Annotated in this window: 61 protein-coding genes, 1 tRNA gene, 1 other RNA gene and 2 pseudogenes (1 of these 65 only partly in view); 8 read left to right on the top strand and 57 right to left on the bottom strand. The window is 48.6% G+C overall.

The window, feature by feature from the left end:
* From B4C70_RS10160 to B4C70_RS10140, 5 genes are all read right to left on the bottom strand, one after another.
* On the bottom strand, positions 1-7 hold the 5' portion of the coding sequence (locus B4C70_RS10160) for an arsenate reductase family protein (protein ID WP_290757620.1). It extends 356 nt beyond the left edge of the window; the window shows 7 of its 363 coding nt (coding positions 1-7); its start codon is at positions 5-7; the stop codon falls past the left edge of the window.
* A gap of 34 nt (positions 8-41) precedes the next feature.
* Complete coding sequence (locus tag B4C70_RS10155; protein WP_290779035.1) at positions 42-494, bottom strand: DinB family protein; 453 nt, start codon at positions 492-494, stop codon at positions 42-44.
* Positions 495-569: 75 nt separating this feature from the next.
* Complete coding sequence (locus B4C70_RS10150; RefSeq protein WP_290779032.1) at positions 570-2354, bottom strand: acyl-CoA dehydrogenase family protein; 1785 nt, start codon at positions 2352-2354, stop codon at positions 570-572.
* Positions 2351-3541, bottom strand: coding sequence for an acetyl-CoA C-acetyltransferase (locus B4C70_RS10145; protein ID WP_087681307.1), 1191 nt, complete (start codon positions 3539-3541; stop codon positions 2351-2353). Before B4C70_RS10145 ends, B4C70_RS10150 begins: the two co-directional genes overlap by 4 nt.
* Positions 3542-3558: 17 nt before the next feature.
* Positions 3559-5976 carry a 3-hydroxyacyl-CoA dehydrogenase/enoyl-CoA hydratase family protein gene (locus B4C70_RS10140; RefSeq protein WP_290779029.1) on the bottom strand — a complete coding sequence of 806 codons (2418 nt, stop codon included), beginning with the start codon at positions 5974-5976 and terminating at the stop codon, positions 3559-3561.
* Positions 5977-6159: 183 nt separating this feature from the next.
* Here B4C70_RS10140 and B4C70_RS10135 point away from each other — a divergent pair, with 183 nt between their 5' ends.
* Positions 6160-6807 carry a class I SAM-dependent methyltransferase gene (locus B4C70_RS10135; protein WP_290779026.1) on the top strand — a complete coding sequence of 216 codons (648 nt, stop codon included), beginning with the start codon at positions 6160-6162 and terminating at the stop codon, positions 6805-6807.
* Position 6808: 1 nt separating this feature from the next.
* Positions 6809-7066 carry a hypothetical protein gene (locus B4C70_RS10130; RefSeq protein WP_290779023.1) on the top strand — a complete coding sequence of 86 codons (258 nt, stop codon included), beginning with the start codon at positions 6809-6811 and terminating at the stop codon, positions 7064-7066.
* A gap of 472 nt (positions 7067-7538) precedes the next feature.
* On the opposite strand, the gene B4C70_RS10125 is transcribed toward B4C70_RS10130, so the two are convergent.
* The 12 genes and pseudogenes from B4C70_RS10125 to B4C70_RS10070 form a co-directional block, all read right to left on the bottom strand.
* Positions 7539-8456, bottom strand: a complete 918-nt coding sequence (locus B4C70_RS10125; RefSeq protein WP_029342446.1) for a proline dehydrogenase family protein — start codon at positions 8454-8456, stop codon at positions 7539-7541.
* Positions 8457-8540: 84 nt separating this feature from the next.
* On the bottom strand, positions 8541-9215 hold the full coding sequence (locus B4C70_RS10120; RefSeq protein WP_290779020.1) for a TVP38/TMEM64 family protein: 675 nt from the start codon (positions 9213-9215) through the stop codon (positions 8541-8543).
* Entirely contained in the window at positions 9212-9871 is a 660-nt protein-coding gene (gene trhA / locus B4C70_RS10115; RefSeq protein ID WP_035396436.1) for a PAQR family membrane homeostasis protein TrhA, read from the bottom strand. Before trhA ends, B4C70_RS10120 begins: the two co-directional genes overlap by 4 nt.
* Before the next feature lie 218 nt (positions 9872-10089).
* Positions 10090-10705 (bottom strand): annotated as a pseudogene (hisIE, locus tag B4C70_RS10110) (bifunctional phosphoribosyl-AMP cyclohydrolase/phosphoribosyl-ATP diphosphatase HisIE).
* The gene (hisF, locus tag B4C70_RS10105) at positions 10702-11451 is read right to left on the bottom strand and encodes an imidazole glycerol phosphate synthase subunit HisF (RefSeq protein WP_023469183.1); all 750 of its coding nucleotides are present in this window, start codon (positions 11449-11451) and stop codon (positions 10702-10704) included. Before hisF ends, hisIE begins: the two are co-directional and overlap by 4 nt.
* Positions 11445-12149 carry a 1-(5-phosphoribosyl)-5-[(5-phosphoribosylamino)methylideneamino]imidazole-4-carboxamide isomerase gene (gene hisA / locus B4C70_RS10100; RefSeq protein WP_029342450.1) on the bottom strand — a complete coding sequence of 235 codons (705 nt, stop codon included), beginning with the start codon at positions 12147-12149 and terminating at the stop codon, positions 11445-11447. Before hisA ends, hisF begins: the two co-directional genes overlap by 7 nt.
* Positions 12122-12709 (bottom strand): imidazole glycerol phosphate synthase subunit HisH, encoded by a 588-nt coding sequence (gene hisH / locus B4C70_RS10095; protein ID WP_290779017.1) that lies wholly within the window; start codon positions 12707-12709, stop codon positions 12122-12124. Before hisH ends, hisA begins: the two co-directional genes overlap by 28 nt.
* A complete protein-coding gene (gene hisB / locus B4C70_RS10090; RefSeq protein WP_035396348.1) occupies positions 12706-13287 on the bottom strand; it encodes an imidazoleglycerol-phosphate dehydratase HisB in 582 nt (193 codons plus the stop codon). The genes hisH and hisB overlap by 4 nt, the downstream gene beginning before the upstream one ends.
* Entirely contained in the window at positions 13260-14231 is a 972-nt protein-coding gene (locus B4C70_RS10085; RefSeq protein WP_290779014.1) for a pyridoxal phosphate-dependent aminotransferase, read from the bottom strand. The genes hisB and B4C70_RS10085 overlap by 28 nt, the downstream gene beginning before the upstream one ends.
* Entirely contained in the window at positions 14231-15448 is a 1218-nt protein-coding gene (gene hisD / locus B4C70_RS10080) for a histidinol dehydrogenase (protein ID WP_029342453.1), read from the bottom strand. Before hisD ends, B4C70_RS10085 begins: the two co-directional genes overlap by 1 nt.
* Positions 15445-16056, bottom strand: coding sequence for an ATP phosphoribosyltransferase (gene hisG / locus B4C70_RS10075; RefSeq protein ID WP_023469189.1), 612 nt, complete (start codon positions 16054-16056; stop codon positions 15445-15447). Before hisG ends, hisD begins: the two co-directional genes overlap by 4 nt.
* Positions 16057-16878 carry an ATP phosphoribosyltransferase regulatory subunit gene (locus B4C70_RS10070; protein WP_290779012.1) on the bottom strand — a complete coding sequence of 274 codons (822 nt, stop codon included), beginning with the start codon at positions 16876-16878 and terminating at the stop codon, positions 16057-16059.
* 122 nt (positions 16879-17000) lie between these two features.
* Between B4C70_RS10070 and hisJ the strand changes: the two genes are divergently transcribed.
* Complete coding sequence (gene hisJ / locus B4C70_RS10065) at positions 17001-17795, top strand: histidinol-phosphatase HisJ (RefSeq protein WP_290779009.1); 795 nt, start codon at positions 17001-17003, stop codon at positions 17793-17795.
* A gap of 39 nt (positions 17796-17834) precedes the next feature.
* On the opposite strand, the gene B4C70_RS10060 is transcribed toward hisJ, so the two are convergent.
* The 3 genes from B4C70_RS10060 to hxlA form a co-directional block, all read right to left on the bottom strand.
* Positions 17835-18608 carry a hypothetical protein gene (locus B4C70_RS10060; protein WP_290779006.1) on the bottom strand — a complete coding sequence of 258 codons (774 nt, stop codon included), beginning with the start codon at positions 18606-18608 and terminating at the stop codon, positions 17835-17837.
* A gap of 204 nt (positions 18609-18812) precedes the next feature.
* On the bottom strand, positions 18813-19361 hold the full coding sequence (hxlB, locus tag B4C70_RS10055) for a 6-phospho-3-hexuloisomerase (protein ID WP_290779003.1): 549 nt from the start codon (positions 19359-19361) through the stop codon (positions 18813-18815).
* On the bottom strand, positions 19362-19997 hold the full coding sequence (gene hxlA / locus B4C70_RS10050) for a 3-hexulose-6-phosphate synthase (protein WP_290779000.1): 636 nt from the start codon (positions 19995-19997) through the stop codon (positions 19362-19364).
* Positions 19998-20201: 204 nt separating this feature from the next.
* Here hxlA and B4C70_RS10045 point away from each other — a divergent pair, with 204 nt between their 5' ends.
* Positions 20202-20567, top strand: a complete 366-nt coding sequence (locus B4C70_RS10045; protein ID WP_075643057.1) for a winged helix-turn-helix transcriptional regulator — start codon at positions 20202-20204, stop codon at positions 20565-20567.
* 56 nt (positions 20568-20623) lie between these two features.
* Here the strand turns inward: B4C70_RS10045 and B4C70_RS10040 are convergent, their stop codons facing one another.
* The 16 genes from B4C70_RS10040 to B4C70_RS09965 all read right to left on the bottom strand — a co-directional run bounded on the left by B4C70_RS10040 (position 20624) and on the right by B4C70_RS09965 (position 35090).
* Positions 20624-21133 (bottom strand): GNAT family N-acetyltransferase, encoded by a 510-nt coding sequence (locus B4C70_RS10040; protein ID WP_290778997.1) that lies wholly within the window; start codon positions 21131-21133, stop codon positions 20624-20626.
* An 84-nt stretch (positions 21134-21217) separates the two neighbouring features.
* On the bottom strand, positions 21218-22441 hold the full coding sequence (locus B4C70_RS10035) for a DGQHR domain-containing protein (protein ID WP_290778994.1): 1224 nt from the start codon (positions 22439-22441) through the stop codon (positions 21218-21220).
* Positions 22441-23826, bottom strand: coding sequence for a hypothetical protein (locus tag B4C70_RS10030; protein ID WP_290778991.1), 1386 nt, complete (start codon positions 23824-23826; stop codon positions 22441-22443). Before B4C70_RS10030 ends, B4C70_RS10035 begins: the two co-directional genes overlap by 1 nt.
* 118 nt (positions 23827-23944) lie before the next feature.
* Positions 23945-24303: a transfer-messenger RNA gene (ssrA, locus tag B4C70_RS10025) on the bottom strand.
* A 58-nt stretch (positions 24304-24361) separates the two neighbouring features.
* Entirely contained in the window at positions 24362-24832 is a 471-nt protein-coding gene (gene smpB / locus B4C70_RS10020) for an SsrA-binding protein SmpB (protein ID WP_023469198.1), read from the bottom strand.
* 32 nt (positions 24833-24864) lie between these two features.
* Entirely contained in the window at positions 24865-27219 is a 2355-nt protein-coding gene (gene rnr / locus B4C70_RS10015) for a ribonuclease R (protein WP_290778987.1), read from the bottom strand.
* 14 nt (positions 27220-27233) lie between these two features.
* Entirely contained in the window at positions 27234-27974 is a 741-nt protein-coding gene (locus B4C70_RS10010; RefSeq protein WP_023469200.1) for an alpha/beta hydrolase, read from the bottom strand.
* 101 nt (positions 27975-28075) lie between these two features.
* Positions 28076-28309 carry a preprotein translocase subunit SecG gene (gene secG, locus B4C70_RS10005; protein ID WP_023469201.1) on the bottom strand — a complete coding sequence of 78 codons (234 nt, stop codon included), beginning with the start codon at positions 28307-28309 and terminating at the stop codon, positions 28076-28078.
* Between the two features lie 146 nt (positions 28310-28455).
* A complete protein-coding gene (gene rbsB, locus B4C70_RS10000) occupies positions 28456-29373 on the bottom strand; it encodes a ribose ABC transporter substrate-binding protein RbsB (RefSeq protein WP_069940920.1) in 918 nt (305 codons plus the stop codon).
* A gap of 27 nt (positions 29374-29400) precedes the next feature.
* Entirely contained in the window at positions 29401-30369 is a 969-nt protein-coding gene (rbsC, locus tag B4C70_RS09995; RefSeq protein ID WP_290778981.1) for a ribose ABC transporter permease, read from the bottom strand.
* 1 nt (position 30370) lies between these two features.
* Positions 30371-31849 carry a sugar ABC transporter ATP-binding protein gene (locus B4C70_RS09990; RefSeq protein WP_290778978.1) on the bottom strand — a complete coding sequence of 493 codons (1479 nt, stop codon included), beginning with the start codon at positions 31847-31849 and terminating at the stop codon, positions 30371-30373.
* A gap of 12 nt (positions 31850-31861) precedes the next feature.
* A complete protein-coding gene (gene rbsD, locus B4C70_RS09985; protein ID WP_290778975.1) occupies positions 31862-32251 on the bottom strand; it encodes a D-ribose pyranase in 390 nt (129 codons plus the stop codon).
* Positions 32248-33126 (bottom strand): ribokinase, encoded by an 879-nt coding sequence (gene rbsK, locus B4C70_RS09980; protein WP_290778972.1) that lies wholly within the window; start codon positions 33124-33126, stop codon positions 32248-32250. Before rbsK ends, rbsD begins: the two co-directional genes overlap by 4 nt.
* Positions 33123-34103, bottom strand: coding sequence for a LacI family DNA-binding transcriptional regulator (locus B4C70_RS09975; protein WP_290778969.1), 981 nt, complete (start codon positions 34101-34103; stop codon positions 33123-33125). Before B4C70_RS09975 ends, rbsK begins: the two co-directional genes overlap by 4 nt.
* Positions 34104-34300: 197 nt before the next feature.
* Positions 34301-34540: a hypothetical protein gene (locus B4C70_RS09970; RefSeq protein ID WP_290778966.1), complete on the bottom strand. Its 240-nt coding sequence runs from the start codon at positions 34538-34540 to the stop codon at positions 34301-34303.
* 196 nt (positions 34541-34736) lie between these two features.
* A complete protein-coding gene (locus B4C70_RS09965) occupies positions 34737-35090 on the bottom strand; it encodes a hypothetical protein (RefSeq protein ID WP_052019103.1) in 354 nt (117 codons plus the stop codon).
* A 135-nt stretch (positions 35091-35225) separates the two neighbouring features.
* On the opposite strand from B4C70_RS09965, the gene B4C70_RS09960 reads away from it, so the two are divergent.
* Positions 35226-35546: a hypothetical protein gene (locus B4C70_RS09960; protein WP_290778962.1), complete on the top strand. Its 321-nt coding sequence runs from the start codon at positions 35226-35228 to the stop codon at positions 35544-35546.
* A gap of 136 nt (positions 35547-35682) precedes the next feature.
* On the opposite strand, the gene B4C70_RS09955 is transcribed toward B4C70_RS09960, so the two are convergent.
* From B4C70_RS09955 to B4C70_RS09910, 10 genes are all read right to left on the bottom strand, one after another.
* Complete coding sequence (locus B4C70_RS09955) at positions 35683-35931, bottom strand: hypothetical protein (RefSeq protein WP_230088506.1); 249 nt, start codon at positions 35929-35931, stop codon at positions 35683-35685.
* A gap of 12 nt (positions 35932-35943) precedes the next feature.
* Entirely contained in the window at positions 35944-36855 is a 912-nt protein-coding gene (locus tag B4C70_RS09950) for an acyl-ACP desaturase (RefSeq protein WP_290778959.1), read from the bottom strand.
* Positions 36856-37124: 269 nt separating this feature from the next.
* Entirely contained in the window at positions 37125-38417 is a 1293-nt protein-coding gene (gene eno, locus B4C70_RS09945) for a phosphopyruvate hydratase (protein WP_290778956.1), read from the bottom strand.
* Between the two features lie 59 nt (positions 38418-38476).
* The gene (gene gpmI, locus B4C70_RS09940) at positions 38477-40024 is read right to left on the bottom strand and encodes a 2,3-bisphosphoglycerate-independent phosphoglycerate mutase (protein WP_075642809.1); all 1548 of its coding nucleotides are present in this window, start codon (positions 40022-40024) and stop codon (positions 38477-38479) included.
* Positions 40025-40777 (bottom strand): triose-phosphate isomerase, encoded by a 753-nt coding sequence (gene tpiA / locus B4C70_RS09935; protein ID WP_023469215.1) that lies wholly within the window; start codon positions 40775-40777, stop codon positions 40025-40027.
* Between the two features lie 27 nt (positions 40778-40804).
* Positions 40805-41989, bottom strand: coding sequence for a phosphoglycerate kinase (locus tag B4C70_RS09930; protein WP_290778951.1), 1185 nt, complete (start codon positions 41987-41989; stop codon positions 40805-40807).
* A gap of 121 nt (positions 41990-42110) precedes the next feature.
* Positions 42111-43118, bottom strand: a complete 1008-nt coding sequence (gene gap, locus B4C70_RS09925) for a type I glyceraldehyde-3-phosphate dehydrogenase (RefSeq protein ID WP_035409970.1) — start codon at positions 43116-43118, stop codon at positions 42111-42113.
* A 53-nt stretch (positions 43119-43171) separates the two neighbouring features.
* On the bottom strand, positions 43172-44200 hold the full coding sequence (locus B4C70_RS09920) for a sugar-binding transcriptional regulator (RefSeq protein WP_023469218.1): 1029 nt from the start codon (positions 44198-44200) through the stop codon (positions 43172-43174).
* Between the two features lie 115 nt (positions 44201-44315).
* The gene (locus B4C70_RS09915; protein ID WP_023469219.1) at positions 44316-44576 is read right to left on the bottom strand and encodes a glutaredoxin family protein; all 261 of its coding nucleotides are present in this window, start codon (positions 44574-44576) and stop codon (positions 44316-44318) included.
* Entirely contained in the window at positions 44567-45709 is a 1143-nt protein-coding gene (locus B4C70_RS09910; protein WP_290778948.1) for an RNA polymerase subunit sigma-54, read from the bottom strand. Before B4C70_RS09910 ends, B4C70_RS09915 begins: the two co-directional genes overlap by 10 nt.
* A 153-nt stretch (positions 45710-45862) precedes the next feature.
* On the opposite strand from B4C70_RS09910, the gene B4C70_RS09905 reads away from it, so the two are divergent.
* Both B4C70_RS09905 and clpP read left to right on the top strand, forming a co-directional pair.
* Positions 45863-45938: transfer RNA gene (locus B4C70_RS09905), tRNA-Arg, on the top strand.
* A 182-nt stretch (positions 45939-46120) separates the two neighbouring features.
* A pseudogene (clpP, locus tag B4C70_RS09900) lies at positions 46121-46705 on the top strand (ATP-dependent Clp endopeptidase proteolytic subunit ClpP); the annotation flags it as partial.
* Positions 46706-46826: 121 nt separating this feature from the next.
* On the opposite strand, the gene B4C70_RS09895 reads toward clpP, so the two are convergent.
* The 11 genes from B4C70_RS09895 to hprK all read right to left on the bottom strand — a co-directional run bounded on the left by B4C70_RS09895 (position 46827) and on the right by hprK (position 55988).
* A complete protein-coding gene (locus B4C70_RS09895) occupies positions 46827-47063 on the bottom strand; it encodes a hypothetical protein (RefSeq protein ID WP_023469221.1) in 237 nt (78 codons plus the stop codon).
* An 82-nt stretch (positions 47064-47145) separates the two neighbouring features.
* Positions 47146-48102, bottom strand: a complete 957-nt coding sequence (whiA, locus tag B4C70_RS09890) for a DNA-binding protein WhiA (protein ID WP_023469222.1) — start codon at positions 48100-48102, stop codon at positions 47146-47148.
* Positions 48099-49097 (bottom strand): gluconeogenesis factor YvcK family protein, encoded by a 999-nt coding sequence (locus tag B4C70_RS09885; RefSeq protein ID WP_023469223.1) that lies wholly within the window; start codon positions 49095-49097, stop codon positions 48099-48101. Before B4C70_RS09885 ends, whiA begins: the two co-directional genes overlap by 4 nt.
* Entirely contained in the window at positions 49097-49966 is an 870-nt protein-coding gene (gene rapZ, locus B4C70_RS09880; protein ID WP_055968920.1) for an RNase adapter RapZ, read from the bottom strand. The genes B4C70_RS09885 and rapZ overlap by 1 nt, the downstream gene beginning before the upstream one ends.
* Positions 49967-50077: 111 nt before the next feature.
* Positions 50078-51040 (bottom strand): thioredoxin-disulfide reductase, encoded by a 963-nt coding sequence (trxB, locus tag B4C70_RS09875; RefSeq protein ID WP_023469225.1) that lies wholly within the window; start codon positions 51038-51040, stop codon positions 50078-50080.
* 61 nt (positions 51041-51101) lie between these two features.
* Entirely contained in the window at positions 51102-52586 is a 1485-nt protein-coding gene (locus B4C70_RS09870; RefSeq protein WP_290778940.1) for a tetratricopeptide repeat protein, read from the bottom strand.
* Positions 52587-52682: 96 nt separating this feature from the next.
* On the bottom strand, positions 52683-53063 hold the full coding sequence (kapB, locus tag B4C70_RS09865) for a sporulation phosphorelay system protein KapB (RefSeq protein WP_023469227.1): 381 nt from the start codon (positions 53061-53063) through the stop codon (positions 52683-52685).
* A gap of 30 nt (positions 53064-53093) precedes the next feature.
* The gene (locus tag B4C70_RS09860) at positions 53094-53576 is read right to left on the bottom strand and encodes an acyltransferase (protein WP_290778937.1); all 483 of its coding nucleotides are present in this window, start codon (positions 53574-53576) and stop codon (positions 53094-53096) included.
* Positions 53560-54216: a pyrophosphatase PpaX gene (gene ppaX, locus B4C70_RS09855; RefSeq protein WP_058264666.1), complete on the bottom strand. Its 657-nt coding sequence runs from the start codon at positions 54214-54216 to the stop codon at positions 53560-53562. The genes B4C70_RS09860 and ppaX overlap by 17 nt, the downstream gene beginning before the upstream one ends.
* Positions 54217-54219: 3 nt before the next feature.
* Complete coding sequence (lgt, locus tag B4C70_RS09850) at positions 54220-55053, bottom strand: prolipoprotein diacylglyceryl transferase (protein WP_214807646.1); 834 nt, start codon at positions 55051-55053, stop codon at positions 54220-54222.
* Positions 55053-55988, bottom strand: coding sequence for an HPr(Ser) kinase/phosphatase (hprK, locus tag B4C70_RS09845; protein WP_035396292.1), 936 nt, complete (start codon positions 55986-55988; stop codon positions 55053-55055). The genes lgt and hprK overlap by 1 nt, the downstream gene beginning before the upstream one ends.
* Positions 55989-56114: 126 nt before the next feature.
* Here hprK and B4C70_RS09840 point away from each other — a divergent pair, with 126 nt between their 5' ends.
* On the top strand, positions 56115-56498 hold the full coding sequence (locus B4C70_RS09840) for a hypothetical protein (RefSeq protein ID WP_023469232.1): 384 nt from the start codon (positions 56115-56117) through the stop codon (positions 56496-56498).
* The last annotated feature ends 175 nt before the right edge of the window (positions 56499-56673 follow it).

Genomic DNA, 56673 nt, shown 5'->3' with positions numbered 1-56673 from the left:
TTGTCATGTTCATCACCTCACCTTCAAGAGTAGCAGATGGATCACTTCTGCTTCAAGCGTGCGAGCGCCCCGTCGATCTGATCTTGATGATGGGCGTCATGGGCAACGAACGATTCGACGAATTCTTGCGGTCGGAAATTCTCATAGGTCGCCGCAAATTGCTCATCAGACAGACGATTGAGGTGATCGACGATATCACGCCGGACGCTGATCGCTTTTTTTAACAAAGCAAGCGGATCGATATGATGCGCATATTCGACCGCCAGTCGATTGAACTGATCAAAATCCGTCTCGACCAGTGTCAGCGGTTCATCCGGTAACTTCGAGATGGCATGATCGTAATAAAACCGGTCCCATAAATAGAGGTGGCTGACGCAATCAAGGACAGTCCACTTGTTAAGGGCAAGCGGCAGATCCCATTCTTCCGGCGACAAACGTTCAAGGGATTGATAGTAGGCAATCGCAAATTGCAGTTCAACCAATTCTGGGCGCATCTCGTTTTCCTCCTCCAACCAAAAACTTCGCCTTTACAGAGATTTTCCCTGCAAAGACGAAGCGGTAAACCTGACTTAGACCGTATATTTGTTTGACTCGATGAGGCGTTTTGCGATGTCGCGTTTCGTACCGATGACGTTGATCGGCTGGTAACGGCTGAATTTTTTGAGTGCCGAGAGCAACATCCGGAGTTCGTCGCCGCTTGCTGCCGCGTAGAGTGTCTCTTTCGCATCACGCTCGACAGCTTCGAACGCTTGTTGTGCGAAGACTTCCGTGTAACGGACTTTCAGTTCGCTCTTCTCGATTCCTTTGTCGGCAATCGCTTTGTCCGTCCGGACGATTGCTGACTCCAGCGCATAGATCGCACTCATGATGTCAGCTGTATTCGCTAAAATCTCTTGCTCGCTTTGGAGTTTGTCCTGGTATTTCTGGACCGCTGTTCCGGCAGTCAACAAGAAGATCTTCTTCATCATCGCGAGTAAGTGGCGTTCGCGATCAAGTGGTGCTGTTCCGATTTCTGTCGGCATGAAGCTCATCACTTCTTGTTGCAGACGCTGTGCTTCCGCAAGCAACGGCAACTCGCCTTTCATCGCTTTCTTCAGCAACGTTCCTGGAACGAGAAGACGGTTGATCTCGTTCGTTCCTTCGAAGATCCGGTTGATCCGTGAATCGCGGTACATGTTCTCGACTTCATATTCTGCCATGAAGCCGTAACCACCGTGAATCTGAACCGCTTCATCGATGACATAATCAAATGTTTCCGAAGCAAAGACTTTGTTCATCGAGCATTCAATCGCATACTCCGCGATGGCATCGGCGATTTTCTTACCGTCTTTGCTCTCTTCTTCCGACAGCTGATCAAGGCTATCTTGGAACAAACCACCCGTCCGGTAGACTGAGCTTTCCATCGCATACGTCTGTGCTGCCATCGTCGCGAGTTTTTCTTGAATCAATGGGAACGAGCTGATTGGTGTTTTGAACTGCTTACGTTCATTCGAGTACTGGACTGCGAGATCAATTGCTCGTTTTGAAGAACCGACAGCACCGACAGCGAGTTTGTAACGACCGACGTTCAAGATATTGAAGGCGATGACGTGGCCGCGTCCGATCTCACCGAGGACGTTATCGACTGGTACTTCTGCATCTTGTAAGATCAATGTCCGTGTCGATGACCCTTTGATCCCCATCTTCTGTTCCTCGACGCCTGTCGAGACGCCTGGATACGATCCTTCGACGAGGAAGGCTGTGAACTTGTCACCGTCGATTTTTGCGTAGACGACGAACAAGCTTGCAAAACCAGCGTTCGTGATCCATTGTTTTTCACCGTTCAGGATATAGTGTGTCCCTGCTTCATTCAAGACAGCTGTCGTTTTGGCACCGAGGGCATCCGAACCAGAGCCTGGCTCCGTCAATGCATAAGAAGCGATCCACTCCCCTGAAGCGAGTTTCGGCAAGTATTTCTGCTTTTGCTCTTCGTTACCGAAGAAGACGATTGGCAACGAACCGATTCCGACGTGTGCGCCGTAGCTGAGGGCGAATGAACGACCACGTGCGAACTTTTCCGTAATGATTGAAGACGAAATCTTATCCATCTGATAGCCGCCGTATGCTTCCGGAACGTCTGCACCGAGTAGACCTAATTCGCCTGCTTCACGGAGGAGACCGACTGATAATTCGAACTCGTGTTTTTCGATTCGGTCAAGGACAGGAACGACACGATCTTCGACGAACTTCGCTGTCATGTCACCGACCATTTTGTGTTCTTCCGAGAAATCCTCTGGTGTGAAGAGACGTTCTGGCGCTAACTCATCTAATACGAAACTGCCACCTTTGATTAATTCGTTTGTCGTTTGGCTCATTGTCCTGTTCCTCCTTCAACTAGTTCGAATACGCCTGCTGCGCCCATTCCGCCACCGATACACATCGAGACGACACCATACTGGACATTCCGACGTTTCATTTCATGCAAGAGCGTCAATGTGAGTTTTGTTCCTGTACAACCGAGTGGGTGACCGAGGGCGATCGCTCCACCGTTGACGTTGACGATGTCTTCGTTTAATCCAAGCTCGCGGATGACGCCGAGTGACTGCGAAGCGAACGCTTCGTTCAACTCGATCAACCCAACGTCCTCAAGCGTGATACCTGCGAGGTCCAGTGCCTTCGGAATCGCGACGACTGGTCCGATCCCCATCACTTCCGGACGGACACCACCGACCGCGAACGATTTGAACTTTCCGAGAATCGGTAACCCTTGGCGTTCTGCTTCTTCTCGTTCCATGACGAGGACAGCAGCCGCACCGTCTGACGTCTGCGAAGAGTTCCCTGCTGTGACGCTACCGCCGAGGCGGAACGCTGGGCGAAGTTTCGCGAGACCTTCCGGTGACGAATCCGGGCGAACGCCTTCATCGTGTTCGACGACGAATGTCTTCTCTTCGATTTTCAGTTCATCATTGACGAATTGTTCCGTCACCGTTACCGGGACGATTTCGTCAGCAAACTTACCCGCTGCGATTGCGGCCGCCGCTTTTTGGTGACTCTTCAAGGCAAACGCATCTTGATCTTCCCGTGAGACATTGTAGGTCGCAGCGACTTGCTCCGCTGTATGCCCCATGCTCATGTAGTATTCCGGTGCCGTGTCGACGATCGACGGATTAGGTCGGACGACGTGACCTGGCATCGGGACTTGACTCATCGATTCGAGTCCACCAGCGACGACCGCAGTTGCTTGCCCCGTCATGATCTTCATCGCTGCGTCAGCGATCGATTGTAGTCCGCTTGAGCAATACCGGTTGATCGTGATCGCCGGTACCTCGTGTGATAATCCACCGAGGACTGAAGCGTAGCGGGCGATGTTCATCCCCTGCTCCGCTTCCGGTAAGGCACATCCGAGGATGACGTCATCGACCGCTCCCGTGTAACCGGACCGTTTCAACGTTTCCTGGATGGCGATGCCTGCTAATTCATCCGAGCGCATCGATTTGAATGCGCCCTTTTTTGCTTTTCCGACCGGTGTCCGCGCACCGGCGACGATTACTGCTTCCTTCATCCGAATCCCCCCAGTCCTCAGTTACGAAGCGGCTTGCCTTTGACGAGCATGTGCTGCATCCGTTGTTGTGTCTTCATCTCACCGATCAGGCTCAAGAATGCTTCCCGTTCGATATCGAGCATATATTGTTCATCGACGAGGCTACCGAAGGCGACGTTTCCGCCGGCGATGACGTGTGCGAGTTTACTAGCGATTTTCAAATCGTGTTCCGAGATATAGCCGCCGTAGAACATTTCGCGTGTCGCGAGTTCAAGCGTCGCTTTCCCAGCACGACCGACGACTGGAATCTTCGCTTTTGCTGGTGCCGTGTAGCCGGTCCGGTCCAGTTCAAGGACGAGTTGTTTCGCATCATACGTCAAGTGATCTCGGTTCATCGAGATCTGATCAACGGAGCGGACATATCCGAGTTCGCGTGCTTCAAAGGCTGATTTTGAGACTTTTACCATCGCGACGTTTTCGAACGTTTTTTGTGCTGCTTTCTCGATGTTAACGAGTCCGTCTGGTGTGTTTTCTAACAGTCGACGGTACGTATTGACGTTTCCGCCGCCTCCCGGAATCAGACCGACACCGACTTCGACGAGACCCATGTACGTTTCAAGACCAGCTTGCAGGCGAGCTGCCGGAAGCGAGATTTCTGTACCGCCACCAAGCGTCATCCCTTGTGGAGCAGCGACGATCGGACGCGATGCGTAACGAATCTTTTGAATCGATTGTTGGAACTTGTTGATGATCCAGTCGAGTTCGAACCAGTTTTCATCTTCCGCTTCCATCAGCATCATCGCTAGGTTCGCACCGACACAGAAGTTCTTGCCATCGTTCGCGATGACGAGACCACGGTGGTTTTTCTCAACGAGATCGACCGACTGTTCGATCATCTGCATGATGTCGACACCGATCGCATTGCTCTTCGAAGTGAACTCGAGGACTGCAACATCGTCACCGATATCAAGCAGGCGTGCCCCATTGTTCTCAAGGAGAACACCGTTTGACTTCCGGACGTCGCGGAGGCGGATTTCCTTCGGATTGACCGTTGCTCCGACGTAGTCTTTCGTTGCAACGTCATAATGACGACCGGACGCATCATAGAAGCTCGTTTTTCCTGCTGCGAGCATCTCATCGACCCATGCCGGTACTGCGTAACCGTCTTGTTTCATCTTTGCGACCGTCTTCTCGACACCGAGTGCGTCCCATGTCTCGAACGGTCCCATCTTCCAACCGAAGCCCCATTTCATTGCTTCGTCGATCGCTTTGATGTCGTCTGCGATTTCTCCCGTCAGCTGAGCCGAGTAGAGCAATGTTTTCGCATGGATCGGCCAGAGTAAGGCACCGACACGATCTTGTGCGAAGACGACGGCTTTCAGTTTGTTTTTTGCGCCCGGAAGTGCTTTGGCTTGTCCGATCGACGGTTCAGTAAGCGCTTTCTTTTCGACGTACTCAAATGTCTCGAGATCAAGTTCAAGGATCTGTTTTCCGACTTTCTTATAGAAGCCTTGACCCGTCTTCGCACCAAGTGCTCCTTGTTCGACAAGGTGACGCATCTCAGCCGGAACCGCGAACGTCTCCTTCTCTTCGCCTTCTGGCAACAAGTCATAGACGTTGTTTGCAACATGAACGAACGTGTCGATGCCGACGACGTCGAGTGTCCGGAACGTCGCTGACCCTGGGCGACCAAGGAGTGGGCCTGTGACCGAATCGACCTCCCCGATCGAATAGCCACCTTTTTTCATCTCATCCATCGTCACGAGGAGACCGTATGTCCCGATCCGGTTGCCGATGAAGTTCGGTGTGTCCTTCGCGATGACGACGCCTTTTCCGAGTCGTTCCTCAGCGAATTGTTTCATGAAGTCGACGACACTTGGATCCGTGTCTGACGTCGGAATCAACTCGAGTAACTTCAGATAACGTGGTGGGTTAAAGAAGTGTGTTCCGAGGAAACGACGATTGAACGATTCCGAGCGTCCTTCACGCATCGCTTCGATCGAGATGCCTGATGTGTTCGAGCTGACGATCGCGTCTTCCCGAATGAATGGTTCGATCGTTTTAAACAATTGCTGTTTGACGTCGAGTCGTTCGACGACGACTTCAACGATCCAGTCTGCTTCTTTCAGACGTTCTAAGTCGTCTTCTAAGTTTCCGACCTCGATGAAGTCGATCAATTTCTTCGATGCGAGTGGTGCTGGATTTTGTTTCAAGAGTTTTTCGCGATTATCGCGTGCGATGCGGGAGCGGACGCGCGGATCACTCAGCGTCAAGCCCTGCTTCTCTTCTTGTGCCGTAAGTTCTTTTGGTACGATATCAAGCATCAATGTCCGTATGCCAGCATTCGCAAGATGTGCCGCGATGCCTGCACCCATCACCCCTGAACCGATGATGACGGCGAATTGGATGTGTTTCGTCAACTGGATTGTGGTCGGCTGACCGATTTGACTCGCCATGATATACCCCCTGATTTTAAATTGAATGAACAACCATTCATTATACTGACAAAAAAAGAAGCCGAACGACTTTCGTGTGCTTCTTCTACATCTTCATCATAAATGAATAATGATTCAGTAGCAATAAAAAATCAATCAATGGACAAATTTTCCTGTTAGACTGATAAAAAGGAGTGATTGAAAATGAGTCAAACCGAGCATGTATGGAATCAAAAAGCCGCTGATTGGGCGGATCGCGCTGACGATATGTGGACGAACGGCAGTCGGAAAACCGTTTTGCCGTTCTTACGAAAAACGATCACCGGTGGTCGTTTGCTTGATCTCGGTTGCGGTGATGGGGCAGCCTGTCGCTTACTGACACCGGACTTTCAGACAGTCGGACTTGATGTTTCAGATGAGATGATCCGAATCGCCCGTGAGAAGTCACCCGATCAGACGTTCATCGTTGGAACGGGTGAAGCATTGCCGTTCGCCGATCATGCGTTTGATGTCGTCCTCGCCGTCAACTCACTCGAATGGTCGACACGTCCCGTAAAGGTTTTAGAAGAAATCGAACGCGTCGCCCCGCTTGTCGTCATCAGTCTACTCGGTCCGACAGCCGCACCACGGCAACTTGCTTATCGTCGTCTCTACGGTGAGGAAGTCGCGATGGGAAATACGATGATGCCGTGGGAACTGTTGCAGCTGGCGAAAGAACGGGGCTGGACGTTACTCGATGAAGCGGTCATCCAAAAGGAAGGAGCCGTCATAACGGGGCATCGGTTACTGGATCAAGCCCATGCTTTCTCGTGTTTATTTGCTTTTCAGACGACAGCTGTGAGGGAAAGATAGGATGTCGTATACAACTTTTTATACGTTCATATTAGTAGCGTTAGGTATCAATCTGTTGTTTTATATCGATTCACTTGATGTTTTAGAGCGGTGGCAATATTTCTTATTGTACATGGTCTTTCTGATGGGTATACCTGAACTCGGAAGACGCATTTTTCGACGATATCAAGAAAAGCGATTCCACCCGCAGACTTCTATCTTTCTTGTCATTCTTGTATTTGCAGGCATGTTGTTTTTAGGAAATGTCATTTTGCCGTAATGATCGATGAAACTCCATCATCAGTAACCTCACTGTCTTCTCACCCGCTTTCCTCAGGCGAGACACAAGCCAGTCTTCCTCATCCCTCGGATGACGAATCCGGGTCTTGTTTGTCTCTGACAGCGCGAGATGAAGCGTCGCGCTTTTTCCTGTAGGAGTCGGGTGAAGACATGTGAGGAGAATGCACTCATTTGTTATCCAAAGAACTCAAAAGCGATCGATTTCCGTCAATAGAATCGATCGCTTTTTGATATAAGTTCATCTAAGACGAACCGGGCATCTTCGACTCCTACAGGAAAAGGAAGCATGAGCCATGCTTCCGTCAGGGAAGAGGAAGACCCGGCAAATCGCATGAAATGCGAGATGCCGCGGCTTACTTCCCGCCTGAGGAAAGCGAAGATGCTGAGGACGTCCGGTGTACTATGCATTTTTCATACAAAAAGACGATGCAGCGTTGCATCGCCTTCTCTTCTTATCCTTTGACCATTCCTTTGAGAACGAAGGCAACGTTTGCCGGTCGTTCTGCTAAGCGGCGCATGAAGTAACCGTACCAGTCACGTCCATAAGGAACGTAGACACGGACTTTATAGCCTTGTTTGACGAGTTCGAGTTGACGCTCAACCCGGATGCCGAACAACATCTGGAATTCGAACTGGTCTTTTTCAATCCCGTTTTCTTTAGCGTAACGGATAACTTGCTCGATCATCGCATCGTCATGTGTTGCGACGGCAGCATAGTTTCCGAGTGATAATTGTAACTTCACGAGCTTGATGTAGTTATGATCGACATCTTCCTTCTCTGGAAATGCCACCGTTGCCGGCTCTTTGTATGCCCCTTTGACGATCCGGAGATTCGTCTCGAAGCGTCCGACACGTTTGATGTCATCTTCCGACCGGTAGAGGTATGACTGGATGACTGTTCCGATGTTATCGAAAGATTGGCGCAATTCTTCAAACAATTGAATCGTCTTTTCACAACGTGGCTCATCTTCCATATCGATCGTGACGAAGACACCGAGTTCTTTCGCCCGTGTTAAGATCCGTTCCATGTTCGAGCGAATCAAGTCGTCCGAGATATCGAGTCCGAGTGATGTCAGTTTCAACGAGAGTTGCGAGTCTAATTTTTCTTCCGCAATCATCTCAACCGCACGAATACATTCTTGTGTCATCATCTCTGCTTCCGCTACCGTCGAGATGAACTCCCCTAAATGGTCCATCGTGACGCATAACCCTTTTGCGTTCAATTCCTGGATCGCCCGTTTTGATGCTTCCAATGAATCCCCTGCCACGAAGCGACTTGCTCCGAATTTAAGCCCGTATCGCTTGGCGAGACCGTTCAATGTCTTGTTTTGCGATAAGAAGATAAAACCATCCCGTAGTACTTTTTCCATCACTCATGATTCCCCCTAAATAAATGCTAGGCTGTTTTACCGTATCGGTTCACATCTCTGCCTTTATATTATGACATAAAGCGCTTACATACGCTCTTTCTTTTGTTTATTTTTGAGAATCTGTTGTGCGACAAGTCCCACGGCAAAGAATAAGACATACAGACCGATCGCGAGGAAGAACTGCCACGAGAACGGATCACGAAGGCTTGAGCCGATATTGTTGTAAACGAATGCACCGGGAATGATCCCGATATAGTTCGCGATGGCGAACTGTTTAAAGCGGATTTTTGATAATCCGGACGCGTAGCTGATCGCGTCAAACGGAAATAGCGGAATCAACCGGACGATCAAGACGACGAGAAAGCCGTTCGTTGCAATCCGTTCGTCGAGTACGTTCAGCTTCCCTTTCCCGATCAACTTCTCAACTCCACGGCGACCGAGCAACCGGGCGATCCAAAAGCTGAGTAATCCACCCGTACCGGCACCAATAACATCAAGTAATGTCCCGAGCCACGGACCGTACGTATAGCCGCCAAAGACGGTCAAAAGACTCGCCGGAAAAAAGACGAGTGGTCGGACGGTATAAGCGAGCACATAGAGCAACATCCCTGTCAGACCTTGATTCCGTACCCAATCCGATAATGCTTGAATGTCGAATTGCTCCAACATTCCCGACATCCGGAAATACAGGAGCAATCCAAGTCCAAACATAAAATACAGCGTGATCGGGAGCCAGTCCCGGAGCCGTAGTTTCTTCATGACATCGTCGCTGGAGCAACGTAATAGAAAATCGACAGGAAGATCAACACACTACCAGCAAGGACGAACAGATGCCAAATCGCGTGGTTATACGGCAAGCGTGCCCAGACGTAAAAGATGACGCCGAGCGAGTACGCAAGTCCACCACCGAGGAGCAGTAAGAATCCTTGTAATCCAAGTGCTTCATAGATCGGCTTGATCGCAAACAGACAACACCAGCCGAGGATCAGATAAGACGCATTCGAGATCCAGACATATTTACCGGTCGAATAAAGCTTCCAGATGATGCCGAGCGTTCCGACACCCCAGACGATTCCGAGCAATGTCCAGCCGAGCGGACCACGGAGTGTGATCAAAGCGAACGGTGTATAACTACCGGCAATCAACAAATAGATGCCAGCATGATCTAAAATTTGTAGAACCTTGTTTGCTTTCGTATGCATCAGCGAATGCATCAAGGTCGAGAACAGATAAAGGAGAATCATCGTTGCCCCGAAGATACTGACAGCAGTGACGTTCCAAGCGCTGCCGGATTTCGTCGCCTGCAGGATCAACATCACGAGCGCGACGATACTGAAAATGACACCCAATCCGTGTGTAATGGCACTGGCGATCTCCTCTTTCAAGGAGTCACCTTTTGCGAGTAGCTCTTCGATCGTTTCTTTCGATTGTTGCTTGATCGTTTGCTTAAGTTCTTTTTTGGTAACCAACCGAACACCTACTTTCTAATGACACAAGACTAACACTTTGATTATACGCTCTGAAGCGACAGCGTGCCTATCGAAAGATTCTGTCGATTTGATGACAACCGTCATCTGTTTGTCTTTTCCCGCTTATACAAAAATCCACACCGCCTTTGCGATGTGGATGTCGTTTACCATTGTTCAATATCCGGGCGATCCTTGAACGTCGATTTTGTACCGTGACGTTCGTTAAGGACGGCTTCGACTTCTTTGAATGAGACACCGCGCTCAGCGAGCAAGACCGTTAAGTGATACAACAAGTCTGCTGTCTCTTCTGCTAACGTATCGTTACCAGCGAGAACGACTTCAAATGCCTCTTCGCCGAACTTCTTCGCGATCTTCTCATATCCAGAAGCAATCAAATAGTTCGTATAGGATTCTGCTTCTTTCGCGTCAATCTTCGCTTTGACCGTCTGTTCCAGTTCGTATAACATCGGGCACCTCCACTTCCGTATAGAAACAACTACGATTTCCTGTATGGCATGTCGGACCATTCGCTTTGACCGTGATCAAGAGACTATCTTGATCACAGTCAATCCACATCCGTTTGAGTTCAAGCGTGTTCCCGCTCGTTTCCCCTTTCGTCCAGAGACGATTCTTCGTCCGCGAGAAGAAGGTGACAAGACCGGTCGCAAGCGTCTTATCATAAGCGGCTTGGTCCATGAAGCCGACCATCAAGACATCGTTCGTCTGCTCGTCGACGACGACGGCAGCGACGAGTCCTTTTGAAAAATTCAATGTCGTCATCGGACTTCGACTCCCCGTTCTTTGAGGTAAGCTTTCGTTTCCGGCATCGTGTATGTCGCTTCATGGAAGATTGAAGCAGCAAGAGCCGCGTCAGCGCCTGCCTCTAGTCCTTCCGCTAAGTGATCGAGCGTTCCGACCCCACCGGAAGCAATGATCGGCACGTTGACGACTTCACGCAGACGACGGATTAAGGCGAGATCATAGCCGTCTTTTGTTCCGTCAGCGTCCATTGAAGTGACGAGTAATTCACCGGCACCCAGGGCAACGGCTTCCTGCGCCCACTCGATCGCGTCACGTCCGACGGGTTGTGTTCCCCCGTGTGAGAAGACACCCCATGAGTCGCCGGTCTGTTTCGCATCGATTGCGACGACTGTCGCTTGGACACCGAACAGGCGGCTGACTTCTTGAATCAGTTGTGGATTTTGAAGCGCTGATGAGTTGAGTGAGACTTTGTCAGCACCGGCACGAATCAAGCGTTTCGCGTCTTCGATCGTCTTGATTCCGCCACCGACCGTAAACGGCATGTAGATGACTTCTGCGACGCGTTCGACGATATCAAGCATCGTCTCGCGCCCTTCTTGTGTTGCTGAGATATCAAGCAGAACGAGTTCGTCCGCCCCTTGCTCGTAATAGTATTTCGCGACGGCGACCGGGTCACCAAGATCACGTAAGTTCTGGAATTTGACCCCTTTGACGACACGTCCTTCCTTGACGTCAAGACAGGGAATGATCCGCTTCATCAACATACGCGTAACACCTCTTTTAAGGCGAGTGATCCGTCGAGTAACGCCCGACCGACGACCGCTCCGTCCATCCCGATCTCTTTGAGGCGCGCGACGTCATCGACTGTCGTCACACCACCAGAAGCAATCAATTCGACCCCTTCCCGTTTCAAGCGATCGAGTCCATCAACGTCCGGTCCCATCATCATTCCGTCACGCGAAATGTCTGTATACAGGAACGTCTTGATGCCTTTGCCGATCAGGTGTGTCATTGCCTCTTCAAGCGTCCAACCGCTTGCTTCGAGCCAGCCGCGTGTTTGAACGATACCTTCTTTTGCATCTAACGCAACAGCCAGTTTATCACCAGCGAGAGCAATCATCTGCTCGAGTAACGCTTCGTCTTCTAGGGCAACCGTGCCGACGAGAATCCGGTCGATTCCGGCACCGACGTACGCTTCGACGGTCTCGATGTTACGGACACCACCACCAGCTTCGACGAACAAACCGGTCTCCTTTTTGATGTCGGCGATCAAGTTCAAGTGCAACGGTTCGCCGGCTTTCGCGCCATCAAGATCGATCAAGTGGATCGCTGTCGCCCCATCTTCCTTGAAGCGCTTCGCAATCGTCAACGCATCACCGAAGAATGTCTGTTGGTCAAAATCTCCTTGCTTCAGGCGTACGGCCTGTCCGCTCATTAAATCGATTGCTGGGTAGAGTTGCATGTCGTCTCTCTCCATTCCTTCAGTAGTTTCAGTCCGACTTCGCCACTCTTCTCTGGGTGGAACTGCATCCCGGTGACTTGTCCTTTTTGAACGATCGCTGGAACAAGACGTCCGTATTCAACCGCGTCGACGATCCATTCTGGGTCACAAACAGCGCCGTACGAGTGGACGAAATAGACGGCTTCGCCATGGTTCGTCAGCTGGTGCCAGCCCATGTGCGGCAAGCGGACGTCGCTCGGTAGTTTTTCGATTGTTCCTGGTAAAATGCCGAGACCTTCCGTCACTCCGTCTTCGTCACTTGATTCAAAGAGCAACTGCATTCCGAGACAAATCCCGAGGAATGGTTTCTTTTCCGCTTGTTCTTTTAAGAAGTCGACGAGTCCTGTTTCTTTCAAGCGCTCCATTGCCGGTGCATAGGCACCGACACCCGGTAAGACGAGTGCTTCTGCTTGGTCGAGCAACTCCGTGTCACTCGTGACGATGACTGCTTCGCCGAGCTCCTTTAACGCCCGCTCGACATTCGCGATATTCCCGACGCCATAATCGACGATTGCTATCATTGATCAATCAACCCTTTCGTAGACGGTACGCCTTCGCTCGTCACGGCGACTGCCTGACGGACGGCCCGACCAAGTGCTTTGAACAACCCTTCGATCATGTGGTGGGTGTTCGAGCCATATAAGACTTCGGCATGGATCGTCATCCGAGCACTGCGGGATAAGCCTTGGAAGAACTCTTCTGCGAGTTCCGTATCAAAGTCACCGAGCTTCGGATTCTTGAAACTAGCACGGAAGACCGTGAACGGACGACCGCTGAAATCAAGGACGACGGAAGCAAGGGTCTCGTCCATCGGCACACGGGATTCACCGTAGCGTTCAATCCCGGCTTTATCACCGAGTGCTTCCGTCAATGCTGCCCCGAGAACGATCGCTGTATCTTCGACCGTGTGGTGCGCATCGATCCACGTATCACCTTTTGCGGTTACCTTCAGACCAATTCGGGCCTGGAAGGCGAATAACGTCAACATATGATCAAAGAACCCGACACCGGTCTTGATTTCAACGGGACCTCCTGCGAGATCGACCTCGACCTTGATGTCTGATTCTGCACTTACTCGTTCGCTTGCGCCACGCCGCATCGTAATTCCTCCTCTACACACGTTTCTAATACTTGCATCGCTTCTGGTGATCCACAACTGACACGGAATGCCTGGTCAAACAAACGAATCCGTAATCCGGCGTCAGCACAACGCTGCGTAAAGCGTTCGGCTTCCGGATACTCGACGTAGACGAAGTTCGCTGCACTTGGATACGTTTTGCCGATTGGCGCGAGAATCCGTTCGATTGCTTCACGGCTCGCATACGTTTCCTCTAAGACTCGATCGAGTTCCGGTTCTGCCATGATGGCGATGCCGACAGCTGCTGATAGACCAGAGACGTTGTACGGTGATTTAATCTGTTCGATTTCTTGGATGATTTGTTCGCTCGCGATGACAAAACCAAGTCGGAGCGATGCGAGTCCGAACGCTTTCGAGAGCGTCCGTAAGATGATCGCTTTCGGATATTCCTCGAGTAAGTGAAGCATCGACTGTTCGAGCGCGAAGTCGATGTACGCCTCATCGATGACGACGTATTTGCCACTGTCGAGCAAACGACGGATGTCCGCTTCCTTGCGGAGGACACCGGACGGATTGTGCGGGTGACTCAAGAAGATGATTTCCCCCGGCGCTGCGATCAATCCGTCGACGTCAAGCGCCATTTCGTCGAGTAACGGTACCCGTTCAAACGGTGCCCGTGCCCGGTCAGCGTAGAACTGGTACATGACGAAGTCCGGTTCCGAGGCGATGACTGGCATCCCGGGTCCACCGTAGCGGGCACATAAGTAGCCGATCAACTCATCCGAGCCGTTTCCGGCGACGAGTTGCGTCGGACGGACACCGGCGTACGTCGCGTATGATGCCTTGACTTGATCGATGATTTCGACAGGATATTCATTTAAAGGGAACGTTGCGATCAATTCCTGGATCGCTTCGATCCCGACTGGACTGTGGGTCGTGAATCGTTCGTTTTGGTGTAATCGCATTAGTCTTCCCTCACTTCGATGGCTTGTGCGTGTGCTTCGAGTCCTTCGACCCGGGCAACGGTCTTCGCTGCGTTCGCGAGACGTTGTACGCCTGCGCGTGTGGCTTCGAGCATCGTCTGGTGACGCAGGAACGTCCGCGCTGATAATCCAGACGCAAAACGAGCTGTTCCGGATGTCGGTAAGACGTGATTCGTTCCAGCGACGTAATCGCCGAGCGTTTCCGGTGTCTCGTGACCGAGGAAGATCATCCCGGCGTGACGGATCGACTTGACGACCTCTTGCGGATTGGCAACGGCAAGTTCCAAGTGTTCCGCTGCAAGACGGTTCGCTTCTTCGATCGCTTTTTCAAGTGGAGCGACGAAGACGCCACCGTTTTCCATCGCACGACGGGCAATCTCTTGACGCGGCAATTGTTGTAAGCGCCGTTCGATTTCTGCATCCACCGCTTGTTTCATCTCTTCTGTCGGCACGAAGGCGATCGCGACAGCGTCACGGTCGTGTTCAGCTTGGGCAAGTAAGTCCGCTGCGATCCGGTCCGGATGCGCCGTTTCGTCCGCGATGACGACAACTTCCGATGGACCAGCAACCGAGTCGATGCCAACGATCCCGTAGACTTGGCGTTTTGCTTCAGCGACGAAACGGTTCCCGGGTCCGACGATCAAATCGACAGCTTGGATGCTTTCTGTTCCGAATGTCAGGGCGGCAACGGCTTGCGCTCCACCAATCGTATAGATTTCTGTCACACCAGCGATCCGAGCCGCAACGAGTACCTCGTCACTTAAGTTCGTCATCGGTGTCACCATGACGACGCGTTCAACTCCGGCGACTTTCGCTGGAATGGCGTTCATCAAGACGGTCGACGGATAACTTGCTGCACCACCCGGTACGTAGATCCCGACTGAATCAACGGGAACGAAGCGTTGACGTCGTGTCACGTCTGCTTCGACGAGTTCGATGTCGGACGGCAGTTCCTGTTCGTGCCATTCGACGAGTCGTGTCGCCATCAACTTCAACGAGTCGATCAAGTTGGCGTCTGCCTGTTCGAACGCTTGTGTGATCCGTGTTTCACTGAGGCGGAAATCCTCGAGATCGACCTGATCGAATTGGTTCGTATAATCGCGGACAGCAGCGTCACCGTCTGTTGCGACGCGTTCGAGAATCGCGCGGACCGCGAGTTCTGTGTCGCGATCGATGCTGAAAGGTTTTGTCGGTGTCATGATCGTGTCACTCCTTCTGTCAATTGCTCCAGCAAGCGGATGACTTCAACCCGCTTCCGTTTTAACGTCCATTCGCTCGTAAAGAATCGAGCGCTGATATCGATGATTTTTTCGTATTCATTTAGTCCGTTTGCCCGTAACGTCTCACCTGTCTCGACGATATCGACGATTGCATCAGCAAGTCCGAGTAACGGTGCTAACTCGACCGAACCGTTCAACGGTACGATGTCGACGTCGACACCGAGTTCGCTGAAGTAGCGTTTTGCGATGACCGGATACTTCGTCGCAATCCGGACGCGGCGTCCACCTTCGAATTGTAGCGGTTCTTTCGCACAGACGGACATCCGGCAGACACCAAACGGTAATTCTGCGAGTTCCGATAGTTCTTGATCCGATTCGAGTAAGATGTCACTGCCGGTGATTGCAACATCGAGAACTCCTTGAGCGACGTACGGGATCAGGTCCGATCCTTTCATGAAGACGAATTCGTGCTCGCCCCGTTTGACGATTAGTTCGCGTTCAATGGCTCCCCATGTCTCGACGCCAGCTTCTTTTAGATAACGTTCTGTCGCTTTCGACAGCCGTCCTTTCGTAATTCCGATTCGCATTTAGAGCACCTCCGCCAACCGTTCGACCGAGAATCCGATGCCGAACGCCTGTTGTTCTTGTCCGAATTGTTCATAAAGCCGGTCGTAGCGTCCACCGACGAGGATGGGTTCCGTCACACCTTCGATGAAACCGTGGATCGTGATCCCGTCGTAATACGTCTGTAAGCCCATTTGACCGAAGTCGAGATCGGCATTGACGGCTTCCGCGAGATCAAGCACGGCATTGAGTCGTGTCTCGTCGACGTACGGTAGGATCGTCTCTGCCCCTTCACGTCCGAATAATAAAGGAAGTTTCGCAAGTAAGGCATCATCGAGTTGACCCGCGATTCGCTTCAGTTCGATGACGTTACGTAAACGGAGCATCTGCGTCACTTGGTCGCGTAAGTGGTGATCACCGACACGCGTCTCGATCAAATGCTCGATCAAACCGGCATCACCGATCGAGAGTGTGACTTCTTTTCCCGTCAGTTCTTCGACGAGTCGGACCGCAAGTTGAATTGCTTCGACTTCAGCGATTTGTCCCCGTTCCTCAAACCCGACTTGGAACTTCTCTTCCGGTCGAAAGACCGAGCCACTGTAGAAGACACGTTTATATTGTTCGCGACCACGTTCGCTGAGGGCACGCGCGACACTAGTCGTAAAGTCCATCCGAATCTGTTCCCGTCCACCGATTTCCTCAATTAAGGGGGTGATTAATCGGGTATAGTTAGATTGTTCGAGTCCATCTTCGAGCTGACGGATGACCTGCTGAAGCCGCGTTGCCGAGGCACCGACGTAATCCGTCGCTCCATCCTTGAGTCGAATCGTAGAAAATGATTGCATACTCCCACTCCTTTATCTTATTATCACTGTACCACGCTAAATTATTTAACGATAAGATACCGCGTTTCGGGCACATTGTCAATCGCTTTGCTTGCCAATTCTAAAAAATCGGAGGGTTACTCATGCAATTATTGAAATGGGACGGTCACGTCCACAGTCCATATTGTCCACACGGTACGAATGATCCACTCGAAGCCTACATCGAGCGCGCGTTAGAGCAAGGCTTAGAACGAATCAGCTTCACCGAACATGCCCCTTTACCTGAAGGTCTGACGGACCCCGCACCGGATAACGATTCCGGAATGTCGTTCGCGACAGCCGATGCCTACCTGAAGGAATTGACACAACTCCGCGAGACATACAAGAATCAGATCGATATCCGGATCGGGATGGAGTTCGACTACTGGGAAGGGCATGTCGATGGCACACGTGACATCATCGCCCGCTATGCTGACGTCTTGACCGACGGCATTCTCTCACTGCATTACTTATACATCGATGAGCAGTATTATGGCGTCGACTTCAGCAAGGAAAGCTTCGGTGAGATCGTCACAAAACTCGGAAGCGTCACGGCGGTCCACGAACGCTATTATGAAGGCATCCAAGCCCTCGTCATGACGGACCTCGGTGCACACCAGCCGAAGCGCCTCGGTCACTTAACGTTACCGACGAAGTTCATCCAAGCCTATCCGCTTGAGTCGAACCCAACGAACCTCGACGACACGTTACGGAAAATCCGTCAGGCGAACTTCACACTCGACGTCAACACGGCAGGACTCCGTAAGCCGTTATGCGGTCTTTCCTATCCTTACCCGGAACTCTTGCAAGTCACGCAGTCGTTATCGATTCCGCTCGTCTATGGATCAGATGCCCATCTCGCAAAAGATGTCGGTGCTGATTTCGATTTCAAATGGTAAAACAAAAATCCGGATGCCGCAGCGTCCGGATTTTTTTGTTTAGGAATATGGAAAATCAGCAGCTTCGACAGGAGCAATCGATCGTGCTAATTTTTTTAATTGTGCTAGCGACACGTTACCGGACAGGAGGACGATTTGGTTGTCCTCGACGTAATAGAGGTTCGCTCTCCCTTGTTTCTGCTCGAAATAAGCCGTCTGTCCGTTCGCAAGTGTCGTTTCCTTCCAGTCCTCGCCTTGAACGTCTTGCTTCGGAACAACGGTTAGAAGAATCGTTTGGGACTTCGTGTGGAAGAACCAAACACTATCGTCCCCATTAGGAGTCGAACTACTCATAATCGCTTGGAATGTTGAGAACGGTAAATTCAAACCGCGAGTCGAATCATCATCTTTTTTAATATTTTGAACGTCGTCATGTAAACCGCCTTTTAAAATCCAGTTCTTCTCTTGCTTGGTATACTCTAATACAGCAATACGATCTGCTCCTTTTGGATAATGAAGCGTCACGTAAGCATGATTCCCGAGGGCGACACTACTCCAGATATCGCCTTCAGTCGGATGCGCTTTTGTTCCATCCTTAAAGTAAAACGTCACGTGACGACGGAAATCCGCTTCAAACGAATCCTGTTCTGAAAAGTCTTCTGCTTTAATACGTTGTACGATGGCATCCGGCTCAGCACCATCCTCAGCAGTGATATCATCAATCCATCGCGTGTGAAGCTGATTCAAAGGCGGAACTTGGTCTGGTTCTGCACAACCGGTCAAAATACTTGCAGCGAGTAATGCACTGATTACAACAATCCGTTGAAATCGCATGACAATCTCCTTTTCCTCTTTTTTCCTTTCTTTGAGTATCGCATGCTTCGAGACTACGTCTTCAAGAAAATTACGAAAAGAGGGTAAGAAGAATTTCTGATTAATACGCATTCATACGTGGAAGATATATAGACAAAAACAGGTCAGCCCCCTTCTATTGAAGAGAACTAATCTGTTTCATCTGTTTCATCTGTTTCATATGTTTCACTCTAAGTTGGCATGTTTCCCGTACATCGTTTGCGAATCAAGCTGCTTCTCTTCCATGATCTGCAGAATCAAGGCATCATAGAACAACAACATCGTCTGTTCGAACAACGAGCCCATCGGTTGCACCGTCTCGTCCGCTGATGCCGTTTGTTCTTTCGGAACTCCGGGCAGTTGGACGACTAAGTCTGCTAATCGTGCTAACGTCGACGTCGGATTGATCGTGACGACGGCCACCGTTCCACCGAGTTGCTGTGCTTTCTCGACGATCGGAATCAAGGTTTTCGTCTCACCTGATCCGGAACCGACGATTAACAAGTCACCCTCGCGTAAATTCGCCGTGACCGTCTCGCCGACGACATAAGCATCGAGTCCCATGTGCATCAGCCGCATGACGAACGCTTTCCCCATCAAGCCGGAGCGACCGGCTCCTGCGAGAAAGATTCGGTTCGCTTGAAGCACAGAGTCTGCCAGTTCTTTCGTCTCCGTCGCATCGATCGCTTCGACCGTCGATGTCAGTTCTTTGATAATCGTTTGGATATGTGTCATTTACGCCTCTTGCAGCATCCGGTGCATCGTTGACGCTGTCTTTTGTTTATCATCTTGTCCCGTGATCCCGCCACCGACGATGATCAGATCAGGACGTGCAGCGATGACTTCCGGTAACGTCTCCATCTTGATGCCACCCGCAACAGCTGTTTTTGCATTTGTCACAACTGACTTGATTGTCGCAAGATCTTCAAATGAGTTTTGACCGACTGCTTGGAGATCGTAACCTGTGTGGACACAGATGTAGTCGACGCCTAACGCATCAAGTTCTTTCGCCCGTGTTGCGATATCTTTCACAGCAATCATGTCGACGAGAATCTGTTTGCCTGATTTTTTCGCTTCTTCGACTGCCCCTTTGATTGACATGTCTTCCGCCGCACCAAGGATCGTCACGATGTCGGCACCATGTGCGACAGCTTGGCTGACTTCGTAACCGGCAGCGTCCATGATCTTCAAGTCAGCGAGGACCGTTAAGTTCGGGAACGCGGCTTTCATTTCTTTGACGGCGCGGAGCCCTTCGTTGATGACGACCGGTGTTCCGATTTCGACGATATCTAAATTGTCTTCCCCGATTTCTTTGACTAAAGCAATCGCACCTGCTGTATCGACTAAATCAATTGCGAGTTGTAATTTCATTTTGTATCTCTCCCATTCTTCTCTATATTGTCGTACCTGACACTTCCTTCGGACGTTCATGAAGGAACAAGACTAAATATAATCCGCAGGAGCATTCTTGAGAAGTACGCACTTTTAATTTACATAGTGCGGTTTTTCATACATAGTGCAAAAAAGTATACTGTCGATTGGAAGAAAGACTATACTGGAGCAGGAGGTGGAACGATGCCACATTTTGAAGACCGTCAGTTTAACTGTGAGAAGGAATTGACACTCTCGATCATCGGGGGAAAATGGAAGATGCTCATTCTTTGGCACTTAGGCAAGGAAGGAACGAAACGCTTCGGGGAACTGAAAAGTCTGATGCCTGGGATCACGCAACGGATGCTCGTCAATCAACTGCGCGAACTCGAGGACCACCATATCATTCACCGGGAAGTCTATCCGGTCGTACCACCGAAGGTCGAGTACTCGTTGACGCCACACGGTCATAGCTTAATGCCGATTTTAGATGCGATGTATGATTGGGGTAAGGATTATGCGAAAAACGTTCTGGAGATTGATTTCGAACAACAAAAGGTATCGCCATAAAAAAGATGCTCGCGGTCTCGTCTCTTTTTAGAGGTAAGTCCACGGAGCATCTTTTTTTAGGATTCTTCGGTTGTATAAATCTTCGACATTGCCAGTTCATCAACGTATTCGCCATCGATGAAGAGTGATGCAATCCGTGTTCCTTCGATGTTAAAACCAAACTTATGATAGAGCTCGATTGCCCGCAAGTTATCCTTGCGAACCGTCAACTCTAGTCGGATCAGTCCTGCTTCAATCGCAAAGGTATCAACTGCTTCAAGTAGACCTGCACCGAGTCCACGACCCGTATAAGCATCGAGCAAGCCGATGATGAGGTTCGCGCGGTGACGGATCCGACTCGGTTCACCACCAACGACGAGCACGTACCCGACGAGTTGTTCATCGACCTCCACGACGAAAATATCTGAGTTCGCAGCCTGTCCGAATTTCTCGATGAACGCCTCTGCCTGTTCCGTTGAAAGGACACGTTCTTCCGGCTCATACAACATATATTTTGTTTCCCGATCAATGCGTCGCATCAAGTCCGATAAGGCTTTTCCATCCATCAACGTGGCGCGTCTTATCATAAATTTCAGCTCCTAGCTTCTATTCAAACTATTCATTTTTATATATTTAAATGGATTTGCATAATTTCAGAATAAAAATATATTTTATTGTTTAATAATTGATTCAATATGTTTAAATCCTGCTTCAGAACTCAATCCCTTAAATCGTCCACCTTTTTCCCAATCTTCACTGATTAATTTTGAGGAAATTATTATTGTTTCGAATTCATTTATAATTTTAGAAAAATCTTCTTTATTATCATTATTTTTTTTGACAATAGTAGTCAAAATATTATGCAATGATCTTAAACCCATATTTTTTTGAATGTAATAACTGTCATCGTAATAAATTTCATCGTCAAAAGATAATTTTTTGTAAGAAAAGCAGTTTTCCCATTTGTCCATAATAATTTTCCAACATGGAATTATTAATTCATACGTAATTTTATTGGAAAGTACATTCAAATATTTATCTAAATCTTCATAAGAAATACCTTTTAACTCATCCTGAATATCAGTAGTATAAATTTTACATAATAACTCTAGAGATTTATAAAAAGCATTATATCCAATTATACCAATCTCATCATCATTATTAACATCAATTATGATTCCATTTTTCCATACATTAATTTTAGAATTTGAATCCATTAGTGATTCATCTTCTTTTGATTCGTCTTCTTTATATAGCTTATCATCATTTAAACTAAAAATTATACGCTTCGCTAAATGATTCGTATAATCTAGATCTTTAACTCTCTCTAATTCTTCATATCTAGTTAGCGCTAATTTAACCAAATCAGTCTTAAGAGGCTTGGCTTTTGCATTAATAGATTGAAAAACTTCAACTTCCTTGATTTTTTTATTTGAATTTATAGGCATAATAATCACAGAAAACTCATAAGAATTTAGTTTATTAATTTTATCAGTATCTTTATCATCTTTATCACTTAATTCTTGAATATATCTATTCATAGCCATAATTCTATGTTGGCCATCTATTATTCTAAAAGTATTATTACCTTCATTCTTTTTTAATTTTATGTATCCAGCATCTCTGCTAGATTTTCTCGATGACTCATCCTCTTGTATTAAATTTTCTTCATCTATCCCAAGTAGAATTGAAGTAGGGGAAATTGGTGTACTATCTGTCTTCAAAGAAACTACTATTTTTTTTAAATGCCTTTCTACTAAGCTTCTTTGGTAGCCTAGTCTATTATTTTTAGAATAAATTGATACAGTAGAATTATTTATTATTTCTTCAAAAGTCATAACAGTCGAATAAAAATTCTGATTTCCTTGACAGTACTTAAACGCATTTATTTCCACTATTTATTCCACCCCTCTAAAATATATTTTAATATTTTCTCACTCAATTCATAACTAATACGATCTTCATCTTCTTTAATTTGTAGCCATTTTTTTATATTTTCACTAATATCAGAAGTTAATTCTTCTTTCTGAGAAATAATATTATTCAGAATTAAACTTGAATTAACTAATTCTTCTAACTCATCTTTCAATTGTTCGTGTTCAAGTATATCTTGAAATTTCTCCATAAAATCTTCATAGCTACTTTCAAAATGTTGATATAATTCTATTAATTTTATACTTTTTTTTATATTTGTGTTTTTAAAAATTTCATTACTACTTATATGCAACATAGTGTCTAATAAAATATCGATTTTGCTAGACACTAAATCGATTTTTTCATGGTAATTTTCATTTGATCTTAGTTCAAATAAAAGGTAATTCCGAAAAAAATCTGAACTATTGTTTAGTACTTTAGTAATTGCATTAAATGATAATGATTCTTTAAAGAAATGATCAATAATTTTTTTATCATTACTTTCAGTCATGCCCTCACTAAATATTTCTTCCTTAAACTCTATTTTTGTTTCCTTTAAATAAGAAAACAAAATTTGTGAGATTTGATTTACAACAAAGTTTAGTCTTCCGTTATCATTTGTTACCTCAAAAATTTCATTCTTTCTACTTTCAATGTAACTATAGATTTTTGTTCTCATTGCTTCTGATTCTATGTATGAAGTATCGTACGTATAAATATCATGGAGTATCTCCTCAATATTTATTAGCATGGGAGCAAGCGAATACATAATTTTTTTATTATAATTTTTTAGTTCATGAATTTCATAATCTTTATAAAATAATGTATGCTCTATATCTGCGAATGCACTTAAAAAAATACTTTTTATTTGAATTTCTATAGGATATCCACAATATTTTAACTTGATATGATAATACTTTATTGTTTCATTATTAAAAATCTTTTTTTTATTGTCTAAACCACTAATTTCTGTTATAAATTGTGAATTTTCTTCTATATATAATTTTAAGTATTTTAAAGCAATATCTTGAAATCCAATAGTAGTCGTAAGTATAGTTACTCCAATAAGATCATCGAATTTTGTTAGCAAATCTTCATTAGAAATTGTTTGAAATCTAATATCATTCCTAATAATTTTTTCTTCTATAGATAAACTATCCTTAACTCTTGATTTATAAGAAAAAGGAATTATAGATTTATATACAGAGTTATTTAATACAATTCTGTCCTCAATCGATTTATCTTTTATAAATTTTTCTATTTTGTCGACAAATTCATTTAACTTCTCCTTTAGTAACTTTTCTAAATTATCAGAATAATATCGACCTACTTCATTAGACATATCTAACAATTCTTGGACTTTCAAGATACCAACTCCAATTATCAGTATAGTTATTATTATAAAATATTTCATTCAAAAAAAGAGCATCAAAACCTATTTTATCAAAGGTTTTGATGCTCTTTGAAATCCTTACGATTTCAGGGTATGGAGACGGTGGGAGTCGAACCCACGTCCGAAGGCATCGTATACTTAAGCTTCTACGTGTGTAGTCAATTTATTGGGATCTCGTCGTCAGGCTGCCAATTGACAGGCGTCCGTCCGACCAGTCTGATTCCATCTCTTCTCTTTCCCTCCAGACGGAAGGGTCCAAGCGTAGCCTGTTTAAAGTGAGACCCTAGAAATCAGCCGACCAGGCGACAGCTGCTAGGATCCGCAGTTGCTATTACGCTGCTGCGAGTTGTGTGTTAGTTTTGCCAGTTATGGCTGGTGCGTTTTAACGAGGCCGACCCCTCGACACGCCACAGAAGACCGAACTACCCCCGTCGAATCCGTAACGTCCCCAAGATATAAAATTGGGGCTTTCCGAATACTAATATTCTAGCAGAAAAGTGTTACGGATTCAATACTTTTGCTTATCGCGTAGTGCCCGCTCGATGTCACGCTTCGCATCTTTCTTCTTCAGATCATCGCGTTTATCGAATTTCTTCTTCCCGCGTCCGAGCCCAATCAAGCATTTTGCGTACCCGTTCTTGATGTAGACCTTCAGCGGTACGATTGTATAACCGTCCCGTGAGACCGCCCCGATCAAGTTCGCGATCTGTTTCTTGTGCAGCAACAGCTTTCGTGGGCGGAGCTGCTCATGGTTGTACCGGTTCCCCTGTTCAAAGTGAGCGATGTTCGAGTTCCAAAGAATCGCCTCTCCCCCGTCGAACCGGACGAACGCGTCCCCGATGCTGATTTTCCCTTTACGGACCGATTTGATTTCCGTTCCCGTCAAGACGAGACCGGCTTCAATCGTATCCTCGATCGCATAATCGAACGAGGCCCGTTTGTTGTTCGCTAAGACTTTCGAATCTGTTCCCTTTGGCATGTTCGTTCACCACATTTCCGATGCGGAAGCGCTTATTTGCGCTTCCGTTTCTTATTCGAGACCGCCTTATGGAACGGCGGTTTATCTTTCTTATTCTTTAACGAGAATCCTTTTCCTTTGCTTTGGTCGCTCTTACCTGACCGTTTTTTGCCACGACGATCGTCCTTCTTCTTATCGTTGCGTTTTTGTCCCGGACGTCCACCGCTTGAGCGGATCGTCTTCGACTCGAACCGTTTCTTCGGTTGCCGTTCTGGCATCCCAACGACGCTGAAGTCAATCGTCCGTTCATCGATGTTGACGTTCGTGACCTTGATCTCGACGACATCGCCAATCCGGAACTGTTGCTTCGTCCGCTCACCGATCAGCTGATAGTTCGCTTCATCGTAACGGTAGAAGTCATCCGTCATCGCTTGAATGTGGACGAGTCCTTCGATCGTGTTCGGCAATTCGACGAACATCCCGAAGTTCGTCACACCACTGACGACACCTTCGAACGTCTCGCCAATGTGTTGCTCCATATACTCGGCTTTCTTCAACGCGTTCGTTTCCCGCTCCGCATCAACGGCGCGACGCTCGCGTTTCGACGAGTGATCAGCGATCTCAGGTAAGATTTCCGAGTAACGGTCTTGCGTCTTCTGTGACTTATCGTTGTAGATGACATATTCACGCAACAGACGGTGAACCATTAAGTCTGGGTAACGACGAATCGGTGACGTGAAGTGCGTGTAGTAGTCCGTCGACAGACCGAAGTGGCCAATCGGTTCGATGTCGTATTTCGCTTGTTGGAGCGAACGGAGCATGACCGTACTGACGACGGCTTCTTCTGGCTCACCTTCAACAGCATTGAGAATCGATTGCAACGTTTTCGGTGCGACTGACTCGCCCTTGCGTTCGACGTTGATCCCGAAGTTACCAATGAACTTGAAGAACGTATCGAGACGTTCTGCTTTTGGCTCATCGTGAATCCGGTACATGAACGGTAGTTTTTGACGCTGGATGTGCTCCGCGACCGTTTCGTTCGCTGCGAGCATGAACTCTTCAATCAGCTTCTCAGCGACTGACCGTTCCCGGAGGATGATCTCACTCGTCTTGCCTTCTTCGTTGACGAGGACCTTCGCTTCCGGGAAGTCGAAGTTGATCGCACCACGACGTGAGCGGCGTTCGCGGAGGATTGCTGCGAGTTCCGCCATCTTGTCGAAGTACTCGACGAGATCCTGATACTTTGCGATTACTTCCTCGTCTTCACGTTCGATGATTTTCCGGACATCCGTATACGTCATCCGTTCCGTCGTCTTGATGACACTCTGGAATATCTCGTGGTTGACGACAGCACCGTTCGCATCGATTTCCATGATACAGCTGAGCGTCAGACGATCGACGTGCGGGTTGAGCGAGCAGATCCCGTTCGATAGACGGTGCGGAATCATCGGGATGACACGGTCGACGAGATAAACACTCGTTCCGCGCTCACGCGCTTCTTCGTCGAGTGCGGAATCTTCTTTGACGTAATGCGAGACGTCGGCGATGTGGACACCAAGCTCGAAGTTGCCGTTCGCTAATTTTTTAACGTGAACCGCATCATCGAGGTCTTTCGCGTCTGCCCCGTCAATCGTCACCGTCAATTCGTTCCGTAAATCGACGCGTCCGACTAAATCTTTCTCATCGATTTGATCCGGTACAGCATTTGCCTCAGCGATCGCTTCCGGTGAGAAGTCGACGTTGATGCCGTGCTTATGGACGATCGACAAGATGTCGACGCCTGGGTCATTCTTGTGACCGATGATTTTCAAGACTTTTGCCGTTCCGGCGTAGCGACCGTCAGGATACTTCGTGATCCGGGCGAGGACTTTATGACCATCGACGGCACCAAGTGTATCGTCGTTCGCGACGACCGGTAAGAACGTCAATTTCGTATCATCCGGTTCGATGTAAGCGATCGACTCGATCCGTCCTTTTGGACTGACGAACGTCCCGACGAAATCGGCTGGTCCGCGTGAGAGAATCTTGAGCAGTTTCCCTTCGCGACGATCGCCGCCGTTTGACTCGGCAAACACTTTGACGAGGACACGGTCGCCGTTATAGACGTTCTTCAGTTCCGATGCCGGCAAGAAGATATCACCTTCTGAGCCGTCTTCCGGTGAGACGAAACCGAACCCGCGTTGGTGGACGGAAATCTTCCCTGCGACTTGACCGATTTGCGCAAGCGTTCCGTACTTGTTCGAGCGTGTCCGGGCAATCAACGCTTCGTCTTCCATCGCGTTTAGCGTCCGGATCAATTCCTTGAATGCTTCCGTATCCGCTAGTTCTAGTTTTTTCGTTAATTGATCAATCGACAACGGACGTTCTTCCGTCGTGATGACCGTTAGTATTCGTTCACGTAATTCCAACGTGACACCTCCAGTTACTTGCTCCAGTTCAATGACTCCAGGAAGTCCAAGATGTCAGAGTGGAGCTGGTCTTTTTCTTTGTCGAGCGTAATGACGTGACCTGAGTTCTCATACCAGATCAGCTCTTTTTGGAAGGCACTGACTCCATCATGGATGATGTTCGCAGAGTCGGTGTTGATCATGTGATCGTTGCGCGCTTGGACGACGAGCGTCGGTGCGTAGACGTCCTCGAGCGAATCGCGTGTCTCACGCAGCAGTTCCTGTAAGTCCTTCAAGGTCGGCATCGGTTCGAAGGACGCCATCTCGTGATCGATCTCTTCTTGCGATTTGCCTTCTCGCTTCTTGAATTCTCGTGCGTACTCGGTGACTCCTGCATACATGACTTCTTCACTTTTGATGTAGGCGGGTGCACACATCGGGATGACCGCTTTGACCGGACGATTCATCGATAACTTCAGCGACATGACACCACCGAGCGACAGTCCACAAACGGCGATTTCGTCATAGCCTTTATCGACGAGTTCCTGATATCCGGCAAGGACATCCTGCCACCAGTCGGCTGGCCCGGTCTTCGTCAGCTCTTCGGGTGGGGCAGCGTGCCCTTTATATTGTGGTGCAAGGGACGTATAGCCCTGCTTTTGCAAGTAGCGACCGAGGATGCGGACATCCGCGCTCGATCCAGTGAATCCATGTAATAGTAAAACGGCACGTGGGCCGGCTTCGAAAAAGAATGGTTTCGGTAAAGTGATTTTCATAAAATGATTCCCCCTCTAACTCTATACCCCATATCCGGAAAAAATGAATATCGAGAAATACAAAAAACGACAGCGCGATCATACGGCTGTCGTTTCAATGCTCACTTATAAAAAGCGACGAGTAACGCCAAGATGAAGAGTAATGCTCCTAAGATAGACGCCACACGATTTAGGACCGCATCCAAGCCACGAGCTTTTTGGCGACCAAATAATTGTTCTGCTCCACCCGTCAATGCTCCGAGTCCGGTCGTACGACCTGACATCAATAGAACGACGATGATGAGAAGAACGGAAACGACGATGAGGCCGACAAGAGCCACGTTATGAATGATCATCGATGATCCTCCTTCAGTAATATACGCTTCTTTCATTATAGAGAAAAACAAGTACGGGAACAAGGAATAGATTTAGGAACTTTTTCCTGCCTGTTCCACCTGACGAAAAGAGACACCTGAATCGTCGACTCAGGTGTCCTGTCTTCTTATTGTTTGATCAATTCGAGATCGACTGGGATGTTCTTCTCGACTGTTTCACCTTTGAGGTGCTTGATTGCTGTCTCGACACCCATCTTCCCGATCTCAGTCGGTTTTTGAGCGATCGTTCCTGCCATTTTTCCGTCTTTGACGGCTTTGACGGCATCATCCGTCGCATCGAAGCCGATGACTTTAACATCGTTGAGACCCGCTGCTTTTAACGCTTCGACCGCACCGAGTGCCATCTCATCATTGTGAGCGAAGACGGCTTTGATGTCTTTGTTATTTTGGAGGATGTTTTCCATGACCGACAAGCCTTTTGCCCGGTCGAAGTTTGCTGCTTGTTTTGCGACGACGTCGAGTTTACCGTCGACTGCTTCATGGAACCCTTTACCACGGTCGCGTGTTGCGGATGCTCCTGGAATTCCTTCGAGTTCCACGACTTTTGCTTTATCGCCAACGAGTTCAATCATGAACTCACCTGCTTGTTTCCCACCCGCGACGTTATCTGACGCGATGTGTGCGACGACGTCGCCTGCTTCTGCGTTCCGGTCAACCGTGATGACTGGGATGTTTGCATCGTTAGCTGTTTGGACGGCTGCACCAACTGCTGCTGAATCCGTTGGGTTGATCAAGATGAGATCGACTTTCTTTTGCACCATGTCTTCGATGTCGCTTGCTTGTTTTGCTGCATCATCTTGTGCATCGGCGACTTGAAGTGTTGCGCCTTGTGCTTTTGCTTCTTGTTCTGCCCCTTCTTTTAACGAGACGAAGAATGGGTTGTTGAGGGTTGAAATCGAAAGACCAATCTTGAAGTCCTTCGTCTTCTTCTTCGTTTCACCGTTGCTGCTGCCCGGTTGTTCCGTCGAACAGGCGGCTGCGAAGACCATTAATGCCATCATGACGACTGCAAGTAGTTTTTTCATCTGTAAATCCTCCTTTTTGAGTGTGGGTTACGCTGCTTGTTTCCGGTCCGCGAGTACCGCGAACAAAATGACTAAACCTTTGACGACGAGTTGGAAGAACGAGGAGACACCAAGCAAGTTGAGACCGTTGTTCAGTGTTCCGATGATCAAGGCACCGATCAAGGTACCGACAATCCAGCCACGACCACCTGAGAGGCTCGTCCCACCAAGGACGACCGCTGCGATGGCGTCGAGTTCGTACGATGTCCCCGCCGTCGGCTGCGCCGAGTTCAGACGGGACGTCAGGATGATGCCGGCAAGTGCCGCCATCAAACCGGAGAGTGAGTAGATCATGATTTTGACTTTATTGACTTGAATCCCCATCAACTTCGCTGCTTCTTCGTTGCCACCGATCGCATACGTATAGCGACCGAACGTCGTCTTCTTCAAGATGAAGTAGAGGACCGCGAAGGCAAGCAACATTGTTAAAACCGGTACTGGGAAGATCCAGAAGTAGCCGCGTCCGAACAGTTCGAACCAGCCACCTTGGCTCAGACCAGTGATTGGTTTCCCGTCCGTATAGACGAGCGTCAATCCCCGGAAGATCGTCATCGTCGCAAGTGTCGCGATGAACGGTGCGACCTTCCCGAGTGAGATGACCATTCCGTTTAAGGCACCCATGACAGCTCCGACGATTAGACCAGCCAGAATAGCGATCAACGCTGACGTTCCGTCCGTCATCAGACCCGCGACGAAGGCGGACGAGAGGGCGAGAATCGAGCCGACCGATAAATCAATCCCACCCGTCAGAATGACGAACGTCATCCCGAAAGCAATCAAGGCATTGATCGAGACTTGTCGTAAGATGTTAAATAAATTATTCAGTGTTAAAAAGTCCGGTTCCATGATCGAGACGACGAGGACGATCGCGAACAATCCTGCGAGTGGTCCAAGCTTTTGTCCGATCCCAAGACGTCTCGGTTTTGCTTCCGTTACCTTGCCTTGCATCAATTCCATATCATTGTCCTCCTGTCGCAAGTGTCATGATGCTTTCTTGCGTCGCTTCCTGTCGTGTCAACATGCCGCTCATCTTGCCTTCGCGCATGACATAGACCCGGTCGCTCATCCCGAGAATCTCCGGGAGGTCCGAGCTGACCATGATGATCGCGACACCCGCCGCAGCGAGTTTGTTCATGATGAGGTAAATCTCTTTCTTCGCCCCGACGTCGACACCACGTGTCGGTTCGTCAAGGATCAAGACTTTCGGTTGTGTCCCAAGCCACTTCGCGAGGACTACCTTCTGTTGGTTCCCACCGGACAGTGACTTCGCCGGCTGGTCCATCGAGCTGTGGCGGACCGAAAGCGACTTCAAGTATCCTTCTGCGAAATCACGCTCTGCCTGATCCTTGATGACACCGGAGCGGGATAACGAACGAATCGTCGGCAGCGAGATGTTCTCACGCAGTGAAAAGTCGAGGAACAAGCCTTCGCCTTTGCGGTCTTCGGTCAAAAAGCCGATGCCCTGACGGATCGCATCATACGGTGTCTTGATTTTCAGCGACTGTCCGTTCAGTTCGATCGTCCCGTCTTTCAGGCGATCGACCCCGAACAATCCCCGCATGACTTCCGTCCGCCCAGCACCCATCAAACCCGAGAAGCCGATGATTTCACCCGCCTTGACGGAGAACGAGACATCGTCGAATCGTTTCCCGCTCGCCTGTTTGACCTCAAGGACAGTTGCACCGATTGACACGTCACGATCCGGATACCGTTCGCCCATCTCACGACCAACCATCTCTCGGACGATCTGTTCGAACGATGTCTCGGGAATCGCGTGCGTCGAGACGGAGATCCCGTCTCGTAAGACGGTGATCCGGTCACAAAGCTCAAAGATTTCCTCCATTCGGTGTGAGATATAAACGATCGAGACACCTTGGTTGCGCAGTGCCGTCGCGACGCTAAACAAGGCACGAATTTCCCGCTCCGTTAGTGCGGCTGTCGGTTCATCCATGATGATGACCTTCGCGTCCGTCATTAAAGCTTTTGCGATCTCGATCATCTGTTGCTGACCGACCGATAACGTCCGAGCGAGTTGATCGACGTCCATGAAGACGTTCAATTCCGCGAGTTCACGTTCTGCCTGCCGCTTCATCTCGCCTTGCTTGAGAATCCCGAAGCGTGACTTCAACTCCCGTCCGAGGAACAAGTTCTCCGTCACCGTCAAATCCGGGAGGATGTTCAGTTCCTGGTGGATGAAGGCGATCCCCGCTTCTTCGGCAAGTTTCGGATTCTTATATTCGACGTCCTGTCCATCGACGCGGATCGTACCTGCGTCCGCTTTATGGACACCGGTCAAAATCTTCATCAGCGTCGATTTCCCGGCACCGTTCTCTCCCATCAAGGCGTGGATCTCACCCGCAGCGAGTTCGAAGTCGACACCTTTGAGGACGGGAACAGGACCGAATGCTTTTTTGATACCTGTCATCTCGATACGCATCGCATGACCTCCTTAAAAGATTACGCCGGAATGGAAGATGACATTTGCGTACGGTGTCGCTTCTCCGGTCCGGATGATGGCCTTCGCCTGCTGTGTCTGTTTCTTGAACTCTTCATGCGTGACGAACGTCGTCTCGATCTGCATAGCTTCGAGTTGCTCGAGGACGTCCGGATTCGCTTCCTTGATCTCTGTTGCCAGTGTCAGCTGTTCAATCGCCATGTCACCGGCGACGATACGGACGACGTCGAGAAATGATGGTGTGCCGAGTTCCAGTGCTAAATCGATTCGGGCGACCCCGTCTGGAATCGGTAGGCCACAATCGGCGATGACGATCGTATCGGTATGACCGAGATCAGTCAGGACTTTGCTGATATGACTGTTTAAGATACCATGCTTCTTCATGCGTCTCCCTCCATCTGTTCCCGTGTCGGCATGCCGCCTTGTGCGCCAAGCGCACGAATCGATAAGCCGGCTGCCCGGTTCGCGAAACGAATTGCCTCAACGAGCGGTTGTCCTTCCGTTAACGCGACGGCTAAGGCACCGTTGAACGTATCCCCTGCTCCTGTCGTATCGACGACGGTCGTTTCGATCGCGGGAATCGTCACGATTGCCTCTCCGTCGTAGAAGCGTGCCCCGAGACTACCTTCCGTTACGATTAATTTATTCGGATATTCCATCAACCAATGTTCGATTGGCTGGTCTTGTCCGAAGATCAAACCGCATTCATGTTCGTTTGGCGTTAAGTACGTGACGTGTTCAATCAATTCCGGACTGAGTGACATCGCCGGTGCTGGATTCAAGACGACTGGAATGCTGGTTGCATGTGCTTCGCGAGCAACGGTCTCGACCGTTTCGATTGGAATCTCAAGCTGGAGTAAGATGATTTCACTGGCTGCGAGAATCTCTGTGAGGGCGTTATCTGCAAACTGCACATGTTGATTGGCAGACTGAACGACGACGATCGAGTTGTCGCCTTCAGCAAGCGTGATATGTGCCGTTCCTGTCCGTTCACCTTCAATCGTTTGTAAGTGTGTCGTCTGCACTCCTTGCGTCTTGAAGTTTTCGCGGATCGCTTCACCGTTTGCGTCACCGCCGACGCAACCGATCATTTCGACGGTACTGCCGAGACGCGCGACCGCCACCGCTTGGTTCGCACCCTTTCCGCCCGGTACGGTATGAAAGGCATCCCCGATGACCGTTTCGCCTGCGCCTGGACGGCGTTTACTTTCGACGACGAGATCCATCGAGATACTGCCGATGACACTGATTTGTTTCATTCTTTCTCATCCTTCCGTTTCGTCGTTTCCCGTTCGATGATCTCAACCGTCAACTCATGATGGACGGCGGCAATCGGTGTGCCTTCAATCCGCTGAATCAGGAGTTTTGCGGCCAGCTCTCCCATTTGATAAATCGGCTGCGCAATCGTCGTCAACGGTGGTGAAATCATTTGACCGAGTTCGATGCCGTCATAGCCGATCACTTGTAGCTCGTCCGGAATCGTGATCCCGCGTTCCGCGGCGACTTGTACCGTAGCTGCGGCAATGACATCACTCGCGGCAAAGATCCCGTTGCAATAATAGTGATCAAAGAGATAGTTCGCTGCATCAAGCGCTCCTTGAAAATGGAACGGTGACTCGATGCTTGCGACCAGATGCGTTCCGGCGACTTCCTCAAAGCCGTCTCGTCGCTTCTTGATCGTCGGGAGTTTCGAAGGACCGCTGATGACAGCGAGTTCCGTCGCACCAGAAGCAAGTAAGAACGAGGCTGCCTTTTTCCCGCCTTCGTATCCGTTTGACGTCACCGTCGGAATCGCTCCTTGTAACACTCGGTCTAACGCTACGACCGGCACTTCAAGTTCTTCATAGTTCGGATTGTTTGAGTAGTTCGTCGTGATGATCAATCCGTCGACATGCATCGCCTCGAGTGACTTGATATATTCGCGTTCTTTCTGAAACTGTTCGTCTGTGTTACACAAAATGACCTGAAAACCATGTTGATGTGCCATATCTTCCACAGCTCGTGCGAGTTGTGGGAAGAACGGGTTCGTGATGTCTGGAACGATCAATCCGATCAGTCCGGACCGTTTTTGGAATAACGATCGCGCGACCCGGTTCGGTCGATAATCCAATTGTTTGATTGCCTGAAGCACCGCCTTACGCGATTTCTCACTGACATAACCCTTTTCGTTCATGACGCGTGAGACCGTCGCGACGGAGACATGTGCCGCTTTCGCTACTTCCCGGATGGTCGACATGTTTCGCCACCTCTTTCTTTTGATAACGCTTACAAGGATCATCATATTGTGTAACCGGTTACACATCAATCTTTTTTATCTAAAATATATTTTATTTTTTTCGAGTCCTCGGATTGGACTATAAAAAAGAAGCCTGACACCGCATCAGACTTACGATCATTCCGTATAATCATACACTTGAACGTTCTGAATCATCCTTAAATAAAGACAATCAGCGAGAGACCAATCAGAATATTAATGAATCCTAACCCATCCGTCGCTTTTGTGTATAACGATGGTTTATCTTTTTTGACACTATCGTTTAGAAACATCAATGTCACAGCAATGACTGTCGTGATACCAAGTGGTGCATTGAGAAAACTATCGGAATATGTAAAAAAGTTATTCATAATGTAGACACTGTTTAAAACGGACAATCCGAATAATATTTTATGCATGAAAGTCACTCCTATAATCACTAAGATCTTACGAAACCAACTAAGATCTGATTTCGTTCGTTCTCCATTATAGAATATTCTTCCAGAAATCCTTCCTTACATTATCGAAAGAAAGCATTTTGATGCGGACGCAAATAAACCATGAGGCAGTGTTACATCACCTCACGGTTTAAGAATTATCAGCTTAGGACGGAAATCAATGAACATCTCTACTTCGCTTCTTTTTACTTTTCTTCTCTGTATACAGGCGACGGATCAAAGCAACAACGAATGCAACGATTGCCAGCGGCTCAAACAAATAAATCAACAGGAACGTGACATCAATGACGGCATCCTCCGGATTATAACGGATGATATAGAGCGCACCGGGTAAGATGGCAATCAGTCCACCAATTCCGAGTGCCGTTCCCAAAATCAGACTCTGACGTGAAAATCGGCTCGTGATTTGATACAAACCGATGAATAGTATGAGTTCCGTAAAATAGATGAGGCGCAACGGGATGTCACCAATCGACGTATCAAGCCCTAAAAACAAAAACCGAAATAGCATGTCGATTCCCCCTTCTTTCTAGTTCTACCCCGAACAGCGTCCTCGTAATGCTAGATTTCCAGTTTCCCTGCATATCCTCGCTTCAATTAGGGAATAGCTAGAGAGTTACAGTCACATACAGAGAGTTGGGATCGGATGAAAGAAGAACACTCGATGAAGGTCGTCAGTTGTTTGAATAATTATTTCGAACGTCATCAGCAACCCCTTCAGGTCGATCTCTTACGAGATCTACCACCGATCGTGCTATTGTTGCGCGATGACGCGAAACGTGCCTTTCCAAAAGAAGCGAATTTGCACGATGAACTGTTACAAGACATCAAACGTTTGATTCAGGAATGTTTGGATCCCGATACACTGCGCGAATTAGGAATCGATGTCGATCTCTCGGACTTTTTCGTAACCCGTGCACCGCTTCATTCTGCCCATCATTATCTCGTTACATTCATTGAAGATTGATTCTGCTCTTATGATGAAAATAGCGCGTTCTTTCTTCACGTCATCACGTGATCAAAGAACGCGCTATCTTTATGCAAAAACCGATAGCGCCAAAGCACTACCGGTCATACTTCCACTCACGTATGGTAAAGACGACTTAATTCTCAACCTCAAGAATCGCTTCGATTTCAGCTTCTACTTCTTTGTTGACCATTTGCGAACGTTTTTTACGTAATTCGAGATCCATCTCCTGATCGATGAACTGGTTCGTATGCTTGTCGAAGCAATCAAAACAGATCGGATAAAAATCTTTTGCTTCTTTGTTCAATGAGTTGAATTCCCATGTATCGAGTTCCAAGTAACTGACTTGGTTGTTCGTTTCAGTTCCACAGATTTCACACTTCATGTTCATTCCCCCTTACGCGTCAATCTTCGCTTTTTCGGCTTGGCGTTCCTGACGTTCCTTGATACGCTTCAAACGTCCATGATACTTCATGATGTTCGCTTGAGATTGTTTCGCTTCGTCAGTTGTCGGTTCCAAATCGGCGATGCCCCAATACTTGACGACGACATCTAATACTTGGTCGAAGTATTGGAGGGGTCCATAGTTCGTATCAACAGCAATCGTCTTCATGCGTTCCGTGAAGTCCGGCATGATAGCACCTGGCATCGAGAAGTTGATGATGACGTCTTCGAAGAAGACGATGAAGTTCGGGTCAAGCTCTAGGTGTGCTTTGACCGTGTCACGATAGAACGCATAATGGAGCGCTTCGTCCTTCGCTAGACGACGGAGTAGCGTTGCTAAGTCTTTGTCGTGTGCCCCTGCGATTTTCGCAACGTTGTTATAGAAGACGAGTGTCGCTAACTCTTGCAGTGACGTATACGCCATCGTTGCTAGCGGGTTCGTGAAGTCCGGGAACCAGCCGTTTTCAACGACGCGTCTTCTTAATTGATGAAGTCGCGTTGGATTGACGTTTCGCGTGACGAGTAAATACGTCTCGAGTAAGTTCGAATGCTGATCTTCTTCTGCTGTCCATGTCCGGACGAAGTCATTGATGACTTCCATCGAGTTCTTGAATGTATAGTCTAAGTGCGACGTGTACCACGGTAAGTTGACTTCTGTCAGTAATGCCGTCTCGATTGCGACGATGACACCTTCCGGAAGCGTGACTTGACTTTCGTCCCAAGGAACGCGTTTGAACGACATCGCCTTATCCCACGGAATGAACTCGTGGTAGCTCCAGTCGATGTTGGCTGAACGCTCCTTGTGTAGTCGATATAACTCTTGAATGCGTGGTTCTAAACGGATATCTAAATCTGAATTTAACATGATCGTATCTCCTTTAGACGTATTTGTCATCTTCATCGAGCAAGATGTAATTAATGCCTATAACTATTTAATTTACACTTATTTATGAGTATAACATTTTAGTCATCTACTAGGATGAATCAATTTTTTGACAGTTCAGTATAGTTTTGATGACAAAAGCGACTTTTTGGTTTGACATTGCTTGATATACAAAAAACCTCCTATCCGTGTGTACGTATCACACGAATAGGAGGTTTTCCTTATAGCTTATTCAAACGATCAACCTGAAATTACTTCTTGAGGTTGTAGAATGATTTGATTCCGTCGTAGACAGCAACGTCTGAAAGCATGTCTTCGATGCGGAGAAGTTGGTTGTATTTCGCGATACGGTCTGTACGTGAAAGTGAACCAGTTTTGATTTGACCAGCGTTTGCCGCAACAGCGATGTCAGCGATCGTTGAATCTTCAGTTTCACCAGAACGGTGAGAAACGACAGCTGTGTAACCAGCTTTTTTAGCCATTTCGATTGCGTCGAATGTTTCAGTCAAAGTACCGATTTGGTTAACTTTGATGAGAATCGAGTTAGCGATGCCTTTTTCGATACCTTCAGCAAGTTTCTCAGTGTTCGTTACGAACAAGTCATCCCCAACGAGTTGGACTTTGTGTCCGATACGATCTGTAAGAAGTTTGTGACCATCCCAGTCGTTTTCGTCACAGCCATCTTCGATTGAGATGATTGGGTATTTGTCAACGAGTTGTGCGTAGAATTCAACAAGCTCTTCTGTTGAAAGGACTTTGCCTTCGCCAGCGAGGTTGTATTTTCCAGCTGCTTTATCGTAGAACTCAGAAGAAGCGACGTCCATTGCAAGGTAAACATCTTCGCCTGCTTTGTAGCCAGCTTTTTCGATTGCTTCAAGGATAACTGTGATTGCTTCTTCGTTTGATTTCAAGTTTGGAGCGAATCCACCCTCGTCACCAACTGCTGTGTTAAGACCCATTCCGCTAAGAACTGATTTCAACGCGTGAAAGATTTCAGCACCCATACGAAGTGCTTCTTTGAATGTTGGAGCACCGACAGGCATGATCATGAACTCTTGGAAGTCCACGTTGTTGTCTGCATGTGATCCACCGTTGATGATGTTCATCATTGGTGTTGGTAATGTTTTCGCGTTGAATCCACCGAGGTATGTGTAAAGTGGAAGACCAAGCTCATCAGCAGCAGCACGTGCAGCAGCCATAGAAACACCAAGGATTGCGTTAGCGCCGAAGTTACCTTTGTTTTTCGTACCGTCGAGATCGATCATCTTTTTGTCGATTCCAGCTTGGTCGAAGACATCGTAACCGATGATTTCTGGTGCGATTTTTTCGTTGACGTTGTCAACAGCTTTCAAAACACCTTTTCCGAGGTAACGTGCTTTGTCGCCATCACGGAGTTCGACTGCTTCGTGCTCACCAGTTGATGCACCTGATGGTACAAGCGCGCGACCGAAACCGCCATCTTCTGTATAAACTTCTACTTCTACTGTTGGGTTACCGCGTGAATCAAGAATCTCGCGTGCGTAAATCTCTGTAATCATTGACATTTAAATTCGCTCCTTTTGTGTGTAAGAAATATGTGGTGTAGCTACTTCGATCGACGGGATTATTTCTTCAATACGATCGATTTACCAGTCATCTCTGCTGGCTGGTCCGCTCCGAGGAGATCAAGGACCGTTGGTGCGAGGTCAGCGAGTGCACCTGTGAGTGGTTCAAGGAGTTCAACGTCCTCGACCGTCACGATACATGGAACGGGTTCTGTCGTATGCGCCGTCATCTTACTGCCGTCCGCATTGAGGACTTTATCCGCGTTCCCGTGGTCAGCCGTGATGACTGCCGCGCCGCCTTTGCTGAGAATCAAGTCAACGACTTTCCCAAGACACTCATCGACAGCTTCGATCGCCTTTTTCGTCGGCTCGAGCATACCCGAGTGACCGACCATATCCGGGTTTGCGAAGTTGAGGATGATCGCATCGTGTTTGTCCGAGTTGATTGCGTCGACGAGGGCATCTGTGACTTCATAGACGCTCATCTCCGGTTTCAAGTCGTATGTCGCGACTTTTGGTGAAGGGATCAAGATCCGATCTTCCCCTTCGTATGGTTCTTCACGTTGTCCGTTGAAGAAGAACGTGACGTGCGGATACTTTTCCGTTTCCGCGATGCGTAACTGTTTGAGACCTTGTTTTGACAATGTCTCACCAAGCGTGTTCTTGATGTCTTCAGGCGGGAAGACGATGTCCGTATCAATCGCATCCGAGTACTTCGTCATTGAGACGAGTAGCAGGTTCTTCGGTGCGTTGTCCGGAAGCTCGAATCCGTCGAAGCCACCTTTTTCTTTGTAGACTTTCGAAAGCTGAATCGCACGGTCAGGACGATAGTTGAAGAACACGATCGCATCGTTATCGTGGATCGGTGCGACTGGCGTACCGTCTTCCTGCACGACAACAGTTGGTTCGATGAACTCATCCGTTACGTCTTGTTTGTACGAAGCTTCAACCATGCCGATTGGATCCTTCGTCGTTGGACCTTCACCGAACGTGATGGCGTCATAGACTTTCTTGACGCGTTCCCAACGGTTATCGCGATCCATCGCATAGTAGCGACCAGAGATACTCGCGAATTGTCCAACATTCAATTCATCCATCTTCGCTTGCGCGTCACGGAGGAAACCAGCGCCCGATTGTGGGTCGCAGTCACGACCGTCCGTGAAAGCATGGAGGTAGACTTTTTCGATTTCGTGAAGTTTCGCGAATTCGAGCACGGCATACAAGTGGTTGATGTGACTGTGGATCCCACCGTCAGAGACCAAACCGAAGATATGAAGCGCTGAACCGTACTTCTTCACATGACCTGCCGCATCGTTCATCGCTTGACGCGAGAAGAACGAGCGATCCTTGACCGCGTTGTTGATTCGGGATAGCGATTGATAGACGACGCGACCTGCACCGATGTTCAGGTGACCCACTTCTGAGTTCCCCATTTGACCTTCAGGCAAACCGACGTATTCGCCTTTCGCATTCAACAACGTATGCGGGTATTGACCCCAGTAACGGTCGAAGTTCGGTTTGTTTGCCGCCGTAACGGCATTTCCGAACTCCTCGTCACGCATACCAAAACCATCAAGGATGATCAGTGCGACTGGACGTTTTTTCATTTAAATCGCCTCCAACAGTTTGAGGAACGATCCTGTCTCAAGACTTGCACCGCCGACGAGCGCGCCGTCGATGTCTGGTTGAGCCATATATTCTTTGATGTTTTCCGGTTTGACGCTACCACCGTATTGGATGCGGACAGCTTCTGCTGCTTCAGCACCGAATTCAGCTGCAACGACGTCGCGGACGAATTTACAAGAATCTTGTGCATCTTGTTCTGTCGCTGATTTACCTGTTCCGATTGCCCAGACAGGCTCGTAAGCGACGACGAGATTTTTCACTTGGTCGACAGTAAGACCTTTGAGGCTGTTTGCTGTCTGTTCGCGGATGACGTCTTCGAACTTGCCGCCTTCACGCTCTTCCAGTGTTTCACCTACACAAACGATTGGAACGAGACCGTGCTCGAACGCTTTTTTCGCTTTGCTGTTGATGAACGCGTCTGTTTCGCCGAAGTACTCACGACGCTCAGAGTGACCGAGGATGACGTATGTCACGTCGAGTTCTTTGAGCATGAGCGGGCTGATTTCACCAGTGAACGCACCGCTCTCTTTGTCGTACATGTTTTGAGCACCGATCTTAAGATCCGTACCAGCTGCTGCTTCTGTCAAGTGTGCCAAGAATACTGCTGGCGCACACACAGCTGCGTCGACTGTCGTCGAAGCAGGTACAGCTCCTTTGACTTCCTCAACGAATGCGACTGCATCCTTGAGCGTCAGATTCATCTTCCAGTTACCTGCGATAATTGGTTTACGCATTGAGAAACACTCCCTTGTGAACTTAGATTACTTGTCGTTTAGCGCTTCGACACCAGGAAGAGCTTTCCCTTCCATGAATTCGAGACTTGCTCCACCACCTGTAGAGATGTGGCTCATTTTGTCAGCAAGACCGAATTTCTCTGCCGCAGCAGCTGAGTCGCCACCGCCGATGATTGAGTACGCATCGCTGTCCGCAAGAGCTTGCGCGACACCTTTTGTACCGTTTGCGTATTTATCGAGTTCAAATACGCCCATCGGTCCGTTCCAGACGACGAGTTTCGAGTTCTTGATTGCCTCTGCATAGAGTTCAACCGTTTTTGGACCGATATCAAGTGACATGTGATCTGCTGGGATCTCTGTGATGTCACGTGGTCCGACATATGTTTCTTCTCCGAATTCCTTCGTGATGACGCAGTCGATTGGCATGAGGAACTTAACGCCTTTTTCTTCTGCTTTCTTCATGAATTCCTTCGCTTGGTCGATTTTGTCGACCTCAAGAAGTGAAGTACCGACTTCGATACCACGAGCTGTGAGGAACGTGTACGATAAGCCGCCACCGATGATCAACGTATCGACGATGTCGAGTAAGTGATCGATGACACCGATTTTGTCCGCTACTTTCGAACCACCGATGATTGCCGTGAACGGGCGATCCGGGTTAGAAAGAGCTTTACCGAGAACTTGAAGTTCTTTTTCGATGAGAAGACCGGCAACTGCTGTGTCGACTTGGTGTGCGATACCTTCTGTCGATGCGTGTGCACGGTGTGCTGCGCCGAACGCGTCGTTGACGAAGACGTCAGCGAGTTTCGCGAATCCTTTAGCGAGCTCTTCGTCGTTTTTCGTTTCACCAGGGTAGAAGCGAACGTTCTCTAAGACGACGACATCGCCGTTTTCGAGTTTGCTGACTGCTTCTTCTGCAACTGGACCGTATGCTTCTTCAACGAGCTTGATGTCTTTACCAAGCAATTCGCTGAGGCGTGCTACGACTGGTGCAAGTGAGAACTCAGGGTTCTTTTCGCCTTTTGGACGACCCATGTGGCTAGCGAGAATGACTTTTGCTCCGCCGTCGATCAAGTGTTTGATCGTTGGGAGTGCAGCACGGATCCGTGTGTCATCCGTGATTTTACCGTCTTCCAACGGTACGTTGAAATCCACGCGTGTAAATACGCGTTTTCCTTGTACATCGATGTCGCGAATCGATTTCTTATTCATACATTCGTCCTCCGTCTCTTACGTATAGTGAGGGGCGAATGCCCCTCCCGCTTTTTTCCGCAATAAGAGCGGAGACTGATATCGTTTCCGCTCTTATTCAATTGCTATTTAATTGCTCGAATTACTTAGCGATTTCTGCGAAGTGTTTGAGTGTACGAACGAGTTGGCTAGTGTAAGACATTTCGTTGTCATACCAAGCAACTGTTTTAACGAGTTGTTTGTCGCCGACTGTCATGACTTTCGTTTGTGTTGCATCGAAGAGTGATCCGTAAGAGATACCAACGATGTCAGAAGAAACGATTTCGTCTTCAGTGTAACCGTAAGACTCGTTAGCAGCTGCTTTCATTGCTGCGTTGATTTCTTCTACAGAAACTTTTTTGTCGAGTACAGTTACGAGCTCAGTGAGTGAACCTGTAGCGACTGGTACACGTTGTGCAGATCCGTCAAGTTTACCTTGAAGTTCTGGAAGAACGAGACCGATTGCTTTTGCAGCACCAGTTGAGTTTGGAACGATGTTAGCTGCTGCCGCACGTGCACGACGGAAGTCACCTTTAGGGTGTGGAGCGTCGAGTGTGTTTTGGTCACCAGTGTAAGCGTGGATCGTAGTCATGAGACCTTCAACGATTCCGAACTGATCTTGGAGAACTTTAGCCATTGGCGCGAGACAGTTTGTAGTACAAGAAGCACCAGAGATAACTGTTTCAGTTCCGTCAAGGATTTCGTGGTTCGTGTTGAAGACGACTGTTTTCATGTCGCCAGTTGCAGGTGCAGAGATAACGACTTTTTTAGCGCCAGCTTTTAAGTGAAGCTCAGCTTTTTCTTTGTCTGTGAAGAAACCAGTACATTCGAGAACGATGTCAACACCGAGCTCGCCCCATGGGAGTTCTTCTGGGTTGCGGTTAGCAAGTGTTTTGATTTCTTTACCGTTGACGAGGAAGTAACCGTCGTGTACTTCAACTTCGCCGTCGAAACGACCTTGAGTCGTATCATATTTGAGAAGGTGTGCAAGCATTTTAGTGTCTGTAAGGTCGTTGATCGCGACTACTTCGATTCCATCGAATTGAAGAATTTGACGAAGTGCCAAACGTCCGATACGTCCAAATCCGTTAATACCAACTTTTACTGCCATGATAATTTTCCTCCTTTTAATGTAAAGCGAGTTATCTATTATTCAAAAGGGGGTTACCCTTTCAAAATCGAAGCTGCTGCGCCTTCATCCGTGATCAGGATGATGTCTGGCGACTGTTTGACATAGGCGTTGATCGCTTCTGCCTTCGAATGACCACCTGCGACGACGATGACGTGTTCGACTTGCTTCAAGTCAGCCAGTTGGAGACCAACCGTCTTGACCCGGTGCACGATGTTCCCGTCTCGGTCGAAGTAATATCCGAATGCTTCCGCTACTGCCTGTTCATGTTCCAGTCGGGTCAGGAGATCCTCAGACGCGCGACGACGTTTTGCCATCGTTTTCGCCTCACCAATTCCATGTACCACGATTGAAGCACCTTTAATCATTTGAAGCACATTTTTTATGCTCGGCTCTTCAATCATCTTGACGAACGTCTCTGTACTGACCATGTCCGGGATGTGAAGCAGATGATAATCACTTTGAGCGCGTGATGCCATCCGTGAGCATACTGTGTTCGCTTGTAATTCGAGCGTTTCTCCCAGTCCTCCGCGTGCCGGAACGAACGTCATCGGACGGTGTTCCTTGTCTGGCGACATCATCGCCGCGACGGAAGCCATCGTCGTACCGCCTGTGACAGCGATCGTATTGTGATGGTCTGAAGAAAGCTCTCGTTTGAGTCGTGCGACGGTCGCCCGCCCCATGTCTCGTTGTACCCAGAAGGTCTCATCGGAATCACCCGGTACGATGACGACGTCCCGTACTCCGAGTCTCTCTTTCAAGGCTTTCGCCATGTCTGAGATCCCTGCGAGTTCTCCCATGATGCTGTGCATGCTGCGAAGAACGTTTCGTCCTTCATCCGTCAAGGACATCCCTTGCGTCGCGACCTCTAGGAGGTCTTGCTGCTTCAAGAAGTCGACTTCCCGCCGTAAGACGCGTTCCGTCAAGCCAAGGCTTGTCGCAAGCGTACGTCGTCCGATCGGTTGCATCAGTCGTACGTAATGAAGGATGTCGTAGCGTGTCTGCATTTCTTCGATCAGATCAGGCACGATTCGTTTTTGGATCTGGACTAACTGCCGAATCATGTATTTCCCTCTCCTCTCAAGTAGCTGGACGCTTTCTGTCCCGCATGTCATAACGTGTCCCACTTGGTACACCGTTATCATAACAGTCCATTTCTCGCCTTGCAAGTCTCGTTTCTCAAGTTTTTTGAAGTAAGCGGTTTCTTATCGTTTCCGTCTCGAATTTGCCATAACTCCAGATTTCCTCATCATGCATGACGACCGGAATCTCGTATAAGAACCGTAGACTGAGCGCTTCATCCTGATCAATGTTGACTTCCTCGAACGTCCATTCCGGAAACTCATCGAGTACGAAGTCGAGTAAGATGGCGGCCTCTTCACATAGCGTACATCCCGGACGTGAATAGAGTGTTAAGTGTCTGTGTCGTTTTAATCCCATTCTGATTGCGCCTTCCTTTGCTGCATCGTTTTTTTCGTTAAACCAAGCGCTGCCCGGTACTTCGCGACCGTCCGCCTTGCGACTGTCAGACCGTCTGCTTGCAGACGATCCGTCAATTGCTGATCACTTAACGGACGATCGCTATGTTGAATGTATTCGGCGATTCGCCGTTTAATCAAAAAACTCGAATCTCCGGTTGTCGTCCGTGAGACGAACAAGTCTTCTAAAGCAACGAGACCATGGACCGTCTCGACGTACTTCGCAGCAATCGCTCGACCAATCGTTGACGGATGATGCCCCGTCGCCTCAGCGACTTGTTTTTTCGTCAGTGGCTCAAGATGCAGTTCTCCTTTGAACCAGCGTTCTTGTCGCTCAAGCAAAACTGAGAGGATGGCATGCATCGTGACACGGCGTCGTTCGTACGCGCGCAAAAAAGGCGTTGCCTCTTTTAGTTCGAGCCACGTCTGATCCGTATCGAGTGTCATCCAGTCGATCTGAAGTTTCCCATCTAACAGGTGAATCCGTGCTTCTGCCATGACCGGTCGTTCTTCTTTAGGAAGATCCGGTGTCCGGCTCAGCCGCGTCAATCGTTTTCGCAACCGCGCTCGATCCTGTTCACTGAACTGAGCGAATACCTGACTCGCGGGTTCATGTCGTAGCCGATCCGTCAGTCCGATCAATTCCGTGTCGTCTAGCTCGATTGCCTGTAACCATTGGCACTCGCGCTCCGAGCGGGCAGCGATGCCGACCGGTTCACATTGTTGTAAGAGTGTCCGTGCTTCTGTAATCGTTGCGACATCGGTCGAGAAGGATGCAGCGAGCTGCTCGTCCGACGTCCGTAATAAACCGTCCGCTTCTAAATACACGATGAGTTGTTCCGCCATATATCCTATTTCCTGTCTGACTGATTCTAAACGTATTTGTGCAAGAAGCTCGTCTTCATAGGACGCCAAATGTCCTGCCATCTGTTCGACCTCTAGCGAAACCTGATTCGGGTAATGACGATGCAACCGTCGTTTCAACCGTCGCCATTCCTCCTCGAGTTCTGCCGCCGGTTGCTCAAGCACATGTAATTGATACTGTTGTGACGCCGATAACGTCATCTGTTGCGTCTGTTCCTGGCGTTGATCCATCGATTCCCCTCCCTCACTTCTTATTATAGAAGAAACGTTTTAAGAAACGTGCTCTGAGCCTCTTTTAAGTCGCTAAGGAAAAGAAAAGTCATGCTTCCCTATTGCTTTCCTGAAAAAATGTCGCTATACTATTAATTGTTCAGTACATCAGATGCACCCGTAGCTCAGGGGATAGAGCACTGGTTTCCGGTACCAGGTGTCGGGAGTTCGAATCTCTCCGGGTGTACCATTTATTCAACTACAAGGCAATGCCAGCAATGGCGTTGCCTTTTTTCTATATTGATATGTTTCATTTGCCCTTGTAATGGAAAAATACCTAAAAGTCGCATCGTATCTTTTGACCAATATTGACCAAAGGATTATGATAAGGATAAGTCGAATAGGAAGCTACATACCAACTATAAGGAGGCAAAGACTATGTTAATTCCAACAGTCATCGAACAAACAAACCGCGGGGAACGTGCTTACGATATCTACTCACGTTTGCTAAAAGACCGCATCATTCTTCTCGGGAGCGCGATTGACGACAACGTCGCCAACTCAGTCGTTGCCCAACTTCTGTTCTTAGCAGCAGAAGATCCAGATAAAGAAATCTCGCTTTACATCAACAGCCCAGGTGGTTCGATCACTGCCGGTATGGCGATTTACGATACAATGAACTTCATCAAGCCACAAGTCTCAACGATTTGTATCGGTATGGCAGCATCCATGGGTGCATTTTTGCTTCAAGCAGGTGCAAAAGGAAAACGTTTCGCGTTACCAAACGCTGAAATCATGATCCACCAACCACTCGGTGGTACACAAGGTCAAGCATCAGATATTAAAATCCATGCGGAGCGTATCATCAAAATGCGTGAGCACCTCAACAAAATCATGGCTGAAAACACAGGACAACCACTTGAAGTCATCGAACGCGATACAGAGCGTGACAACTTCATGTCAGCACAAGCTGCTGCTGATTACGGTCTCATCGACCGCGTCATGGAACGTGCATAAGTCACCCAGAGTGTCTCCTTCGGGAGGCACTTTTTTTGTATCTGTAGGAAAGCGAACTCTTCTCTATTCATCTGCATACAACAAAAAACCTCCCGTTCCTTGTAGAACGAGAGGTCGATGATCAGTCGATCAAGTCTGTGATATCTGAAACGATGTCGTGGTTTTCACGAATCAGCGAGTAGATCGCGTTCGCATGTGGCGAAAGCTCTTCTTCTGCTTGTAATTGTTTCAGGAATAAAGATGTTGCGAACGCAACGAGTGTGCTTTTCGGTACACCGATTGATTTTGCTTTTTTCGTTAATACTTCGTCAAACTTCGCGTCTACAGTGAGCGAAATACGTTTCTTTTCGTTAGCCATTTCAAAAACTCCTTAATTCGAACATTTAGTTGCATCGACTATATATTATAGTAGACTATGGTTCATCTCGCAAGCGACCCTCTTATAAGGCCCCTGTCATCGACTCTCCATTCCGTACTTTTTCAGCGATTTGATCAATCTTCCGCAACCGGTGATTGATTCCTGATTTTGAGATGGAGCCGCTTTCGACCATCTCCCCGAGCTCTTGTAACGTCACGTCTTGATGTGTCACGCGCAAGATCGCGATCTCCTTCAGCTTATCCGGTAAGACGTCAAGACCGACCGTCCGCTCAAGGAACTTGATGTTCTCGACTTGGCGTAATGCCGCACCGACCGTCTTGTTGAGGTTCGCTGTCTCACAGTTGACGAGACGGTTGACCGAGTTACGCATGTCTTTTAAGATCCGTACGTCCTCGAACCGTAGCATCGATTGTGTCGCATCGACGAGCTTGAGAAAATCGGAAATCTTTTCGCTCTCTTTGATATAAAGGATATGCCCTTTTTTTCGTTCAATCGCCTTCGCGTTTAAATCAAAGACGTTCGATAGACCGCGGAGCGCCGCATTATGTTCTTCATATAAGCTGAAGATCTCTAAGTGATACGACGACGTCGCCGGATTGTTGAGCGAACCACCGGCGAGGAACGCTCCTCGTAAATACGCGCGTGCTTTTCGTTCATCGTTTAAAATCGTGTCACTGATCGAACGAATCATCGTGAACCCTTCCCCTAAAATTCCGAGGTCTTGCAAAATCTTGTCCGCCTGTTGCTTAACACGGACGATATAGACATTATTCTTTTTCAGACGCATTTTTTTCCGCACGAGCAGATCGAGATGGACACCATATGCTTTCTTCAAAAGCGAATAGATCCGACGGGCAATCGAGGCATTCTCGGTCGAGATATCGAGTGTCAGACCCCGTCCGAGACCGAACGAGATCGCACCGTTCATCCGGGCGAGCGCCGCGAGTTCCGCCTTCATCTCGTGATCGGTGATCGGAATCTGCGTTAATTCTTTTTTGACTTCTGAGGCAAAGCTCATGTCAGCTCCTCCTTCCCTTCGAGTTGACGCATCCGACGAATCGATAGTACTTTTCGCATGACGAGGCTAGCGACCGCATCTGAGTCATGGCGAATGAAATGATGATTGTAGTCGACAATATCATCTGCCAGCACTTCGACGCCTGCGAGCTCGAATTGTTTTTCATTATAGGTGACGATGTCGGCATGATCCTTTTGATACTTTTTCAAGTAACCGGCATCAATCGACTCATTATTGACGATGATCGTATCGACGACCCCTTGACCGAGGAAACGTTCAAGCGTCGATAAATGCTCGTTGGCAGTGAACGCCGTCGTCTCGCCTGGTTGTGTCATGACGTTACAAATATAGACGACTGGAGCCAGTGATTGCTGGATTGCTTCGCGGATCTCATCAATCAAGACGTTCGGGATGATACTCGTATAGAGACTTCCTGGTCCAAGGACAATCACGTCGGCATCAAGAATCGCTTGAATCGCTTCTGGTACTGGACGAACGTCTTGTTCCTCAAGGAAGATTCGTTCAATCTTCTTACCGACCGTTGGAATCAGTGACTCTCCTTTAACGATCGTCCCGTCCTCAAATTCGGCACATAACGTAATCGTCCGTTCCGTTGCTGGATAGACTTTTCCTTCCGCGTTCAACAGTTGTCCCATGACACCGATCGCTTCGACGAACGAACCGTTACAGAGTTGTGTCGCTGCCGTCAGCATCAAGTTGCCGAGCGAATGCCCATGCAATCCTTCGCCGGTCTCAAACCGGTACTGCATGATTCGGTCCATCAAGGTTTCCGATTTCGACAAGGAGACGATGACATTGCGAATATCGCCAGGCGGCAACATATTAAACTCCGTCCGCAGACGACCAGAACTGCCGCCGTCATCCGCGACCGTGACGATCGCTGTAATGTCGAGCGGGTAATGCTTCAGTCCACGAAGAAGCGTTGAGAGTCCTGTCCCGCCACCAATGGCGACGACTTTACGTTCCCATTTCATCACTTCTCCTCCTTCGCATGCACATAATCCCGGTGATTCGTCTCGATGTGATACTGCGTCGCGAATTCCTTGCTGATGGCTTCCGCGAACGTGATCGACCGATGCTTCCCGCCCGTACAACCGAGAGCGATCACGAGTTGCGACTTCCCTTCCCGCTCGTATTGCGGAATCAAGAACTCGAGTAGATCAACGAGTTTTTTATAGAACAACTTCGCTTCCGGCCACTGCATGACGTAGGACGCGACTTCCTCATCGAGTCCTGTCTTTGGACGCAGTTCAGGAATATAAAATGGATTCGGTAAGAACCGGAGGTCAAAGACGAGATCGGCATCAAGCGGTAAGCCATGTTTGAAGCCAAACGACATGACGTTGACCGTAAACGGAATCCGTTCCCCTGTCGTAAATTCCTTCAGGAGGCGTTCTTTTAAGGCAAGCGGTTTGATATCACTCGTATCGATCAACATCTGCGCCTTATCACGGAATCCTTCAAGCAACGTCCGCTCACGTTCAATTCCGATCAGTGGTGAGTCAGTCGGTGCAAGCGGATGGGAACGACGCGATTCTTTGTAACGGCGTACGAGAACATCGTTACGCGCATCGAGATAGAGCATCCGCGTTTGTAAGTTCGTCTTTTTCAAATCCTCATAAACGACAAAAAAACTATCAATGAAATCACGTGCACGTGTATCGATGGCAACGGCGATTTTAGGACGCACTTGTCCGATGACTTCGATGAGTTGTGGCAATAACGTCGGTGGTAGATTGTCAACGCAGAAATAGCCTAAATCCTCAAAGCTGTTCATTGCGACTGTCTTACCAGCCCCACTCATACCCGTAATGATCACAAGTTGCGGTTGATTCTGTTCCATCTTTTCGCCCTCCAGACAACAGTTCCGTGTGTATTTTTCGCTTCTTTCTCAGTATATCATAAAAAAAGAGCCAGCCTCACTGAAGGTACCTTCAATGAAACTGGTTCGTTATTACGCGTGTGAGGATTCTTGTAATTCTTCAAGTAACGCTTCGATGAAGTGTTGCGCGTTTTGCGCGGCAATCGAACCATCGTTTGTCGCTGTAACGACTTGACGCAATGTTTTTTCACGAACGTCACCAGCAGCAAAGATTCCTTTGATGTTCGTTTCCATCGCTTCGTTTGTCACGACGTAGCCTTGGTCGTTCAAGATACCAAGATCTTGGACGTAGCCTGTAATCGGGTTCATCCCGATGTAGATGAAGACACCATCGATCGGATGCGTCGTCACATCAGCTGTTTTTGTATTGATCAACTCGATACCGCCGACTTTCCCGTCTTGTTCGTTAATCTGTTTAACCGTATGGTTCCAGATGAAGTCGATTTTCGGGTTGTCAAACGCACGTTTTTGAAGAATCTTTTGAGCGCGGAGCTCGTCACGACGGTGTACGATCGTGACTTTTTTCGCGAAGCGTGTCAAGTAGACGCCTTCTTCAACAGCAGAGTCGCCTCCACCGATGACGAAGAGTTCTTTTTCTTTAAAGAACGCGCCATCACAGACAGCACAGTACGAGACACCGCGACCGCCGAGCTCTTCTTCACCCGGTACGCCGATTTTCTTATATTGTGCACCAGACGCGATGATGATCGCCCGTGCGTAGTAATCTTTGTTGTGTGCGTGAATCGTTTTGTATGCTTTACCGTCTTCGATGCTTCGAACGTCTCCGTACGCATATTCTGCGCCGAATGCTTTCGAGTGGTCGAACATTTTTTGCGAGAGATCGGGTCCGAGGATGCTATCGTATCCTGGGTAGTTCTCGATATCTTCTGTGTTCGCCATTTGACCGCCCGGAATCCCGCGTTCGATCATTAATGTCGAAAGGTTCGCACGTGATGCATAAAGTGCGGCTGTCATCCCAGCAGGACCTGCCCCGATGATGATGACGTCATAAATTTTTTGTTCTGTTTCCGCCATGATTCCACCCCATTTATCGTAATCGTTGTAGTTTGAGTATAGGTGAGAATCGCCTAAACGTCTAACACTTTGCTTGCAGCGGTGCCAACATCCGTTCATGTGTCCGGATCATCGATGCGACATGATCGAACGAACAATCGACGAGCGATGCACATTCTTCGATCAACATCCCGTCCCGTAAATCATGGAACAGATAAAGCAGTGATGCAGCGGATGCTTCGATCGAATCGAATGACTCACCGCTTAAGACGAGTTGTGCGAAGCGCTCGTAAAAATCACCTTCAAGACTCATTCGTTCTTCGTCTGAAACGAATCGTTCCGCAAGACGGATCGTCTGCAATGCCCGGTGAATGCGTTCATCCACGACATCAGTCCGACCTTCCATCTCGATGACAATCTGTTCTGTCAATAAGAGAACGTCTTCCCGGTCTGTCACTTCTGGCATCATCGATAACGCCAGTCGTGCCTCGGCATCGTTCAGTTTGCCAAGGAGCAGTGCCGTGAAGATGCGCGAGACATCATCTTCTGTCTTCAGCGCTTGGATGAGTGCCGAGCGAAACTGCAGGTTGTGCCGAATGTCATACGTATCCGTCTCTTCCTTTAACGCTTGTGCTTCGTCCGACTTCAAGAAAGCGGCTGCTTCTTCGACGTGTCCTGTTTTATAGGCAGAGATTGATAACCAGTGACCAAAGAGTGGATCTCCCCGGTAACCGCGACGCTCGAGCAACTTCAACTCTTCATAGGCGATATCGTATCGTCCGATGATCGCAAGCGTTGATGCGACCTTATAACGTGTCTCAAGGTGCACGGAACGGACGTGTTCGAGTTGACGAGAGAGTCGGTGTGCCTCTTCGTCCTGACCCATCTCGTGTAACAAGACGAGCGTGTTACAAAGGGCATGCAAATTCCCCGGATTCCCTTCAAGGACCCGTTCAAGGGAAGCGAATGCCTGATCGTTCTCTCCTAAATAGAACTCGACGATCGCGAGGTTGTTGTAGGCAGGCCAGAACGTCGGGTACTGGGCAATCAGTCTCGTCAACGTCTCCTGTGCCGCGAACAGCATCCCTTTATCGATCTGGCGTTGTGCCTGACCGTGCAAACGAATCAATTCGTCCTCTTCGTCGTCTTCCATCTCTTGTTCGAGATCAATCAGTTCCACGAGTGCGGCCGATGCCTCCGCGTGTTTGCCGTTTGGTGCTTGCTCTAAATATTCCATCGCATGTTGTCGCGCTTCTTCGTAAAGTGAGACGTGTGCGTAGTTATTCGCTAAATAAAAGAGTGCTTCCGTATTTGATGCGTCGAGTGCGCGTACTTGTTTCAAGACATCATTCGCATGATTGATTTCTCCTGTCTCGAATAAGACACGGGCATAACGGAGCAAATAACGGATGTCCGCTGGCTGAAGTGTCGTCGCCTCATCTAAATGATAGACGGCTTCGTCCAGTCGCCCTTCCCGGTGCGCCTTCCGTCCGCGGAAATAAAAAAGTTCCGCTTGGCGCGCTGTTATCGCAAAGGGGTCTGCTTTGTATTTGGTTAATTCCATCATGATTCAAGCCCCCATAAATAGTAAACTGGTTTCGTAGTTGCAGACACAAGAATACCCTATCTCTAGGAGGCATGCAACAGAAAAAAACGCCGGAGTTCATCCCCAGCGTTTCGCATAAATCGATTCCAGTTCTTTGTAATTCTCTAAGCATTTTCGTACAAAAGCATCCGTCTCTGGATTCAATCCCTCAAGACGTGCCACGTCCTTGTCATATGCCTGCCGTAAGCTCGTCGCATAATCGGGAATCTCTCCGTCATATGCATAAACGACTGCGGGCGAAACCGTGATCTTTTCGTGCTTATGCAAGGCGGTCCGGATATGGAAGAGGGGGACATCGACTTGGTTCGGTTGGTGAAGATCCCCTTGAACGGGATGTTTCTCAACAGCCAATACCTCAACGACGAGACCTTGTGGACGTTCGGCGAATAATCTTCCGAAATACTTTCCTGTCTTATACGTAAAGCGGATGTGCGTCATCTTTTTTCCTTCTTCCTTCTCACAGTTTTGTCACATTTCGTGCCGGCGAAGCGGCTGACTTGAGACACGCTCATTCGGCGCAATATCCCGGTGAACGACCGATCCGGCACCGACGACAGCACCATCTCCGATCGTTACGCCCGGTAGGATCGTCACGTTCGCACCGATCAAAACATTACTTCCGATGACAACGTCACCTAAACGATACTCCGTCGTCAAATATTCATGACAGAGAATCGTCGTATTGAAGCCGATGATCGTATTGTCACCAATCGTGATCCGCTCCGGGAACATCGTGTCTGGCATCACCATCAAGGCAAGTGCCGTCTTCTCCCCGATCTTCATCCGAAGACATGTCCGGTAGAGTGCGTTCTTAAAACGTAGCGACGGAGCGAACCGCCCGATCGCGATGATCGTAAAGCACCACATCACTTTAAAGAACGACACCGTACGGTACATGTGCCAGAGTGGATTCGTCGTGCCGACCTGAAACCTATCAGTTCGCCGTGCCATTTTGTTCCTCCAGCCAAGCCGCAAGATGATCCATCGAATCAATGATGACGTCCGGCTCGAGGGCTTCTAAGTACGCGCGACCTTTGATCGCCCAACCGACCGCGACCGTCTTCAGTCCCGCGTTTTTGCCACCAAGAATATCCGTATCATTGTCACCGACCATGATCGTTTCGTCTGCTGTTGATCCAAGCAACTGCATCGCTTTTTCGAACGGCTCGACGGCTGGTTTTTCTTCCGTTACGTCGTCGGCTGCGATGACCGCGTCAAAGAGTGACGTCAATCCGAACAACTCGATACCGCGGAGGGCGACACGACGACTCTTCGACGTCACGACCGCCATCTTGTAGCCTGCTTCATGCAGACGACGTAATCCGTCAAGCACACCTGGATACTCGAGCACGAGCGCGTCATGCATCGCGATGTTGTAGCTACGGTAAAAAGCGACCATCTCTTTCCACTGTTCCGCATTCATCGCTGAAAATGATTTTTCTAGCGTCGGACCGATGAACGGAAGCAGTTCCGCTTCCGTGAACGTCCGATCCGGATAATAGTAACTGAGCGTATGCTCGAAGCTTTTTAAGATCAACGGATTCGTGTCGATCAACGTTCCATCTAAATCAAATAGTAGCGTGCGAATCATCGATTACTTCGCCTCCTTTTTCGAACCGTCCAAGTAACGAACGGCGTTGCGGCGAACGACCATCATGATCACACCGAAGATGATCAAACAGATTGAGACGATTTGCGCCGTCCGGAGTCCATCTCCCATCAATAGACTGTCCGTCCGGAGTCCTTCGATATAGTAGCGTCCGATCGAGTACCACACGAGGTAACCGAGGAAGACATACCCACGGCGTGGATTGAACTTCATCCGCCAGACGATCAACAGAATGACACCGATGATGTTCCAGATGCTTTCATAGAGGAACGTCGGTAAATAGTATGTTCCATCAATGTACATCTGATTAACGATCCAGTTCGGTAAGTGCAGCGTATCTTGTAAGTACGACCATGTCGTCTCGCCACCGTGTGCTTCTTGGTTGAAGAAGTTACCCCAACGTCCGACGGCTTGTCCGAACAAGAGCGACGGTGCCAAGATATCGGCGATTTGCCAGAACGAGATCTTTTTCTTACGCGTATAGATGATGACCGTCAAAATCGCCCCGATGATCGCACCGTGAATCGCGATTCCACCTTGGCGGATGTTGATGATTTGGTCAAGATGTTGACTATAGTAGTTCCACTCGAACGCGACGTAGTAAATCCGGGCACAGATGATACTGATCGGAATCGACCAGATGACGACATCGACCGCGTACTCTTCGTTGAAGCCGATCCGCTTCGACTCGAAGATCGCAATCAGGAGACCAACGACCGCACCGAGTGCGATGACGATGCCGTACCAGTAAATCGGTACAGGACCGAGTTCAATCGCCACGCGGTCAAACGTCGGTTGTACAGAGGCTAAAGTTCCCATCAAAGACCACCATTCCCATCTTCAATTGCTTGCGCGAGACGTCCCGCGAATTCTTCTGCTGTGTTGATGCCCATGTTCTTCAGACGATAGTTCATCGCTGCGACTTCGATGATGACAGCAAGGTTTCGTCCGGGACGAACAGGAATCGTCAGGAACGGAATTTCCGTATCGATGATTTGGAGTGTCTCTTGATCCAGACCGACGCGGTCATAGACTTTCGATTGATCCCAAATCTCGAGGTTACAGACGAGGCTGATCTTCTTATGCGAGCGAACCGCACCTGCACCGAACAACGTCATCACATCGATGATCCCGATTCCACGAATCTCAAGCAGATGTTGAATCAACTTCGGTGCTGTCCCAACGAGAATCCCGTCACCAGTTTGACGAATCTCAACTGAGTCATCTGCCACTAGGCGGTGACCTCGCTTAACGAGTTCGAGTGCCGTTTCCGATTTACCGACACCACTTGCCCCTTTGATGAAGACACCGACACCATAGATATCGACGAGGACACCATGCATCGCTGTCGTTGGCGCAAGTTCCGCTTCGAGGAAGTTCGTGATCTGTGACTCGACCGATGTCGTATGCCCTTTTGTCGTCAACAGTGGCACGTTCGTCTCGTCTGCGGCTTGGATGATCGCTTCCGGTACTTCAAATCCACGTGTGATCAAGATACCAGGTGTTTCATCCGTACAGAGGACATTCGCTCGTTCGCGTTGTTCCTCGTACGTTAAATTATTGAAGAACGTCAATTCTGTTTTTCCGAGAATCTGGAGACGTTCTGCCGGGTAATAGGCATAATAACCGGCAAGCACAAGGCCAGGTCGGCACAAATCAGCCGTCAGAATCGGACGATGTAAGCCCTCTTCTCCCGTGACGATGTGGAGATTGAATTGTTTTACGATTTCAGCTGTTCGCACTTTTGGTTGCACGCTTCGTCAGCCCCTTTCACTTGAAGTATTGTACCATATTTTTATTCGATTCATGGAATTGGATTAGAAGCATGATTTCTTGGGAATGGAATAAAGAGTTAATATTTTGAAGGAGGTTTTGCCGTGATGTCAGGCGGTGGTATCGGATTGATTTTAGTCATTATCTTATTTGCGGTTCTAGCGATTGCTGGTTTCGTCTATCTCATTATCTCACTGATTGATATGTGGAAAGCGTATTCGCGTAACCAAGATCAAACTGCCCTCTTATTCTTCATCATCTCGATCATCGGAATCTTCATCAGTGGTTCATTCATTTCCTACGTCCTCGCGATCATCTTCTATTGGAATCGCGCACGCGGAAAGAGTTGGCTCGGAATCGGTCTGATTCTCGTTTCGATCGTTCTTGCAATCATCGGTGTCATTGCCTTACTCTCGTTCGGTTACGATATGAACAATATCGAGAACATGAACTTCGACGAGCCGATGATGGATCAGGATTACGATTATTGATGTAGGCTACACCCATCCTTTTCAGTGAGGATGGGTGTTTTTGTCTATGCAGCTGACGAAGCCCCGCTCGCGTGACTCCTACAGGAAAAAGCGCGGACATCCGCGCTGTCAGAGACAAACGAGACCCGGCTACTCGTTCCTAGAACGACGTAGCCGCGGCTTGTGTCTCGCCTGA

Source organism: Exiguobacterium sp. UBA5002, from assembly GCF_002396765.1.
In the GTDB taxonomy this organism is placed as follows: domain Bacteria; phylum Bacillota; class Bacilli; order Exiguobacteriales; family Exiguobacteriaceae; genus Exiguobacterium_A.
This window is presented reverse-complemented; position numbering and strand designations above follow the sequence as displayed.

Bases quoted from the DNA above. Each gene is read 5' to 3' on its own strand.
- B4C70_RS10155 (WP_290779035.1), bottom strand. From the start codon at position 494: ATGCGCCCAGAATTGGTTGAACTGCAATTTGCGATTGCCTACTATCAA.
- B4C70_RS10150 (WP_290779032.1), bottom strand. From the start codon at position 2,354: ATGAGCCAAACGACAAACGAATTAATCAAAGGTGGCAGTTTCGTATTA.
- B4C70_RS10145 (WP_087681307.1), bottom strand. From the start codon at position 3,541: ATGAAGGAAGCAGTAATCGTCGCCGGTGCGCGGACACCGGTCGGAAAA.
- B4C70_RS10140 (WP_290779029.1), bottom strand. From the start codon at position 5,976: ATGGCGAGTCAAATCGGTCAGCCGACCACAATCCAGTTGACGAAACAC.
- B4C70_RS10135 (WP_290779026.1), top strand. From the start codon at position 6,160: ATGAGTCAAACCGAGCATGTATGGAATCAAAAAGCCGCTGATTGGGCG.
- B4C70_RS10130 (WP_290779023.1), top strand. From the start codon at position 6,809: ATGTCGTATACAACTTTTTATACGTTCATATTAGTAGCGTTAGGTATC.
- B4C70_RS10125 (WP_029342446.1), bottom strand. From the start codon at position 8,456: ATGGAAAAAGTACTACGGGATGGTTTTATCTTCTTATCGCAAAACAAG.
- B4C70_RS10120 (WP_290779020.1), bottom strand. From the start codon at position 9,215: ATGAAGAAACTACGGCTCCGGGACTGGCTCCCGATCACGCTGTATTTT.
- hisF (WP_023469183.1), bottom strand. From the start codon at position 11,451: ATGTTGATGAAGCGGATCATTCCCTGTCTTGACGTCAAGGAAGGACGT.
- hisA (WP_029342450.1), bottom strand. From the start codon at position 12,149: ATGCAACTCTACCCAGCAATCGATTTAATGAGCGGACAGGCCGTACGC.
- hisH (WP_290779017.1), bottom strand. From the start codon at position 12,709: ATGATAGCAATCGTCGATTATGGCGTCGGGAATATCGCGAATGTCGAG.
- hisB (WP_035396348.1), bottom strand. From the start codon at position 13,287: ATGCGGCGTGGCGCAAGCGAACGAGTAAGTGCAGAATCAGACATCAAG.
- B4C70_RS10085 (WP_290779014.1), bottom strand. From the start codon at position 14,231: ATGCGATTACACCAAAACGAACGATTCACGACCCACAGTCCAGTCGGG.
- hisD (WP_029342453.1), bottom strand. From the start codon at position 15,448: ATGACACCGACAAAACCTTTCAGCATCGATCGCGACACAGAACTCGCG.
- hisG (WP_023469189.1), bottom strand. From the start codon at position 16,056: ATGCGAATCGGAATTACGAAAGGACGGCTGTCGAAAGCGACAGAACGT.
- B4C70_RS10070 (WP_290779012.1), bottom strand. From the start codon at position 16,878: ATGCAATCATTTTCTACGATTCGACTCAAGGATGGAGCGACGGATTAC.
- hisJ (WP_290779009.1), top strand. From the start codon at position 17,001: ATGCAATTATTGAAATGGGACGGTCACGTCCACAGTCCATATTGTCCA.
- B4C70_RS10060 (WP_290779006.1), bottom strand. From the start codon at position 18,608: ATGCGATTTCAACGGATTGTTGTAATCAGTGCATTACTCGCTGCAAGT.
- hxlB (WP_290779003.1), bottom strand. From the start codon at position 19,361: ATGACACATATCCAAACGATTATCAAAGAACTGACATCGACGGTCGAA.
- hxlA (WP_290779000.1), bottom strand. From the start codon at position 19,997: ATGAAATTACAACTCGCAATTGATTTAGTCGATACAGCAGGTGCGATT.
- B4C70_RS10045 (WP_075643057.1), top strand. From the start codon at position 20,202: ATGCCACATTTTGAAGACCGTCAGTTTAACTGTGAGAAGGAATTGACA.
- B4C70_RS10040 (WP_290778997.1), bottom strand. From the start codon at position 21,133: ATGATAAGACGCGCCACGTTGATGGATGGAAAAGCCTTATCGGACTTG.
- smpB (WP_023469198.1), bottom strand. From the start codon at position 24,832: ATGCCAAAGGGAACAGATTCGAAAGTCTTAGCGAACAACAAACGGGCC.
- B4C70_RS10010 (WP_023469200.1), bottom strand. From the start codon at position 27,974: ATGAAAATCACTTTACCGAAACCATTCTTTTTCGAAGCCGGCCCACGT.
- secG (WP_023469201.1), bottom strand. From the start codon at position 28,309: ATGATCATTCATAACGTGGCTCTTGTCGGCCTCATCGTCGTTTCCGTT.
- rbsB (WP_069940920.1), bottom strand. From the start codon at position 29,373: ATGAAAAAACTACTTGCAGTCGTCATGATGGCATTAATGGTCTTCGCA.
- rbsC (WP_290778981.1), bottom strand. From the start codon at position 30,369: ATGGAATTGATGCAAGGCAAGGTAACGGAAGCAAAACCGAGACGTCTT.
- B4C70_RS09990 (WP_290778978.1), bottom strand. From the start codon at position 31,849: ATGCGTATCGAGATGACAGGTATCAAAAAAGCATTCGGTCCTGTTCCC.
- rbsD (WP_290778975.1), bottom strand. From the start codon at position 32,251: ATGAAGAAGCATGGTATCTTAAACAGTCATATCAGCAAAGTCCTGACT.
- rbsK (WP_290778972.1), bottom strand. From the start codon at position 33,126: ATGAAACAAATCAGTGTCATCGGCAGTATCTCGATGGATCTCGTCGTC.
- B4C70_RS09975 (WP_290778969.1), bottom strand. From the start codon at position 34,103: ATGTCGACCATCCGGGAAGTAGCGAAAGCGGCACATGTCTCCGTCGCG.
- B4C70_RS09970 (WP_290778966.1), bottom strand. From the start codon at position 34,540: ATGCATAAAATATTATTCGGATTGTCCGTTTTAAACAGTGTCTACATT.
- B4C70_RS09965 (WP_052019103.1), bottom strand. From the start codon at position 35,090: ATGCTATTTCGGTTTTTGTTTTTAGGGCTTGATACGTCGATTGGTGAC.
- B4C70_RS09960 (WP_290778962.1), top strand. From the start codon at position 35,226: ATGAAAGAAGAACACTCGATGAAGGTCGTCAGTTGTTTGAATAATTAT.
- B4C70_RS09955 (WP_230088506.1), bottom strand. From the start codon at position 35,931: ATGAAGTGTGAAATCTGTGGAACTGAAACGAACAACCAAGTCAGTTAC.
- B4C70_RS09950 (WP_290778959.1), bottom strand. From the start codon at position 36,855: ATGTTAAATTCAGATTTAGATATCCGTTTAGAACCACGCATTCAAGAG.
- eno (WP_290778956.1), bottom strand. From the start codon at position 38,417: ATGTCAATGATTACAGAGATTTACGCACGCGAGATTCTTGATTCACGC.
- gpmI (WP_075642809.1), bottom strand. From the start codon at position 40,024: ATGAAAAAACGTCCAGTCGCACTGATCATCCTTGATGGTTTTGGTATG.
- tpiA (WP_023469215.1), bottom strand. From the start codon at position 40,777: ATGCGTAAACCAATTATCGCAGGTAACTGGAAGATGAATCTGACGCTC.
- B4C70_RS09930 (WP_290778951.1), bottom strand. From the start codon at position 41,989: ATGAATAAGAAATCGATTCGCGACATCGATGTACAAGGAAAACGCGTA.
- gap (WP_035409970.1), bottom strand. From the start codon at position 43,118: ATGGCAGTAAAAGTTGGTATTAACGGATTTGGACGTATCGGACGTTTG.
- B4C70_RS09920 (WP_023469218.1), bottom strand. From the start codon at position 44,200: ATGATTCGGCAGTTAGTCCAGATCCAAAAACGAATCGTGCCTGATCTG.
- B4C70_RS09915 (WP_023469219.1), bottom strand. From the start codon at position 44,576: ATGGGATTAAAACGACACAGACACTTAACACTCTATTCACGTCCGGGA.
- B4C70_RS09910 (WP_290778948.1), bottom strand. From the start codon at position 45,709: ATGGATCAACGCCAGGAACAGACGCAACAGATGACGTTATCGGCGTCA.
- B4C70_RS09895 (WP_023469221.1), bottom strand. From the start codon at position 47,063: ATGGCTAACGAAAAGAAACGTATTTCGCTCACTGTAGACGCGAAGTTT.
- whiA (WP_023469222.1), bottom strand. From the start codon at position 48,102: ATGAGCTTTGCCTCAGAAGTCAAAAAAGAATTAACGCAGATTCCGATC.
- B4C70_RS09885 (WP_023469223.1), bottom strand. From the start codon at position 49,097: ATGAAATGGGAACGTAAAGTCGTCGCCATTGGTGGCGGGACAGGACTC.
- rapZ (WP_055968920.1), bottom strand. From the start codon at position 49,966: ATGGAACAGAATCAACCGCAACTTGTGATCATTACGGGTATGAGTGGG.
- trxB (WP_023469225.1), bottom strand. From the start codon at position 51,040: ATGGCGGAAACAGAACAAAAAATTTATGACGTCATCATCATCGGGGCA.
- B4C70_RS09870 (WP_290778940.1), bottom strand. From the start codon at position 52,586: ATGATGGAATTAACCAAATACAAAGCAGACCCCTTTGCGATAACAGCG.
- kapB (WP_023469227.1), bottom strand. From the start codon at position 53,063: ATGACGCACATCCGCTTTACGTATAAGACAGGAAAGTATTTCGGAAGA.
- B4C70_RS09860 (WP_290778937.1), bottom strand. From the start codon at position 53,576: ATGGCACGGCGAACTGATAGGTTTCAGGTCGGCACGACGAATCCACTC.
- ppaX (WP_058264666.1), bottom strand. From the start codon at position 54,216: ATGATTCGCACGCTACTATTTGATTTAGATGGAACGTTGATCGACACG.
- lgt (WP_214807646.1), bottom strand. From the start codon at position 55,053: ATGGGAACTTTAGCCTCTGTACAACCGACGTTTGACCGCGTGGCGATT.
- B4C70_RS09840 (WP_023469232.1), top strand. From the start codon at position 56,115: ATGTCAGGCGGTGGTATCGGATTGATTTTAGTCATTATCTTATTTGCG.